This window comes from Ruegeria sp. CH11, from assembly GCF_056537105.1.
The window spans coordinates 1-55,721 of sequence record NZ_JBQFQX010000002.1; the positions used below are offsets into that span (position 1 = coordinate 1).

Here is a 55,721-nt window from a genome sequence, read left to right on the forward strand (position 1 = left end):
CACAACCTAGACTGACGGGATGAAGGGAAGGCGGAAGCCTATTGAGTCCGCATCCTGAACGCGCCCAAACGGCGACTTCTTCAACACTATCCGGACAAAGCTTCAATTCGCGGCGGTGGCACCATTGTCGACTCCGGCAATCGGACTTCCGTGCGGGTCAGATCGCTAACTGTTGCTCAACAATCGTAGCAAAATACGCGCAGCCATAGGCGAGTGCGTCATCATTGAAATCGAAGGCCGGGTTGTGCAACGCCGCGCTATCTCCGTTGCCGATAAACATGAAATTGCCCGGACGTTGTTCAAGCATGAAAGAAAAATCCTCTCCACCCATGGTTGGCGTTCGGTTGCCGTCAACTGACTCGGAGCCCACCAGTTTGGAGGCTGCATCAATAGCAATGTCGGTTTGTTTCGGGTCGTTTTCCGTCACCGGCAAATCGTCAATGTAATTGAGGTGGATCTCTGTACCCGTCATGGACGCTACACCCGCGCAAATGTCGTACATCCTTTGTTTGCTCAAAGCACGCGCTTTGCTGGATAGGCTGCGCACGGTCCCTCTGATCTCGGCTGTCTCAGCAATGATGTTATCTGCTGTCCCCATGTGGATTTGCGTGATTGAAACGACATGTTGCGCCGACGCATTTATTGAACGCGATACAATTGTCTGGAAACCTTGGATGATCTGAGCAACGGCAATGGCCGGGTCGTGACCCTCGTGTGGAAAAGCTGCATGGCAGCCTTTTCCAGTTATTTGCACTTCAAAGAGGTCCGCAGACCCCATTATGCCACCCGGGCGAGTAGAGAAATGGCCGATGGGCAGACCAGGAGACGTATGAAGCGCAAAAACGCTTTGAATACCAAAACGGTCCATCAGGCCATCCTGAACCATAGCAAGGCCACCGCCTTCCGCCTCTTCCGCTGGTTGGAAAATCAGAACCGCAGTTCCGTTGAAATTACGGGTCTCAATCAGATAGCGAGCAGCGCCCAGCAGCATCGTTGTGTGCCCATCATGTCCGCAGGCATGCATCCGGCCTTCGATTTTGGACGCGTAGGGAAGGTTAGTCTGCTCCTGCATGGGTAGAGCGTCCATATCCGCCCGAAGCCCGATCACTTTTTCACTTGATGTGCTTTTGCCTTTGATGACAGCGACGACGCCGGTTTTTCCAATGCCTGTATGAACTTCGTCGGCACCCATCTCATGCAAGCGCTCAACCACCAAACCGGCGGTTCTATGCACGTCGAATGTGATTTCCGGATGTGCGTGAAAGTCGCGACGCCATTCAACGAGTTCAGATAGCTGCGTTTCGAATACTTCAGTGTGAACCATTGGTCTGCCCCAGAAATGACCTTCAATAAAATAATGCCTCATAAAAGCGGTCATAATCAATCGGCGGTTCTTCGGTAGGTTTGGGCTCGGAGCGGACCTTTGGTGCTTCCCAATAACCGGCGTCAACCTTCAACCAAATCGTAGTGTTTGATCGTTCTAGCCTCCACTAGTTCGGCTTCTGCCGCATCAATGTGAGGCGATTGATAGTCATCTCCCACGAAGGCTTTAAGCGACGACAAGTCTTTCCAGATCATCACGAAACTGAACTCTCTCGGGCTATCTGCACGAGGTGCACCTGGAAAGACTTGGACGATGCCCTCGGTTCCCTTCATCAACGGAATAGCGGTGTTGTGAAAGAACTCGCTGAATTCCTTTTCCTTACCTTCTCGAACCAATACCTGAAAAATGCGCATAATCATGCTGTCCCTCCTTTTGGCGGGGTTTCAGCCTGCATGGTAGCCTCAGGTTCAACTCTTAGCAGCAAAACTCTGAAATGCCGTCTTTGTGGCTCAAAACCGACTTACCGCGATGCAGTATGGCGCACTGCCAAAACATCTGAAAATTGATGCTGAGAGTAGGTGAATTCGACCGAGGTTCAGTTGAGGCAATGTGATGACGCAATAGTCAAACATCTCTGACATTCAACGCGCCAGATAGCCTCAGCTGGCGTGTTCATCCACCCCGCCCATGCCGCAAATATTTGTTCGGTCAGATTGGTTAAGGACCTGTTTCTTCATCTTGCCAAGTTATCCCGGAGTGCTAGGCAGCGCCTCGGCACCCCGCATCCGACTTGCCGTTGGGCCAGTTCTGGGCGATAGGTTGCCACAGGCTTTCGGAGGGCAGCGCATGAAAATCGCCACGTTCAATATCAACGGCATCAAGGCGCGGGCCGAGGCGCTGCCCCGATGGCTGGATGACGCGCAGCCGGATGTGGTTCTGCTGCAGGAAATCAAATCGATTGACGAGAATTTCCCTCGGGAGTTGTTCGAAGAACGCGGCTACAACGTCGAAACTCACGGGCAGAAGAGCTTTAACGGTGTTGCGATACTCTCGAAACTGCCGCTTGAGGATGTTTCGCGCGGGCTACCTGGTGACGACGAAGACGAACAGGCGCGCTGGATCGAGGCGACCGTGATCGGCAAGCAGGCCCTCAGAATCTGCGGGTTGTACCTACCCAATGGCAACCCGACCCCCGGCCCCAAATACGAATACAAGCTGGCATGGATGGAACGGCTTTATGACCGCGCACGCACATTGCTAAGCTCGGAAGTGCCCGCGCTGATGGCCGGCGACTATAACATCATCCCTCAGGCCGAAGATGCCAAGCGTCCTGACGCCTGGCGTGAGGACGCTCTGTTCCGCCCAGAAAGCCGCGCTGCGTTTCGCAAAATTCTGAACTTGGGGTTTACCGAGGCGTTTCGCGCTGTCACGCAAGGTCCCGAACACTATTCGTTCTGGGATTACCAGGCTGGCGCTTGGAACCGGAACGACGGCATCCGTATCGACCATTTCCTGCTGACCCCGCAGGCCGCTGATCTGTTGCGCGATTGCAAGATTGATGCCGAGATTCGCGGACATGAAAAGCCATCGGACCACGTACCGGTTTGGGTCGATCTGGATCTCTGATACTTCAGGCCGTTACGTCGAAATCGTAGATCCAGTCGTAACGCCGCCCCAACCGCGATCCCATTGTTGTAAGCACCATCTGAGCGGCCAATCGCATCGGCCCCCGCAGATGGAAATTGCGGGCATTGGACCCTGCTGCGTCAACCACGCGCCGGGCGCGCGCAAATCGCGCCTGTTCATAGGCCGCAAGGCTGTCGGCCAGTGTTTCGGCGTCAAAGGATCGCGCCAGAACCCAGGCGTCTTCCAGCGCGAGGCAAGCCCCCTGCGCCATAAACGGTAAGGTTGGATGCGCCGCGTCACCAAGCAGTGCGATGCGACCATTTTGCCATTTGCGTGCGACCGGGCGCAAGAAAAGGGCCCAGAGGTAAGTCTGATGCACCTCGGCAAGCACTTCGCGCACTTTGCCGCCGAAATCGGCGAACCGCGCGCGCAACTCGTCCGGGTCGCCCTGCAAACGCCAGCCTTCCTCTTGCCAGTCCGAACGCTCTTCGATCGCGACGATGTTCATCAGGCGTTGATCCCTGAGGGGATAAGTCACGACATGGCGACCGGGGCCCATCGTCAGATGCGCTTTGGGCGCTTTTAGGTGGCGATCCCATGGGATTGTGGCGCGCCAGGCGACCTGGTTGGTAAATCCCAGAATCTCCTCTCCGTTCAGTAGAGGTCGGATTGCGCTGCGCCCACCATCGGCTGCTATCAGGCAATCCGCTGTCAGCAGTCGACCGTCCTCAAGCCGGATATCAATCTGTTCGGCGGCGTCGTCGACGTCCCGAACACAGCTGTTCAATTGTATGTCGACACCCGCATCGACCGCCGCCGCATACAGAAGATCAACAAGGTCGGCCCTGTGATAATACCAGGTCGCCCCCGCAGAAGGTGGTAGAAGGCGGCTAACGAAGCGCCCCTTGCGATAGTCACGCACGACGGTACCGTACGAGCGTAGCCCGGCCTTGGGAACATCCCCAACCACGCCCAATGCGCGCAGGACTTTCATGCCGTTCTCGCTGATCTGAAGCCCAGCACCGACCTCGGTGATTGCCGGTGCCTGTTCAAGCACGACAACCTGTGCGCCGCGTTTCCGCAGCGCTACCGCGGCCGCCAGACCACCGATCCCTGCGCCCACCAGGGCAAATTTCACGCCCGCTAATTGCATAAATTCGATGTATCCTAAAAAAAACGCCGGAGCCACAGGCCCCGGCGTCGATTTGTTCCGACGGTTCGGCGATCAATCGTCGCGGTGAACCTTTTCGCGGCGCTCGTGCCGTTCCTGCGCTTCCAGCGTCATGGTCGCGATCGGACGCGCATCCAGACGTTTCAGCGAGATCGGATCGCCGGTCATTTCGCAATATCCGTACTCGCCCTCGTCAATCCGGCGCAGGGCCGAGTCGATCTTGGCGACCAGCTTGCGCTGGCGGTCCCGGGTCCGCAGTTCCAGTGCGCGGTCGGTTTCCTCGCTCGCGCGGTCGGCAACGTCCGGAATGTTACGGGTGTTGTCCTGCAACCCTTCGATCGTGTCGCGGCTGCCTGCTAGTAGTTCATTCTTCCAATCCAGCAGCTTGCGGCGAAAATACTCAAGCTGTCGATCGTTCATGAAAGGTTCATCTTCGGCCGGACGATAATCCTCCGGCAGAAAAACTTCCTGCTTCATTTTGGCTCCCTCGGTATGGCCAGAAACGTCGGTCGTGGTAGTGTTACCTGACATTTGGCACCCCCTTCTGCGCAGCATTTATCTGACAGGCGTAGGAATGTCACTACACAAACGTAGCGCCGTTACGTCGCCAGACAGGCTGGTTCAATTCTGAGACTTAATAAGAACAAATCGCTGTTTTTCTGTGAAACAGTCAGGGCGATTTCAAGGCGCGTGCAACCAAGGGGGCGTTGGACATTTTTCGAATCAACCGGATTCGGCCGCCGTTTTCCGATGGCGCCTGACCAGCGGACGCGGCGGACCGCTTGTAAATCGCGCAAGCGCTCTGTAACTCCGGTCAACAACGCTTTTCTAAGATCCGGATGAGGCCCATGACCGCACGATTTCAAGGCACGGCAGAATATGTCGCCACGGATGATCTGACCATCGCGGTTAATGCCGCCGTCACGCTGGAACGCCCTTTGCTGGTCAAAGGTGAGCCCGGCACCGGCAAAACTGAGTTGGCCAAGCAGGTGGCCGGCGCGCTGGGACTGACGATGATCGAGTGGAACGTGAAATCCACCACCCGCGCGCAACAGGGTCTCTATGAATACGACGCGGTCAGCCGCTTGCGGGACAGTCAGTTGGGTGACGAGCGTGTCCACGACGTCTCAAACTACATCCGCAAGGGAAAACTGTGGCAGGCATTCGAGGCGGACGAAAAGGTGGTTCTGCTGATCGACGAGATTGACAAGGCAGATATCGAATTTCCCAACGACCTGCTTCAGGAACTCGACAAGATGGAGTTCCATGTCTACGAGACGGGCGCGACGATCCGGGCAAAGCGCCGACCGATCGTGATCATCACCTCGAACAACGAAAAGGAACTGCCCGACGCGTTCCTGCGCCGCTGTTTCTTTCATTACATCCGCTTTCCGGACGAGGCGACGATGCGCCGGATCGTCGAGGTACACCATCCTGGTATCAAAGACGCGTTGCTTACCACCGCGCTAACTCAGTTCTATGAAATCCGCGAGACGCAGGGGCTCAAGAAAAAGCCCTCGACCTCAGAAGTGCTGGACTGGCTCAAGCTGCTGCTGGCCGAAGATCTGACATCCGAGGACCTGAAACGCGATGGTGCCAATGCGTTGCCCAAGCTGCACGGGGCGCTCTTGAAGAATGAACAGGACGTGCATTTGTTCGAACGCCTTGCTTTCATGGCGCGCAGCAAGCGGTGACCACGTCACATTCGGCGATTATCCTGCGATCGTCTCTTGCCACGGCAAGGGCCGGATGCCAGCATTGCCACAGATGCTCCGCCACCGTCGGGGAAGAAGTTCCGAGCCAAGAGGATTTTCGCATTGCCCGACGCACCGCTCATCCGTCCCCTGCGTCCTGAGGATCGGCCCGAATGGTCCGAGATGTGGTGCGACTATCTGGCGTTTTATGAAACAGCTGTCGCGGACGAGGTATATGACACGACGTTCGCGCGGCTGCTGGGAGATGATCCGCAGGACTTTTCCTGTTTCGTCGCGGAATCCGACGGTCACCTTGTAGGTTTGACCCATTACCTGTTTCACCGCCATGCATGGAAGCAGGAAAATGTGTGCTACCTGCAAGACCTCTTTGCACGCCCCAAGGCGCGCGGAACCGGTGTCGGTCGGGCGCTCATTCAAGCCGTCTATGATGAGGCCGACCGGCGCGGCGCACCTTCAGTCTATTGGCTGACGCAGGACTTCAACCACACCGCGCGCAAACTGTATGACCGCATTGGCAAACAGACGCCGTTTATCCGGTATCAACGCCCATGATGCGCTGGGTGGCAACATTAGCGGTGCTGGCGTTGGCCGGGTGCAACACAATTGCCCCAGCCGACCTGTCGACGCGCGCGGTATTTGTCGAAGCCGCCCTGCCACCGATCCCAAGCTTCAAGCAGACGCGGACAGCGCCACCGTCACGTTCGAACGTCAATATCGCCGAAGACTTCATCGCATTGCATTTTGCCCTGGAAAGCGGTGCGGAACTGCCGGTTTTCACGCGGTTCGAAGAACCGATAACGCTGCGATTGACCGGAACGCCGCCCGCCTCGATGCAATCCGATCTGACCCGACTACTGTCGCGCCTTCGGCGCGAGGCCGGGATTGACATCGAACAGGTAACCGAAGGCCCGGCCAACATCACGATCGAGGCCGTAAGCCAAAAGCAGATCCGACGTATCCTGCCACAAGCGGCCTGTTTCGTCGTGCCCAATTCCTCGAGCCTCGAAGAGTACCGCCGCGACCGGCGCAAAGCCAAAAGCAATTGGACGCAGCTGCGCAGGCGCGACCGTATCGGGATATTCATCCCTTATGACGTCAGCCCACAAGAAATGCGCGACTGTCTGCACGAGGAACTGGCGCAGGCGCTGGGGCCGCTGAACGACCTATACCACTTGCCGGATTCGGTCTTCAACGACGACAATTTCCACACGATCCTGACTGGTTTCGACATGCTGATCTTGCGCGCGGCCTATTCGCCGGAACTGCGCAATGGAATGACCCAAGAACAGGTCGCGCGCGTCATGCCAAACGTTCTGCGACGGTTGAATCCGAGGGGTGAGTACATAAAGACGCAGCCACGGACCGAGACGCCGCGAGAATGGATCAACGCGATGCAGCGGGCGCTCGGCCCCGGCTCGCCGTCACCCCGCCGCGTTCGGTCCGCGCAAGAGGCTATGCGGATCGGTCAGTCACAGGGCTGGACAGATCAACGCCGCGCTTATCCGCACTATCTTTTGGGCCGGATGAGCCAGTTCGACGACCCCGATGGTGCAAGGCAGCAATACGAGATCGCGCTGAAATACCTCCGTGCCACACCCGGAACCGAAGTTCACCAAGCGCATATCACGGCCCAAACCGCGGCCTATGAACTGGCCCAGGGGCGCGGTGCACAGGTTTTGCCCGAACTGAACCAGGCCATCGACGTCATGACCCGAGCCGAGAATGCTGCCCTGATGGCCACGCTGATGCTGCTCAAGTCCGAAGCGCTGCGCCAGGCCGGGCGTGCCGATCAGGCACGCGCCGTCAGGCTGGACAGTATCGGGTGGGCGCGCTACGGGTTCGGCTCGGATTTGGTGGTACGCTCGGTGACTCAAGAAATCGCGCAGCGGCCACCGCGCAATACAGGTGGATAACAACGAATGCTGCTGGTTTGGGGAATGGCTGTTCTGGGTGCCGTGCTAGGGGCGTTGAAAGCCCGCAAGCGCAACGGAAATCGGGCTGACATGGCGCAATACGCCGCCGGGTACGGTATCGCATTTGCCTTGCTGGGACTGATACTCTCCCTGATCCTAGTGCGGGTCATGGTATAGGCTGATGTTCCTGCCCTTCTTCGACAATCTTCGAAAAGCAGGCATTCCCGTCTCGCTGCGCGAATACCTGACCTTTCTCGAGGGTATGAAACGGGGATTGGCCACCTACGACGTTGAGGCATTCTACTACCTCGCCCGCGTGTCGATGGTGAAAGACGAACGCAACATCGACAAATTCGACCGCGCCTTTGCCGCCAGTTTCGAAGGTCTGAACGACATCAGCTTCGACCAGGTGCTCGAGGCCGTCGATATCCCGTCAGACTGGCTGGCCAAAATGGCCGAAAAGCACCTGTCCGACGAAGAAAAGGCCGAGATCGAAGCACTCGGCGGCTTCGACAAGCTGATGGAGACGCTCCGCGAGCGGCTCAAGGAACAACAAGGGCGCCATCAGGGCGGCAACAAGTGGATCGGGACGGCCGGAACCTCTCCGTTCGGGGCCTATGGATACAATCCCGAAGGCGTGCGGATCGGCCAGAAAGAAAGCCGCAACCAGCGCGCTGTAAAGGTCTGGGACAAGCGCGAGTTTCGCAATCTTGACGATACGGTCGAACTCGGCACACGCAACATTAAGGTTGCGTTGAAACGACTGCGCCGTTGGGCGCGCGAAGGTGCTGCGGATGAACTGGATCTGGACGGCACGATCCGCGCAACTGCAGAACACGGATATCTGGACGTCAAAACCCGTCCCGAGCGTCATAACGCGGTCAAAGTGCTGTTGTTTCTGGATGTAGGCGGGTCAATGGATCCGCATATCAAAGTGGTTGAGGAACTGTTCTCGGCCGCCCGAACTGAATTCAAGCATCTGGAATACTACTATTTCCACAACTGCCTGTACGAAGGCGTCTGGCGCGACAACCTTCGCCGCTGGGATCAGCAGACGCCGACCCACGAGGTGTTGCGCACCTACGGCTCGGACTACAAATGCATCTTCGTCGGCGACGCCTCGATGAGCCCCTACGAGATCGCCTATCCCGGCGGTGCCAGCGAACATTGGAACCAGGAGGCAGGTCAGGTCTGGCTGCACCGCGCACGGGAACAATGGACCTCGAACCTGTGGATCAACCCCGTGCCCGAGAAGTACTGGGAGTACACCCATTCCATCGGCATGATCCAGGAGATCTTCGAGAACCGCATGGTGCCGATGACCCTAGCCGGCCTGGAACAGGGCATGCGGGAACTGACGCGCTAAGCTTTGGTCCGACGGCAGCGCAGTACCACCCGCAACAAGCGCCCGATACACCGATGTATTTGATGAAATGGTGCGGTCGAGAAGACTCGAACTTCCACGGGAGTTACCCCACAGCGACCTCAACGCTGCGCGTCTACCAATTCCGCCACGACCGCACTGCCAATGACTTGGTAGAGGCGCGTATAGACGTTGATCATGGGGATGTGAAGAGGCAAATTATGTCGGTCGATTGAATTCGCGCGGCTCAGTCATATCTTGCGCGCAAAGCCCTGAAATATCCCAATGCGGAGCTCTCATGTCATCACCCGACTCCCGCCCGATTGTTCAAATCGATATCGTATCCGATGTGGTCTGCCCCTGGTGTATCGTGGGGTTTCGCCAGTTGGATATTGCGTTGCAGCAGCAGGGCGTTCTGGCGCAGCTCAGGTGGCATCCATTTGAATTGAACCCTGCCATGGGGCCGGATGGCCAGAACCTGCGCGAACATATCGCGGAAAAATACGGCTCGACCACAGAACAAAGTCAGCAGGCTCGTGACCGGCTCACGGCCTTGGGGCGCGAGCTTGGGTTCACGTTCAACTTCGACGACAGCAGCCGAATCTATAACACCTTTGCGGCGCATCAGTTGTTGGACTGGGCCGAGACGCAGGGGCGGCAACATCCCTTCAAACTGGCATTGTTCGAGGCTTATTTTACCCAACAACGGGACGTATCGGACGTCGAGGTGCTGATCCGCACAGCCGAGGATGCTGGCTTGGATCCGCAGATCGCACGCCAGATCCTGGCGTCGGGTGAGCGTGTGGAGCAGGTGCGTCAGAAACAGCAGTTCTGGACCAGCCGGGGGATCTCGGGCGTGCCGTCGATGGTGTTTGGCGGCAAATACCTGCTGACGGGCGCGCAAGGAACCGATACCTATGCGCAGGTGCTGCAACGGTGCCTGACCGAAGCCGCCTGATCCCTTTCCCCCGCACCTGAATCCGTCTAAGGACGTGTCATGGAATGGAAGACGACAGACGGGCTGACCGACTACAATGAGGCCGTCGCCTTTATGGAGACGCGGGTTGCAGCGATTGCAGCCGGCGAGGCCGAAGAATGCATCTGGCTGCTTGAGCATCCTCCGCTTTATACGGCGGGGACTTCGGCGCGGATCGAGGATTTGACCGACCCGGATCGGTTTCCTGTCTATGAAAGCAAGCGCGGGGGGCAATATACCTATCACGGGCCTGGCCAACGAGTCGTCTATGTCATGCTGGATGTGGGCAAGCGCGGACATGATGTGCGGCGCTTTGTCAAACAACTTGAAACATGGGTGATCGCGGCGTTGGACGAATTCAACGTCAAAGGCGAAATCCGCGATGGCCGCGTCGGGGTCTGGGTTCAACGCGACGACAAACCCCTGACCGCCGCTGGCAGCCCGGCCGAGGACAAAATCGCCGCGATTGGCATCCGCCTGCGGAAATGGGTCAGCTTTCATGGTATTTCGATCAATGTCGAACCGGATCTCAGCCATTTCTCAGGCATCGTTCCTTGTGGGATTCAGGAACATGGCGTGACGTCTCTGGTCGATCTCGGACTGCCGGTATCGCTGTCGGATGTGGACGTAGCCCTGCACCGGACATTTGAACAGGTCTTTGCTGACTCAACCCAGCGCTGAAGGCTCGCGAATCGCTCAAGCGCCTTTTTGGCGACGACAATCCGCTGATCGCGGGGGCTCTGTTTCCAATCGCACCGAAGTTGCCGCTGCGTTAACCTAAAAACGCTTAAAATTCAGGGATTCTTTACGCCTGCCCAATACAAACCACATTGAACCACATAGTATGTAATCGCCGTTCAAGAGTGAGTGGTGTGTTAACCGGTGATCAAGGGCTTGCCTGCGAAAACCGACTAGTGTTTGGTTACGAGTCTGCCGTTCCGACCCCATATCGGAACGGCAATTCTCTTGGAACTGACGCAGAGTTTCATCGCAACCGCACGTCAACCTACGACATCGCCGCTACGAAGGTCGATCGAAGCTGCTTGAGCACACGCAGTTTCCAGCGCCAAACACATTTTGTGTCCGACAGACCTTTGAAATTACGCGAGGCGCGGTCGATCAGCTTCGAGCAGCGTCAACAACCCCTCGGCGCATCCGCCCAGCAGGGCGCAGCGACGTCACCCCAATGAGGCGCGAATTTTCTCGGCGTGCTGTGCGATCAGATCGAAATCGCCCATCTGACCGGGCGCGCGCAGCGGGACACCCTCGTGCCGGGGCAGAACGTGGAAGTGCAGGTGAAAGACCTCCTGCCCGCCTGCGGCCTCATTGAATTGCTGGATCGTCACGCCCTCGGCGTCAAACGCCGATTTGGCCGCGCGCGCCAGTTTCTGCACCGTTGCGATCACCGCCGCCAGTTGCTCGGGCGCGGCGTCCAGCACATTCCGGCAGGGTGTTTTCGGGATCACCAGCAGATGCCCGTCCGCACGCGGCATGATGTCCATGAAAGCCAGCGTCTCGTCGTCTTCATAAACGCGTGTTGCGGGGATTTCGCCGCGCAGGATCTTGGCAAAGATATTGTCGGGGTCGTAAGCGGTCATGTCAGGTCTCCGGCGAGTTGGCGCTGTGCTTTGTTTGTGCGGGCGGGCCCGGTTAGGGTCAAGCCGCGAAATCGGCCGCAGTAACGCTCTTGAAATTGCGACCATAACGACCAGATAAGCTGCGTTCGATCTCAAAAACCGCGCGCAGCTGAGTCTGCCCGCGACAATTATTCTTGATCCATATCAAACTCGACCATTGAAGGTCGCCCCCTCGCATTCTAAAACCAGCAGGAATCCCGCGCGCCGGAGAGGTCTGGCTGCGCGGTGCAGTTGCAACAGGAGGCACCTAAATGGCAGACGCAGCCATTCATGGTCACGATCATGAAGACCAGCGTGGGTTCTTTACCCGCTGGTTCATGTCGACCAACCACAAGGACATCGGGATTCTTTACCTGATCTTCTCGGCCATTGCCGGGTTTATCTCGGTCGCGATGACCGTTTATATGCGGCTCGAACTGATGCACCCCGGTGTTCAGTACATGTGCCTCGAAGGCTTTATGGCCGATCCGTGTACGCCCAATGGGCACCTGTGGAACGTTATGATCACCTATCACGGTGTTCTGATGATGTTCTTCGTTGTCATCCCTGCCCTGTTCGGTGGATTTGGCAACTATTTCATGCCGTTGCAGATCGGCGCGCCAGATATGGCGTTCCCGCGGATGAACAACTTGTCCTTGTGGCTTTATGTTGCAGGCACCTCGCTGGGCGTCGCCTCGCTGCTCAGCCCCGGTGGTAACGACCAGCTTGGGTCGGGCGTGGGTTGGGTTCTCTACCCGCCGCTGTCGACGACCGAAGGTGGCATGTCCATGGACCTTGCGATCTTTGCCGTACACGTATCGGGCGCCTCCTCGATCCTCGGCGCGATCAACATGATCACCACCTTCCTGAATATGCGTGCGCCGGGCATGACCCTGTTCAAGGTGCCGCTGTTCAGCTGGTCGATCTTCGTCACCTCGTGGCTGATTCTTCTGTCGCTGCCGGTTCTGGCGGGCGCGATCACCATGCTGCTGATGGACCGCAACTTTGGCTTCACCTTCTTTGATCCGGCCGGTGGCGGCGATCCGATCCTGTATCAGCACATTCTGTGGTTCTTCGGCCACCCGGAAGTGTACATCGTGATCCTGCCCGGTTTCGGCATCATCAGCCACGTGATCGCGACCTTCGCGCGCAAGCCGATCTTTGGCTACCTGCCGATGGTCTGGGCGATCATCGCAATCGGTGTGCTGGGATTTGTCGTCTGGGCGCACCACATGTACACCGTTGGTATGTCGCTGCGTCAGCAGGCCTACTTCATGCTGGCCACGATGGTCATCGCGGTTCCGACGGGCGTTAAGGTCTTCTCGTGGATCGCAACCATGTGGGGTGGTTCTATCGAGTTCAAGACGCCAATGCTGTTCGCATTCGGCTTCTTGTTCCTGTTCACCGTTGGCGGTGTGACTGGCGTTGTGCTGTCGCAGGCCGGTGTGGACCGTGCCTACCACGACACCTACTACGTTGTGGCGCACTTCCACTATGTGATGAGCCTGGGTGCGGTGTTCGCGATCTTTGCCGGGGTGTACTTCTACTTCGGCAAGATGACGGGCCGTCAGTATTCCGAGTTCTGGGGCAAGGTTCACTTCTGGCTGTTCTTCATCGGCGCCAACCTGACCTTCTTCCCGCAGCACTTCCTGGGCCGTCAGGGCATGCCACGCCGCTATATCGACTACCCTGAGGCATTCGCCCAGTGGAACTTTGTCTCGTCGATTGGCGCGTTCGTGTCCTTCGCTTCGTTCCTGCTGTTCTTCGGCATCGTGTTCTATGCGCTGTTCCGTGGCGCTAAGATCACCCAGAACAACTACTGGAACGAATACGCGGATACTCTGGAATGGACCCTGCCCTCGCCGCCGCCCGAACACACGTTCGAGCAGTTGCCCAAGCAGGAAGACTGGGATAAGGGCCACGCGCACTGATCAAGTCTGAAACCCAAGAAAACCCCGCCCGAAACGGCGGGGTTTTTTCGTTCTGGGTGCTGCCTGGCGCACCACAACTCTCCAGCAAGTCGCCAGAACGACAAAAATAGGCTATTCTGGTTGGCACGACTTATCCGTCAGATCGGAGGTTCCAGATGCCCGAAATCGACTTTTGGTTTTCCATCGGCAGCACCTACAGCTTCCTGACGATCATGCGGCTGGACGACTGGAGCAACGAACACGATGCGACCGTACGTTGGCGGCCTTTCAACGTGCGTACAGTGATGACGGTTCAGCAAAATGTCCCGTTCGCGGGAAAGCCGACAAAGTCTGCCTATATGTGGCGCGATATCGAACGTCGCGCTGCCAAGTATCATATCCATGCCAGCCTGCCTGCGCCCTATCCGATTTCTGATCTGGCGCTAGCCAATCAGGTGGCTGTACTGGGCATGGGTGAAGGTTGGGGCAAAAACTATGTGCAGTCGCTTTATCGTGTTTGGTTCGAAGACGGCATCGAGGCCGGGAGTGACGCCGCCATTTCCGAGGCGCTGCACCGCTGCCAGCAAGACCCGCGCCTGATCATTGCCCGCGCGCGCAGTCCCGACACGGTCGCAGCGCTAGAGGCCGAAACCGAGACTGCGACGGGTCTTGGCGTTTTTGGTGCACCAAGCTTTGTTGTGCGCGGAGAAGTTTTTTGGGGCGATGACAGGCTGGATGACGCTCTGTCCTGGGCGCGGGTCGGACACGTCGTCTGATTAGCACTTCGACTTTGGCAAAGCTCAAGCTAGGTTCCTGCCATGCCATATGAATGGACCCGGACCCCGGATGGGGATCAGCAATTGCGCCTTTGGCCTCACAACTCATTGCCCCCACGCGGGGCGATGGGAGTGGTTCTTGCAGTTTTCCTGTTTGGTCTGATCCCGCTGATTGCAGTTTTGGGCTCGGTTTTGTTGTGGGGGTTGCTGCCGTTCCTGCTGTTGACCGTTCTTGGCCTCTGGCTGGCGTTCGAGAGGAACTATCGCGATCGCAGCGCGTCCGAGGTTTTGACGCTCAGCGCGACGCAGGCGCACCTGGTTCACCGTGACCCGCGCCGGGGCGATCTGGAGTGGACTTGCAATCGTTACTGGGCGCGACCAGAACTGCATGTGCACGGCGGCCCAGTGCCCCACTACATCACGCTGATCGGTGACGGACGGCAGGTCGAAATCGGTGCGTTCCTTTCAGAAGAGGAGCGCATTGCCCTGTATGACGATTTGGTGGAAAGGCTGCGCGCACCCGCAGCCTGAACCTAGCAGCCGTTCGTCGAGGCGCAGAGGTGATCTTTGACCATCGGTCCAACCTTGCCGAAGTCCATTTGGCCAGTGTAACGCGTTTTCAGCTCGCCCATGACCTTGCCCATATCGCGGATCGAACCCGCTCCGGTGGCCGTGATCGCGGTCTGGATCGCTTTGGAGACCTCGTCATCATCCAGCTGCTTGGGCAGAAACTCTTCGATGACCTCAACCTCTCGCAGCTCGCGCTCGGCCAGGTCAAGACGGCCGCCTTCTTCGTAGGCCCGGGCACTTTCCTTGCGCTGCTTGGTCATTTTTCCAAGAATTTCAAGGACATCCGAGTCCCCACAGCCCTTGGCCTCATCACTGTCGCCACCGCGCGTCGCGATATCGCGATCCTTGATTGCGGCATTGATCAAACGCAAGGTCGACAGGCGTTCAGCCTGTTTGTCTTTCATTGCTTGCTTCAGGGCGGTGGTCACCCGTGATCGCATATCCATTTGTTCTATCCATCCCCATGGCAAAGGAACCTTGACAATATCGAAACAAAAAGGGGGACACAACTGCCTGCAATCACATCTAAACCATTGATTTTGCTAGATAGCCCAAAATTTGAACAGACTTGACCCGGCCGCGCAACCCCCTTAGGTATGCGCCGATTTACCTTGCAGGAGAGTCGTCGTCATGGCCCAGAACGCCCCGTCCAAGCCCACCGCATGTCTGGCTTTGGCCGACGGAACCCTGTTCTACGGTATGGGTTTTGGCGCAACCGGTCAGACCGTGGCCGAGCTTTGCTTCAACACCGCCATGACCGGTTATCAGGAAATTATGACCGACCCTTCCTATGCCGGTCAGATTGTGACGTTCACCTTTCCGCATATCGGCAATGTCGGAGTGAACCCGGAAGATGATGAAACCAGCGACCCGGTCGCCGCTGGCATGGTGGTCAAATGGGATCCGACCGAACCATCAAACTGGCGCTCGGCCGAAGAACTGAAAACCTGGCTGGAGCGGCGCGGCCGCATTGCCATCGGTGGCATCGACACCCGTCGCCTGACCCGGGCCATCCGCCAGCAAGGAGCCCCGCACGTGGCACTGGCGCATGACCCGGAAGGCAATTTCGACATTGAGGCGCTGGTCGCTGCCGCGCGTGGCTTTGCAGGTCTGGAAGGCATGGATCTGGCCAAGGACGTCACCTGTGCCCAAAGCTATCGCTGGGACGAAATGCGGTGGGCGTGGCCGGATGGTTATGCCCGCCAGAACGACCCAGTACACAAGGTCGTTGCTTTGGATTTCGGCGCCAAACGCAATATACTGCGCTGCTTGGCCTCGGCTGGCTGCGACGTGACCGTTCTGCCTGCGACCGCAACCGCCGCCGAGGTTCTGGCGCATGAGCCCGATGGGGTCTTCCTATCGAACGGCCCGGGCGATCCGGCAGCAACCGGCGAATATGCCGTGCCGATGATCAAAGAGGTTCTGGACAAGACCAATCTGCCCGTGTTCGGCATCTGCCTTGGACACCAGATGCTGGCGCTGGCGCTGGGCGGGCAAACGGTCAAGATGAACCACGGTCACCACGGCGCGAACCACCCGGTCAAAGACCTTGAGACCGGCAAGGTCGAAATCACTTCGATGAACCACGGTTTCGCTGTTGACGCGCAATCCCTGCCCGAGGGCGTCGTCGAGACCCACAAGTCGCTGTTTGACGGATCGAACTGCGGCATTCGGATGGTGGATCGCCCGGTTTATTCGGTGCAATACCACCCCGAAGCCTCGCCCGGCCCGCAGGACAGCTTTTATCTGTTCGAGCGGTTCTCGGCCGCGATGGCGGAACGAAAAGCACAGGTTTAACCGCAGATTCATCCCTATTAACCGACCGTTAACCCTGTTTCAGCAAACCTGCCGAACGTTGGTACTGGCAGGGTTTGCGTATGGTTGATCTGAATTTGCAGCGGCTGAAATCGGCTAAGCCGGTTCCAGGGCCGCAGTCGCGCAAACCTTTGGGGGCCTGTCTGGTTGATCGGGGGATCATCACGCGGCGACAGCTGGTGCGGGCATTACAGATGCAGGCCCAGCAGAAAGCGCCGCTCGGGGAAATACTTGTTGCCGAAGGATGGGCCAGCCGTCAGGACGTACTGGCCGCCCTGTCCGATCAGAGTGGTTGGCAAATTGCCGATCTTGAAAAGGCCCCTCCGACCGCCGAACTGTGCGAGTTGAAACCAGTGAGCTTCTGGTTGGAACACAACGTGGTGCCCTGGCTGCGGATGGGGCCATTGCTGTTGGTGGCAACCGCGCGACCGGATGAGTTTTCCAACGTTTCCAAAGCCCTGCGTGATTGCGGCCTGACCGTTGTGCCGGTTCTGGCTGGAACTGAACAGATCGACGCTGCGATTGCCCGATGTCATTCTGGACAACTTGCAAAATCCGCAGAAACACGCGTCGAGCCCTTGCAAAGTTGTCGCAACTGGAAGGCAGGATCGCGGCTACGGGCGGCCTCGGTCGTGCTGGCCCTGTGCGCCGCTGCCGCCATGGCGCCAAAGATCGGGCTGGCCGACCTGTTCTGGGCTGCTGTCGTGACACTCTCGCTTTTCATGGTTTTTCGCGTCTTTGGCTCGGCCGTGACACTGCTGAACTGGAGGTCGGGCACCACCGAACGCGACGACCGACCGACCCGCCTGCCCTGTATCTCGATCATGGTGCCGCTCTACAAGGAACGCGAAATTGCTGACGCGCTGATCACGCGGTTGCGGCGGTTGAGCTATCCCAAAGCTTTGCTCGATGTCATTTTGGTGCTGGAAGAGAGCGACGATGTCACGCGCAAGGCGCTGGCGCGGGTAGACCTTCCCAGCTGGATACGCGCAATCGAGGTGCCTGAACGCGGCACCCTGACCACCAAACCTCGTGCCATGAATTATGCGCTGGATTTCTGCCGGGGTGAAATCGTTGGGGTCTGGGATGCCGAAGACGCGCCGGTTCCCGATCAGCTTGAAACTGTCGCGCAAAAATTCGAGCAGGTACCGGAGGAGGTCGTCTGCCTTCAGGGTGTACTGGACTACTATAATCCGCGCACCAACTGGCGGTCGCGCTGTTTTACGATCGAATATAGCGGTTGGTTTCGCGTGATCCTGCCCGGGATTGCGCGGCTGGGCCTGGTCGTGCCTCTTGGGGGCACGACTTTCTTTTTCCGGCGCGACAAGTTGTTGGAACTGGGCGGATGGGATGCGCATAACGTGACCGAGGACGCCGATCTGGGCGTGCGGCTGTGTCGGGCGGGTTACCGCACCGACATCGTGAACACCACCACTTATGAGGAGGCCAACTTTCGCGCCTGGCCGTGGGTGAAGCAACGCTCGCGCTGGCTCAAAGGGTTCATGGTGACCTATCTCGTGCACATGCGCACCCCGCTGCGCTTGCTGCAACAGCTCGGGATCAAACAGTTTCTGGGTGTGCAGGCATTTTTTCTCGGCACACTTGGGCAATTCCTGCTGGCCCCAGTGCTTTGGACCTTCTGGTTGGCCACGTTTGGCCTGCCTCATCCATTCGATGGCAAGGTCGCTGCCAGCATTCTGACGCCTTGCCTTTATCTTTTCATCGCGGCCGAGATCGCGAATATTCTGGTAGGCTCGCTTGGCGTTGCCGCTGGGAACAGGCGTTTCCTGATCCCCTGGACGCCGACCATGGCTCTGTATTTCCCACTTGGCGTGCTGGCAGCCTACAAGGCACTATGGGAGCTCGTGGTGGCCCCGTTCTACTGGGACAAAACCCAGCATGGACATGCTGAAGAGGAAGATCTGGCGGTCTGATCCGGCCTACTTTTCGCGCTGAACAGCATCTTGTTTCAGCCGCGTCATGAATGCGACCGAGATGTGCTCTTTCAGCGCTTTGTCGGCTGCATCTTCATCGCGCGCCGCGATAGCCTCGACAATCCCTTTGTGCTCGCTTTGGGCAATCTCGCCGCGCCCTTGCACCGCAAGCGAGGTCGTCGCCATCAAAGCCATGGTGCGATGAACCAAATCCAATTGCTGCACCAGGTAACGGTTGTGAGAGGCCAGATGAATCTGTTCGTGAAAGCGACGGTTCGCGCGCGACAAAGCGGTCGGGTCGTTTACCAACGCGTCATCAGCGGCAACCATCTCTTGCAGCACCTTGATTTCTTCGGGTGTTGCGTGGCGTGCGGCCAGTCGCGCGGCCAGCCCCTCCAACTCGCGTCGCACCACATACAGCTCGGCCATCTGGTTGTGATCCAGCGACGCCACGATCAGCGACCGACCGTCCCGTTCCAGCAGCGATTGGGTCTCGAGCCGTTGCAGCGCTTCGCGAATAGGCGTGCGTGAAACGCCGAACCGCTCGGCCAGCTCGCTTTCGACGAGACGATCACCGGGTTTGTAGACCCCCACGTCGATGGCTTCGAGTATCAGGCTATAGGCATCCGTGTGGGACTGTCTGGATTGGGGCATGGGATGTGTTTACTCCTCGTTCGGACATGTCTATCCGCCGAAACGGACCGCAATCAAGTGCGACCGTTGAAAACCTCGCGCGCGCGGCTTACACCCGGGATCATGGTTAAACCGGCTTTTGCACATGTCACCCAATGGGTGTTCGATCTGGACAACACACTTTATCCGCCACACATGCAATTGTTCGATCAGATCGAAGTTCTGATGACGGACTATGTAGTGCAGGCAATCGGCGTGGAACGGTCCGAGGCGGACAGGCTACGCTCGCACTATTGGCAGGAATACGGAACCACTCTGGCCGGGTTGATGGCCGAGCATGATCTGGACCCCGACCCCTATCTGCATGCGGTGCATCAGGTCGACATGAGCCATATGGAACCCGACGCGGCACTGGCCGATCACATCCGTGCCCTGCCCGGACGGCGCATCGTCTACACCAACGGCTCGGCCCCGTATGCAGAACGTGTTCTGGCGGCGCGCGGTCTGACCGGGCTGTTTGACGCGATCTACGGTGTGGAGCATGCGGGGTACCGACCCAAGCCCGAACGGGCGGCCTTTGAGACTATATTTGCGCAAGATGGGATCGAAGCAGAAAAAGCCGCCATGTTCGAGGATGACCCTCGCAATCTGGCAGCCCCGCATCAGATGGGGATGCGCACGGTTCACGTCGCACCCGACCCGCACAGCGCCGATCACATTCACCATCACACAGACGATCTAACCGCCTTTTTGGCTCAGCTGCGGTAGGCTGTCACACTGCGACGATCCGCACATTCTGCACGCGCAGCGTCAACCCTATATGCCCGTTAGCGACGAACAGAGCCGGAGGCATCATGGCCACGATCGAAATACCCCGGCGTCTGCCCATCTGGCAGCGCCTTGTTTTTGCAGTCCCCCTCTTTGGTTGGATGGCACGGGATGTGGCGGACGGCGATCCCGAAGATCTGGGCTATACAGCCGCGGCTATTTTCAGCATGTGGGGCTGTTCAGCGCTGCTTTTTGGTCTGCCCGGGCTATACCTGCCAGCGCTGGCCATGGTGCCGGTGATGTTCCTGATCCTCATCCTGATTTCGCGCGGCTGAAAACGGGACAGGATGTCACTTGGCGGATGCGGCAAAAGCACACTAGGGTCTGCGTAAGACGGAGAAAAGCGCCATGACCGACAGTTGTGATATCCTTGTGTCCGGCGGTGGTATTGCGGGGCTGACCGCCGCCGCGGCCTTTGGTGCTGCAGGTTATGATGTGATCTGCGTCGACCCGACGCCTCCGGTGACAGAGCGAGACGTTGACGGGTCGGACATGCGCACCACCGCGTTTCTGCAACCGGCCCGCGCATTGCTTGATCAATGCGGTCTTTGGCAACGGCTTGAGTCTGACGCTGCACCGCTTCAGATCATGCGTATCGTCGACGCTGGCGGAGATGTACCAGAGCCGCGCGTCGTGCGCGATTTCAATGCCGCCGATATCTCGGACCAGCCATTTGGTTGGAACCTGCCGAACTGGTTGCTGAGACGGGAAATGGTCGCCCGCCTTGCCGAGTTGCCCAGCGTCGACTTTCGACCCGGTGTCGGCACGGTCAGCCTGTTCACCCGGACCGCCGAGGCGCGCGTTGGGTTGAGCGATGGCAGCCGAGTCCGTTGCAAACTGGTGATCGCTGCAGACGGCCGCACATCACCGATGCGCGAGGCCGCCGGGATCGCCGCCCACACCATCCGGTATGGTCAAAAGGCACTTGCTTTCGCGGTTACGCACCCGATCGCCCACGACAACGTCTCGACCGAGATCCACCGGTCAGGAGGCCCCTTCACGCTGGTTCCGCTGCCGGATTGGCAGGGGCAGCCCTCGTCAGCCATTGTCTGGATGGAACGCGGCCCGCGGGCGGTTGAACTGCTGAACCTCGACGCGACGGCGTTCGAGGACGCAATGACCGAACGGTCCTGCGGGCTTTTTGGGCCGCTAAAACTCGCTTCACGCCGGACGATCTGGCCGATCATAACCCAATCCGCCGAGCGGTTGTCAGGAGAACGTATCGCACTGATGGCCGAGGCTGCTCATGTGGTGCCCCCGATCGGGGCACAGGGGTTGAACTTGTCGCTTGGCGATCTGCGTTGTCTGTTGGACTTGGCGCAGGCAAAACCCGATGGTTTGGGCGAGGTGCAGATGCTGGATGCCTATCACAAGGCCCGCCACACCGACATCACGCTAAGGGTCAAAGGGATCGATCTGCTGAACCGCGCCTCAATGATCGAAGCGCGGCCTTTGCGGGATGCGCGGGCGATGGGGCTGAACGCGCTCTATTCCATGCCGCCCGTGCGCAAGACGTTGATGCAGATGGGTCTTGGCGTGCGATAGACCGTTGAGCGGGCTTCCGCCCGCCACCCGGTCAAAGCACCTGGTCCAGAACCCGTGTCAAACGCGCAACGGTGCCATCAACATCATACAGCTTGTCCAGACCAAACAGGCCCAGACGGAAGGTGCTGAAGCCTTCCGGCTCGTCACACTGCAGAGGCACACCAGCGGCGATCTGCATCCCGAGGGCTGCGAATTTCTTGCCGTTCTGCACCTCGGGATCCGAGGTGTAGCTGACCACGACGCCTGGTGCGCCGAACCCGTCCGCCGCGACCGAAACGATACCCCGCTCCCGCAACAGCGCCCGAACGCCATCGCCCAAGACCCATTGCGCCTCGCGCAGTTTTTCGAACCCGTAGTCGCGCGTTTCGATCATCGTGTCGCGGAAGGCGCGCAGTGAATCCGTCGGCATCGTTGCGTGGTAGGCGTGACCACCGTTTTCATACGCCTGCATGATCTGCCGCCATTTCTTCAGATCGATGGCAAAGCTGTCCGATTCTGTCTCGGCCAGCTTGGCCTCGGCGCGTTCCGACAGCATGACCAGCCCGGCGCAAGGCGTAGCGCTCCACCCTTTTTGCGGGGCCGAGATCAGGACGTCCACGCCAGTCGCCCTCATATCGATCCAAGCGCAGCCCGAAGCAATGCAGTCCAGCACCATCAGCGCGCCGACCTCGTGCGCAGCGGCCGCCATCGCAGTCACATAATCGTCGGGCAGAATCACTCCGGCTGATGTTTCGACGTGCGGTGCAAAGACGATATCCGGGCGTTCCGCGCGGATTGTTTCCACGACCTCATCAATCGGCGCAGGGGCAAATGGTGACGGGCTGGAATTGCCGGTTTGCCGCGCTTTCAGCACCGTCGACGAGGCGGTCAGCCCTCCGGCCTCGAAAATCTGGCTCCATCGATAGGAAAACCACCCGTTCCGAACGACAACCGCCTTTGCACCGCGCGCAAATTGTCGTGCAACGGCCTCCATCCCGAAGGTGCCGCCACCGGGCACAATCGCAACCCCATTAGCGCAATAAACGTCGCGCAGCATGTCCGAGATATCGCGCATCACCTGCTGAAAGCCGGCTGACATGTGATTGAGTGAACGGTCGGTAAACACGACCGAAAACTCCTCGAGACCATCGGGGTCAACGGTGTTCAACAAAGCTGGCATGATCTGTCCTCTCCTTGGCTGAATCGTTTCTGCACTGTCTTGACGCAACGGTAAAGCCGCAAAGAAATGCGACCAACTGACCTAACGGAAAGAGCAACCCAAGGTTTTATTTTAAAACTCCCCATGCAACAAATGGACGAAATGACGCCAACCAGTGTCACCATCTCTTTACACCGTGACGTGTTTCTGAGCAGATACGCTGACTTTGAGTAAGAAGGATATTACCGCCAGTGGCTTCGCAAAAGCGGATCAGTTTTCAAGTAGTAAGAGATGAAGTCAAACGCAGGATCGAGTCGCGCATCTGGCCGCAAGGGTCTTTGCTTCCGACCGAGACCCAATTGGCAGAGGAATTCAACTGTGCCAGAGCGACGGTGAACCGCGCCCTGCGCGAGCTGGCCGAACAAGGCTTTGTCGAGCGCAAACGCAAAAGCGGGACGCGCGTCACCAAGGAACCGCAGAAACAGGCCAAGCTGGAAATTTCGCTGGCCCGGCAGGCAGTCGAAAAGCAGAACTCGGCCTATCGCTACGCTTTGGTCGAGCGCAAAGTCGTCTACAGCCCGGGCTGGCTGACGTCACAGCTGAATGTCGAACCCGATGCGCGGGTCCTGCATGTGATCTGCATGCACTACGCCGATAATCGACCTTTCCAACTTGAAGAACGCTGGATCAACATTGGTGCCGTCCCCGAGGTCGAGCATGCCGACCTGAACAATAGCGGACCGCATGAATGGTTGCTGAGCGCTGCACCCTTTACCGAAGCGGAAATCTCGTTCTGCGCGGTATCCGCTGACGGACGTTTGGCCGAATTCATGGGCACCACGACCGGGACTTCTATGATACAGCTCGAGCGGACGACGTGGCGTGACGGCACCCCGATGACATTTGCCCGCATGACACATCACCCGGGATACTGCATCCGGTCGAGGTACTGATACCGGCCTATCCGATCGGTCCCGGAAAGCGTTCTTCGCTCAGCAGCACGTTGGCCTCGACGTCGCCCGCCCCTGGTAAGGTCATGATCCGACGCCGCAACACGCGTTCGAAATCCGAGAGATCGCGCGCAACCACCCGCAGACGATAGTCGTAAAGCCCCAGCACATGCTCGACGGTCTGAACCTCGGGAATGGCGCTTACGGCGCGTTCAAAATCTTCAAGGCTGACATGCCCTTTGCGGGCCAGCTTGACCCCTAGAAACACGGTGACGCCAAAACCCAGCGCCTCGGCATTCAGCCGCAGGCGACGCCCTTTGAGGATGCCTGCCTGCTCCAGCCTGCGAATGCGCCGCCATGTAGCGGGCTGAGACAGCCCAAAACGCCGCCCCAGCGCCCCGGCACTTTGCGTCGCGTCTTGGGCCAGCGCGCGCAAAATCTTGCGGTCGATTTCGTCCAATTCGGTCATACCGGCAGCCCCTCATCGTGCTTGACCCGTGCGATATGCATCAGGGCCTCGATATCGGCGATATGGGGCAGCGTCAGAATGCGATCGCGATAAACCTGCTGATAATGCGCCATATCCCGCGCCAGAACCGACAAGCGCACATCCACCCGTCCCAGAAATGTCTGAATCTCGATGACCTCGGCCACGCTTCGAGCCGCGGCAGTAAACTCGTCAAAGGCGCGCGCTTGAGTCTTGTCCAGCGTGACACGCAAGGAAACCTCAACCGCATAGCCAAGCGCGGCCCAGTCGATCACCGCCTCTTGCCCCTCAATGATCCCGGCCGCCTGCATCTTTTCGATCCGCCGCCAACAGACGCCCGGACTTATGCGGCATCGTTCCGCCAGTTCTGCGGCCGACAGGCTGGGTTCGGCCTGAAATTGGCGCAGGATACGCCGATCAAGATCATCGAGCATGATTTTCACGTTTTTTTCTTTATTGAAGAATTAATCTTCGCCTTTTTCCTAAATACTCAATTCTACAACACTCGCCAATACCCATTCACCCAGATAAAACCACCGCAATTGAAACAGAAAGGACCGGCAAAATGCGCGTCTATTACGATCGCGATTGCGACATCAACCTGATCAAAGACAAAAAAGTGGCTATCCTGGGCTATGGCTCGCAAGGCCACGCCCATGCGCTGAACCTGCGCGACTCGGGCGCCAAGAACCTGGTCATCGCACTGCGCGAAGGTTCGCCTTCGGCCAAGAAAGCCGAAGCCGAAGGTCTGCAGGTCATGGGTATCGCCGAAGCGGCAGCCTGGTGTGACGTGATCATGTTCACCATGCCCGACGAATTGCAGGCCGAGACCTACAAGAAATACGTCCACGACAACATCAAGCCAGGCGCTGCCATCGCATTTGCCCACGGCCTGAACGTGCATTTCGGCCTGATCGAGCCGAAAGAAGGCGTCGACGTCATCATGATGGCCCCCAAAGGCCCCGGCCACACCGTGCGTGGCGAATACACCAAAGGCGGCGGCGTGCCCTGCCTGGTCGCCGTTCACAACGACGCAACCGGCAAAGCGCTGGAAATCGGCCTGTCCTATTGCTCGGCCATCGGTGGTGGACGCTCGGGCATCATCGAAACCAACTTCCGCGAAGAATGTGAAACCGACCTGTTCGGTGAACAGGCGGTTCTCTGTGGTGGTCTGGTCGAATTGATCCGCTGCGGTTTTGAAACTCTGGTCGAAGCTGGCTACGCGCCCGAAATGGCCTATTTCGAGTGTCTGCACGAGGTGAAGCTGATCGTTGACCTGATCTATGAAGGCGGCATCGCCAACATGGATTACTCGATCTCGAACACGGCAGAGTACGGCCAGTACGTCACCGGCCCGCGTATCCTGAAATACGACGAAACCAAAGCGCGGATGAAAGCCGTTCTGGACGACATCCAGCAGGGTAAATTCGTTCGCGACTTCATGCTGGAAAACGCCGTTGGTCAGCCGACCATCAAAGCGTCGCGCCGTGCCAATGACGAGCACATGATTGAAGAAACCGGCGCCAAGCTGCGTGGCATGATGCCATGGATTTCGGCCGGTAAGATGGTCGACAAAGAAAAGAACTAAACCTGACTTCAGTCAGTGAACGGGCGGCCTCGGTGGCCGCCCTTTTTCATGCGGTGACCGCGTTCGCGAAACACTGCCCCAGCACAAAATCCCACCCGGAATCGTACCCGCTGCGTTTGTCCGGGGCGTCGCTGGCCCAGATTTCCCAACCCGAATGCGTCAACGTCACCGTTGCCTGCCCGGCCCCATTATCTTCGAAAGCGACGTCCACGCGGGTTGGTTTGTCAGCGTTGGTCCCCGGATGCCAGGTAAATGCCAAACGGTGCCCGACATCGAATTCCAACACCTTCCCCCAATCGGCACGTGTTCCGTCGAACATTGTCTCGTAGATCGCCCCGCCGACCAGAGGTTCGATAACCACAGCAAGCGCTGGCTTGCCTTTCGATGCCGAAACAGCATGACCGCCCAGAGGCCACCATTTCGCGATCCGATTGACGAAGATATCAAAGGCGCGTTCTGCCGAGGCATTGACGATCACGGTCTTAACAATTGGCTCGGTCATTGGCCCTCTCCCCCTTCGTTAACTTCTTCGGCAAAGCTGTTCATGACATCGGACCAATACTGATCCAGCCAGGCGCGCAGTTCTGCCAACCCTTCGGATCTTACGGCATAGATCCGTCGCGTGCCTTCTGCTTGGCTCATGACCAATCCCGCGTCAGATAGCACCTTCAGGTGCTGCGACACTGCAGGTCGGCTGACAGGCAATTCGGCGGCAATTTCGCCCACTGCCCGAGGCTTGCCTGCCAATACCTCAAACACCCGTCTTCGGGTTGGATCTGCCAGAGCTGAAAATGCCAATTCGTAAGTCATTACTTACCGTAAGTGAAAGCTTACAATAAGTCAATATCACCGCGTGACTCTGATCACGACGCGGGATAAGGGGATGAAATGATTCAACAACCCAACCAACGCGACTGGGCCGGTGTCTTCTCGCTCGGCTTGATCTGGGGTGCCACATTCATGGTGGTTGCCTTAGCGCTAGAAGGCTATGGGCCGGTGACCGTCGCAACAGCTCGGACCACATTGGGTGCGCTCACTTTGCTGCTATTGATGCAGGCGACGGGGCGTCGGCTGCCAAGCCTCGACACCTCGCTATGGGTATCAATCCTTTTCATCGGGTCCCTGTCGACCGCGCTGCCCTTCATGTTGCTGAGCTGGGGCCAACAATATGTGCCGTCTGCTTTTGCGGGCCTTTCGATGGCTGCGGTACCTCTGATGGTGCTGCCACTTGCGCATTTCTTTTCGGACGAACCGCTGAATCTACGTCGCCTTGTTGGTGTGCTATTTGGCTTTTCTGGTGCGTTGGTGCTGATTGGGCCGGGTCTTGCTCAATTGGGTCAGGGCGCGGTTCCACTGGCACAGCTGGCCTGCATCGGGGCTGCGCTCTGCTATGCCTGCTCGTCAATTCTGACCCGACGCTGCCCACCGATTGACCCGGTAACACTGGCCGCTTTGTCGTTGGTTGTCGGGGCGGTAATCCTGCTACCCATTATGCTGATCACCGAAGGAGTCCCAACCTGGCAAGACAACCGCTCTAGCCTTGCCATCATCGTTTTGGGCCTGATACCAACCGCGTTTGCAACACTGCTTCGCGTATCTGTCATCCGCAGCGCCGGGTCGGTCTTCATGAACCTCGTCAACTACCAGGTACCCATCTGGTCCATGGTTTTCGGCGCCTGGGTTCTGTCCGAGGCGCTGCCGTTGCGGTTCTATATCGCTTTGATCATGATCCTGACCGGTTTGGCCATCAGCCAATGGTTCAGTCTGCGAAAAATGCTGATCGGACGCTAACCGGCTGCCGCCTCGACCTCGGCCACGATGCCGTCGACCACCTGCAGCAACAGCGCATCATCCTCGCACTCGGCCATGACGCGGATCAGCGGCTCGGTCCCGGATTTGCGGATCAGCAGGCGGCCTTGCCCGCTCAGACGTGCTTCGGCATCAACAATCGCCGCCTGTACGTTAGCCGCTTCGAGCGGCAATTGACCCGCCTGATAGCGCACATTCTTCAACAGTTGCGGCACCGTTTCGAATTGCCGCGCCAGTTCCGAGGCTTTGCGCCCGGTCAAAACCATCTCGGACAGGAAATGCAGACCAGCCATCAGGCCGTCTCCGGTGGTGGCATAGTCGCTCATCACGATATGGCCGGATTGCTCACCACCCAGGTTAAAGCCCCCCTCGCGCATGCGCTCGACCACATAGCGGTCGCCCACAGCCGTTCGTTCAAGACGCAAACCCTGTCCGGTCAGGTGCCGTTCCAGCCCAAGGTTCGACATCACCGTTGCAACCAGCGCCCCACCCTTCAACTGATCTGCTCGCGACCAGGCACCGGCCAGCAGCGCCATCAATTGATCGCCATCGGCCACCTGACCATTTTCGTCGATCACAACGACGCGATCCGCGTCACCGTCCAGACAAATGCCCACATCCGCACCATGCGAGACCACGGTTTCCGCCGCCACACGCGGTTTGGTCGATCCGCAATCCAGATTGATGTTCTTACCGTTCGGAGAGATACCAACCGGGATCACTTCGGCACCAAGCTCCCACAGAACTTCGGGCGCTGTGCGGTGGGCCGCGCCGTTGGCGCAGTCGACCACCACTTTCAGGCCATCAAAGCGCACCTGACGCGGCAGCGACGATTTCACCCGTTCACCATAGCGGAAACGGGCGTCATCCACCCGACGGGCACGGCCGATGTTCTGAGCCTGCGCCGGGCTGACACCCTGCTCGATCAGTTGTTCGATCTCAGCTTCCGCCTGATCGGACAGCTTGTATCCGTCTGGCCCGAAGAATTTGATGCCGTTATCTTCGGCCGGATTGTGGCTGGCTGAGATCATGACGCCCAAATCAGCGCGCATCGACCGAGTCATCAGCCCAACCGCAGGGGTCGGCACCGGTCCCAGCAGCAGCACGTTCATTCCGGTCGAGGTCAGCCCGGCCGTCAGAGCGTTCTCGAGCATATACCCTGACAGGCGCGTATCCTTGCCGATCACCACCCGGTGCACGCCCGAGGCGTCGCGGCGGAAATACCGCCCCACAGCGGCACCGATGCGCAACGCCATTTCCGCCGTCATCGGGTGCGTGTTGGCGGTGCCTCGCACCCCATCGGTTCCGAACAGCTTGCGCATGTGTAGATCTCCTGAAACTTCTTTCGAACCGATTACCGGACAGCAGCCCACAGACGCAAGGCCTGAGCAGTCTCAGCGACATCATGTACACGAAGGATCTGCACGCCTTGCGACAGACCCGACAAAGCAACCGCGATCGATCCGGGCGCGCGCGCGTCCTTGCGTGGCTCTTTACCGATCTGTCCGATAAAGCCCTTCCGGGATACGCCCAGCAGAATTGGGCAACCCAAACCGTGAAACAGGCTGAGATTGCGCAGAAGCGCAAGATTATGCGCCTCGGTCTTGCCGAAACCGATACCGGGATCGACGATGATCATGTCCCGTGGCAGGCCAAGCGAAACCAGCTTTGCGATCTGACCTTCAAGAAAATCAAAGACGTCCAAAACCACATCATCGTATTGTGGATCATCTTGCATCGTCGCGGGGTCACCCTGCATATGCATCACGCAGACAGGCACTTTGGTTTCGGCACAAAACGGGGCCAGATACGCGTCGAAGGTGAAGCCCGAGACATCGTTGATCAAGCCCGCGCCAGCCTCGTGCGCAACCCGAGCGACCGCCGCTTTCCGCGTGTCGATCGAAATCAGCGCGTTTGTTTCGGCCTGGATCGCCTCGATCAGTGGCTGCGTTCTTGCGATCTCTTCTTTCTCATGGACCAGCGTTGCACCTGGGCGCGTCGATTCTCCGCCGATATCCAGGATGCTGGCACCTTGCGCAACCATGTCTCTGGCCGCCGCCAGTGCGACATCAACCGAATTATGAACTCCGCCGTCTGAAAAGCTGTCCGGAGTGGCGTTCAAGATGCCCATGATTTGCGAGGTTGCCATGTCCAGGCCAGCGATGGCCGCGCGCGGCGCTGTCAATCTAGTTGAGGTTTCAGGCGGAACTTCTTGTGCGGAAACAATTTCTGCGGATCCGTGGCGGGCAAGAGCTTCGGCATGGGTGAACCACAATTCCTGCCCCGCCAGCGGCATCGCACCGGCAGGCCTGTTTGGCCCATGTTGAACCAATGGCCGGTAATATGTGGTCACAGCTTGGCCTGCGCTGTGGAAACCGCACGCAGGGGCGTTTTCGGCGCATCGGGCAACTCGCCTCCGATCACCAGCATCTCGCTGGCCTCGAACGTCGCCGCAAACCACGCCGCCAGCGCCACAGCATCAGACGGAGCAGCGGAAGGACCATCCACCGCATCCAGAACGATTTTCGACGGGGCCCAGACGCAGATCTGACCGTTCTTCATCGCCCAATCCAGTTCGGTCCGCGTCGAGACCACAACACAGCGGTGATCGCGCGCGGCCAGAACCCAGGCATTCTGCTCGATCGCCAAAAGGTCAATCCGGCGCTGCGTCATCGCATGTCCTGTTTGCGGAACGGCCATATCCGCCGCGCCAACGCAGAGGATCAGGGGGCGTTGACGATTTTCCAACTGGTCAATCCAGCCGGTCAGATTGTCCGATGCGATGGCGGCGTTGGACAGAAAAACCAGACGCGGATGCGGGCGCTCCTCCTCGGTGACCTCGGCGTGAACCGCGTCTTTGCCACGCACGATCTCGACACCCAGAGCACCCGGCCCACGATCCAGTTTTTCGATGCGAACAAAGGCCCTTACAGCCTGCGGCTCAAGCAATATCCGTTCCGCCACGCGGTCCGCCAGCGTTTCCAACAGGTTCAATCGCTCGGCGGCCAGCTCATAGGCAATCGCTTCGGTCACACGGTCATAGGACAGAATACGATCAACATCATCGTCAATCGGATCGGTCAGAGGGCGCACCTCGACCACGATATTGAAACAGATACGCTGCGTGGTGCCACGCTCGGCCTGAAACGCACCAATCTCGACATCAACGATGTGGTCGCGCAACGAGATGCGATCCAACGGACCGCGCGTGGCTGTCGCCTCCGAACGCTCGGATGGATGCGCGAAGGCAAGACGAATCTCAGAACTCATGGGTCGGGCCCTTTGCCAACATGAAGAGTTCACCCAATTTAGGTGTCCCGAGGGCCTATAGCATCGCGACAAGCGCCATTCTACCCGCCGAATGCGGCGTCACGCGCGACATTCGGCCGGTTCTCAGTTGCTGGCGGTGCGGTAATTGTGGCGATAGAAGATATGAACGCCGATCCGGGCGGTTTCTTTGTACACCCGCGACCAGGACGGACGCACTGCCTTGGTGTGGTAGTGCGTTGCACCAGACGTCATCTCATCACTCACGCCGTCAATTGCAGCGCGGGCCACCTTGGCCACACGTTCATAGGCGCGTTTTTCGTGGATGACTTCTTTCTTACCGTCGCAGGTATAGGTGAACTGGCATTGGTATTTCTTACCGGTTCCCTGATTGATCACGCCACACAGCGAATTGGGAAAGCGAGAGCTGTCGACGCGGTTCAGGATCACCTCGGCAACGGCAAACTGACCACGGATGCTTTCACCGCGCGCTTCGAAATACAGCGCTTCGGCCAGGCAGCGAAAATGTTCGTCCCCTGATGCCTTGGGCAGCTGATCCAGCCAGGCTTTCGTGTAAGAGATTTCGACCGGTTCCGGCGCTTTACGCGGCTTGAACAGCTTCAGATAGTCGCGAAAGCTCTGCGCCGGAAGTTCATTCCGGGCGACCAGTTCATTTTTTGTGGTTTCGACACCCCGCCTCTCGGCAGCGGACAGACTCGGCAGCACGGTTGCCGCCGCTAAGGCAACAGCCACTATGTAGCGTTTCATCAGATAACCTCGCACAGGCACACAAACGCGCCAAACCCTCCCCCGGCGGGCGCGAGGAGGCTGATACCCGATACGAGGGCAAACGTCCAGTTTTGTGGAAAACGCAAGAGGAATCTTGCGCAGGTGCCCAAAAAACTTTGGCCACCATTCCATCCCAAACCCACTATTTCTAGGGCTTTGAGGCTAAGTCAACCCCCAAGTTTGGAGGAAATCGCCAGTTGAGCGGCAGATAGCCGAGCGACGGGTACCCGGAAGGGTGAGCACGAGACATAGTCAAATCCAAGCGCGCGGCAGATGGCGATTGATTCGGGGTTTCCCCCATGCTCGCCACAAACAGAAAGTGTAACGTCTGGTTGTGCTTGGCGCCCGCGCTCAGCCCCCAGTTTCAACAGCTCACCGACGCCATCCGCGTCAAGTACGTGAAACGGGTCTTCGTTGAATACACCCAGCCGAACATAAGCGGACATAAACCGCCCAGCGTCATCGCGCGACAGCCCATAGGTCATCTGCGTCAGATCGTTGGTGCCAAAGCTCAGAAACGCCGAATGCGGCGCGATCTCGTCGGCGCGCATGCAGGCGCGCGGGGTTTCCACCATCACGCCCAGTCGATAATTGATCTCTTGCCCTTTTTCCGAGGCGACTTCGGCAGCGACCGTATCGATGCGCGCCTTGACCAGCTCGACTTCTCGCTTGGCGGATACCAGCGGGATCATCACCTCGGGCACAACGGGTGCACCGTCCTTGCTGGCCTCAAGCGTTGCTTCAAAAATCGCGCGCGCCTGCATGTCGTAGATCTCTGGCACGGTGACACCCAGTCGGACCCCGCGCAAACCCAGCATCGGGTTGTATTCGCTCATGGCGTCCACGCGGCGTTCGACATCGGACACCGGCAAATCCAGCGCTTCGGCCAGCTCGCGTTGGCCAGTGCGGGTGGTCGGCAGAAACTCGTGCAGCGGCGGATCGAACAGGCGGATACAGACCGGCTGACCTTCCATGATGCGGAAGAGTTGTACGAAATCCTGCCGCTGCATTGGCAGCAGGCGTTCCAGAACAGCTGCCCGGCCCGATGGTGTTTGCGCAAAGATCATCTCGCGCATCACAGTCAGGCGACCGGGATCAAAGAACATATGCTCGGTGCGGCACAATCCGATTCCCTGCGCCTGAAAGTTTCGTGCGGTCTGCGCGTCGGCGGGGGTGTCGGCATTCGCGCGAATGGCAATGTCGCGCTCGGCATCGGCCCAGGACATAAGGGTTTGAAAACAATCGTCCAATGCCGCCTCAAGCATTGCGGGCTGCCCCGCCAAGACCTGGCCGGATGACCCGTCGATCGTCAGAGTATCACCTGTTTTGAAGGTGCGCCCATCCGGCGCCGTCAGCAGCTTTTTCTTGGTCTGAAACCGCATCTCTGACGCGCCGACGATACAGGGCAGCCCCAAACCGCGCCCGATCACGGCGGCGTGGCTGGTCATGCCGCCCTTTTCCGTCAGAACCGCCACGGCGGCGTGCATTCCGCGCACATCTTCGGGTGAGGTTTCACGGCGCACCAGAATGCACGGCTCGCCCCGCGCCGCGCTGGCTTGCGCCTCGGCTGCGGTGAAAACGACGCGCCCGGTCGCAGCCCCGGGGCTTGCGGCAATGCCGGTTGTCAGCACGTCGCGCTCGGCATCCGGGTGAACCTGACGGTGTAGCAATTCGTTCAGAGAATGCGGATCGATCCGCATGACCGCCTCTTGCTGCGGGATGATGCCATCCTCGGCCAGCCGCACCGCAATCCGCATTGATGCACGAGAGCCGCGCGGAACCCGAACTCCGTCCAGAATATGCACATGGCCGTTTTCGATCACGAATTCGACCTGCATTTCTTCCCGCAACTTTTCACGCATCAGGGCGGCATGCGCTTTGAGCTCGTCAAATGCCTCGGGGGCCACATCTTCCAGCGACTGCCCGCGTGGATCCTTTTCCAGATAGAGGGCCGAGACCCCCTCACCTAGCGCATCGCGCCCCTGACTCTGGCTTAGATAACGGCCGGTGATCTGCGGCATACCGGTGGCCGGATCAACCAATTGCAGTACACCTGATCCGCATTCGCCCTGCCCGACGCCCGGGATCATCTCTTGGATCACCAGGCCCAGACCGGCGTCCGCAGGGGCGCCCTTGGCCTGCCTCAGCAGCCGGGCCGAGGTTCCGTCCCACGCACGCGCCATCGACCGCAGCACTCCGATCAGTTGCTCGCCTCGATCCTGGGGGAATGCCTCGTCGGTTTCGTCCTCATAGGCGCGCAAGGACAGGCTCAGCCCCTCGCGCCCGTCTGCCTCGATATCGTCGAACACATCAGGGTCCAGACGGGCCACATGCATCGCATAGCTTTGCACGAACCTCAGATACAACGCTGCCGCCGCATCCCGGCCCATCTCGGCAGACACATCCAAATAGCGTGCGTCGTTCATCCCGATGTTCAAAACCGCACCGGGGCCGCCCCAATCGGGGTCTTGCGAGCTGGGACGCACGCACAACAACGAAGACGGGTCGAACTGTTCAAGAATGGCGGCCATGTCCGGGAATTGACCGTTTGCAATCTGCTGCACGGCCTCAAACGACAGGGCCACCGTCCGGGGCACCGGCAATTCCAGCCGGGCCAGTCGTTGCAGGCACTTCGCCCGGCCACCATGGGTGTCGGCGGCAACAGGGGCGTCAGCGGTGATAAGCGTTGTATGCGGATTATTCTGCACTGCGGCACCTTTTGGTTTCACCGCAGCATAGGCACCTGCGCCCCTCACGCAAGGGCGTTCTGGGCGCGCAGGAACGCGCGCGCCCTTGGATCAGCCCTCGATCCGGGTCAGATCGGCAACGCTGGAGCAGACCTGACGGATCTGGCTGAGCAGGTTCAGACGGTTGCGACGCAGGATGTCATTGTCGGAATTGACCTGCACATCCTCAAAAAACGCATCTACCGGCCCGCGCAACGTGGCCATCGCGGCCATGGCGGCCGGGAAGTCCTCGGCCTTCAAGGCCGGGTCGATCTTGGCCTTGGCTGCCTCCAGCGCCGCAAACAGAGCCTTCTCGCTGTCGGTTTCCGCAAACTTGATGTCCGCGCCATAGGAGTATTCCACGCCATCCTTCTCCTCGGCCTGGGTCAGAATATTGTTGGCACGCTTGAAGCCCTGTACGAGGTTTTCCCCATCCTCGGTCGCAATCACCGCGTTCAGCGCGCGGGCGCGTTTGACCAGCAGATTGAGGTCGTCATTCCCCTCCATCGCGATACAAGCGTCGATGATGTCGTGACGGATGCCTTCGTCTCGGAGGAAGACCTTGAGGCGATCATGGAAGAAGGAGAGGAGGTTTAGCTTGTCCTTGTCCAGTCGTGACAAATGCCGTTCTTCGGTTGTCGTCCCATCGCTGTCCACGACAGCGTAAGCCAGTTCTTGCAGCTGATCGTTGGACAGGTATTCTGCTATCCCACTTTTGCCAATAGCATCGCCTTTCGCGCGCACCTCACTGCCTTTGACTGCGATAAGAGTAGCGAGCAAATGGCGCTCAATCGTTCGAGAGGCTAGGCCAATTCTCAGATTGTTGCCCAAAACTAGTCTTACGACCCCCAGCGCTGATCTTCGCAGAGCAAACGGGTCTTTCGAGCCGGTGGGTTTCTCATCAATCGCCCAGAACCCGGTCAGCGTGTCCAGCTTGTCGGCCAGCGCCACGGTCACCGAGAGCGGCGCGGTTGGCACGTCATCCGATGGTCCCAACGGCGAGTAATGCTCCTGCGCCACGGCGGCGACGGCAGCGTTTTCGCCAGCTGCTTCGATATAGTACCGCCCCATAAGCCCTTGCAATTCCGGGAATTCATAGACCATCTCGGAACTCAGATCGGCCTTGGCCAGACGCGCGGCTTTCTCAGCTTGGTCCGCGTCTGCCCCAGTCACCGGGGCCAGTTCGCGGGCCAGCGCGGCGATGCGGTCGATCCGTTCGGCCTGCGTGCCCAGCTTGTTGTGGAAGGTCACGTTTTCCAACGCACGGGTCCATTGGGCGATGTCCGATTTGGCGACACGCAGGTCGTTCTCCCAGAAGAACTTGGCATCCGCCAGACGCGCCGACAGCACCTTCTGGTTCCCCGCCAAAATGGTCGCGCCATTGTCGGCGGTTTCGCGATTGGCGACGGTGACAAAGCGTTCGATCCGGCCTGTTTTGGGGTTCTTCATGGAAAAGAATTTCTGGTGTTCTTTCATCGAGGTCTGCAGCACCTCGGGCGGCAATTCGAGGAATTCCTCGTCAATCTGCCCCATCAGAACCACCGGCCATTCGACCAGCCCGGCCACCTCGGCCAGCAGACCCTTGTCCTCGACCACTTCCAGACCGGCGGCAAAGGCCATGTTCTGGGCGTCGTTCCAGATGTGCTCAGCACGTTCCTCGGGCGACAGGACCACAAAGGCGCGCTTCAGCTTGGCCGCGTAGTCGTCGAAAGACGTCACCGAGAACCGGTTCGGCGCCATAAAGCGATGACCTTCGGTCGTGTCGCCGGATTTGATCCCTTCAACCTCCATCGGCACGACCTGCGCACCGGAGTCGTCAGACAGAATGCACAGGATCGAGTGCAGAGGACGCACCCAGCGCATGCCACCCCTGCCCCAGCGCATTGATTTGGGCCACGGGAAGTTGCGCATCGTCGCTTCTAGAACCTCGGCCACGATTTCGGCAGCCGGGCGGCCGGGTTTTTCGATGGTGGCGAAATAGACCGCCCCTTTGGGCGTATCCCGCTCTTCCAATTGATCCCGGGTCAGGCCTGCGCCGCGCAAAAAGCCCTCGATGGCTTTGTCCGGCGCGCCGACTTTGGGACCCTTGCGTTCTTCGCGGATCGTGGGACTTTCTGCCAGCAGCCCTTCGACCGCCAGCGTCAGGCGACGCGGTGTAGTCAGCGCAGCAGCCCCGGCGTAGGTCAGACCGCCCTCGACCAGACCGTCGGTGATCCGCTTTTTCAGGTCTTCACCGGCGCGCGTCTGCATGCGCGCGGGGATTTCCTCGGAAAACAGTTCGATCAGCAGGTCGGGCATTTTCGGTCCTTAGAAATTGACGATCGTCTGGATGACGATGGCATTGGCGATATCCACAAAGAATGCGGATACAAGGGGCAGCACGATAAAGGCAATAGGCGACGGGCCATATCGCTTGGTCACGGCGGTCATATTTGCAATCGCGGTCGGGGTTGCGCCCAAAGCGAAACCGCCGAAGCCCGCTGCCAGCACAGCGGCGCGGTAGTTGGAGCCCATGACCGGGAACAGCACCCAGATAACGAATACAAGCGCAAAGAGCGTTTGGGCCGTCATGATAACAACGATCGCAAGCCCAAGTTCCGCTATGGTCCACAATTGCAGGCTCATCAGCGACATGGCCAGAAAGGCACCCAGCGAAAACTCCGAGATCAGCGCCAAAGATGGTGTCTGCGATACAGGAGGCCGATTGGGAACAAGCGCGGTGCGCAGATTGGCGATGACAATTCCCATGATCAGACAGGGTACAAACAGCGGTAGCTTCAGCCCGGCAGCGCTGATGACTTCGCCCAGAAAATAGCCCGCGATAATGGCGAGGTTCAGATACAGAAGCACCCGCATGATCGTCAGGTGGTCGATTTTGGTGTCCGCATCGGTCGGGTCGTTCGGCAGGCCGATCGTGTGTTCTTCGTTGGGACGCGACGGGCTGAGGCTGCGGCCTTCGACCAGATACTTGGCAATCGGACCACCGATCAGCGCCGCCAGAACCAAACCCAGCGTCGCCACCGCAACGCCCAGTTCGGTCGCGCCGTCCAACCCGGTAACTTCGGCCACTTCGGGCGCCCATGCAATTGCCGTACCGTGCCCTCCGATCAATGCAGCAGAGCCAAACAGAACCCCGGCTTGCGTGGGATATCCGAACAGCGACGCACCAAATGCGCCCAGTACGTTTTGGGCTATGATCGTGATCAGTGTCAGGATCAGAAGCAAAAACAGGGGCTTGCCGCCCGAAATCAAATCTGAGATTCGCGCGTTCAGACCGATGCCCGCAAAGAACACGACAAGCAGAAAGTCCCGGGTACCAAGCTCGAAAGACAGCTCAATATCGAACACCAGATACAGCAGCAGCACGACCAGAGAGGCCAGCAACCCTCCGCTGACGGGTTCGGGGATGTTGAACTGCCGCAATGCGGCGACGCGCGCATTGATCTCGGCCCCCAGAAGGTAGACCGCGAACCCCAGCGTTGCGGTCAGAAAATCTGGGATATGAACGGTTGCGGCGCTCATGCGGTCCTCATTCGGTTGGCCGGGGCGGGCACTCCTCGCCAACCACGGTCCCGTCATAGGCTTTCTCACCGCAATTGTTCAACGCGTGCCAGACATATCCTTTACCGTCTTGGGTGACGGCGACAATTCGGTCGACACCGTAGTGGACGTTCTTGACCCCCAAGTAGGCCTGCGCTTGCCCCGATTTCAGCGCATCAGCCAGAGCGGCCGCGTCATAGCAATCGAACCACCCCGGTGCGGTCAGGGGTTCCGCATCCTCGACTGTTTGATAGGCGCGAAGGTCATCATGCGTCAGGTCTGTTTCAAAACAAGCACGATAGCGGATCGGTGAACTGTCTGCATCAATCGCCTGAAAGGCGGTGTAAGAAATGGCCGTCGGGTCTTCTGCGCCTTGGGCCACCAGCGCCACATCCTGTCCGGGTTTCGCTTCGACATCATAGTAGAACCCGTAAATTTGCAGGTAATACATACCGATCCCGGCGGCTAGGGCCGAGACCAGCAGTACAATCGCAAGCAGTTTTCCGGTCATAGTCTTCCTCTCATGCTTACGATGCCCCTTTCATGCGGCGCGAAAATAGGACAGGTTCCGATGGATTACAGGGCAAAACGAGATTTGTGGAATGGACACGACCCTTGCCGTAGGATTCTTTGGCGCGCTTTTTGCAATCATGAACCCGATTACGAACCTGCCGGTATTTCTGAGCGTGACGGACGGGTTGCCTCCGGCGGACCAAAGAAAAGTCGCCGCAAAAACAGCCGTCTACTGCCTGATACTTGGCGCGGCCTTCGCCGCGATCGGGAACAAAACACTGAGCCTGTTCGGGATCAGCGTTGATGACCTGCGCGTTGCGGGCGGGCTGGTCGTCCTGATGATCGGGCTGAATATGCTGAATGGTAATCAAAGCACGTCCCACCACGGCACCAAGGGGGAACGGGAATCCTACCCTGAGCCCGACACAGTTGCATTTTATCCCTTGGCATTCCCGATCCTTGTCGGCCCAGGTACGATCACGACACTGATCCTGTATGCGCACCACATCAGCAGCGCCATTGATGCCATTGTTTATGCTGGCGTATTTCTGGTTGTCCTGTTGCTGCTGTTCGTCACTTTCTGGAACGCCTCGGCCATCGCCAAGCGTCTGTCGGAAAATGCCCGCGTGATCATGAGCCGTTTCATGGGCATGATCCTGTCGGCCATCGCAATCGGCATGATCGCGGCTGGCCTGAAGGTTTTGCTGCCTGGTTTGGCCTGAAAGGCGCATCAGGCCACGTGCCCGGCGGCCTCGGTTTGAACGAAGGCGTCGGCGCATTGCTTGGCCAGCGCACGGACCCGGCCGATATAGGCCTGCCGTTCGGTCACCGAGATCACGCCCCGTGCATCCAGCAGGTTGAAGATGTGACTGGCCTTGATGCACTGATCATAAGCGGGATGCGCCATGATGATGCGCTTGCCGGTTTTCGGATCGTCATGTACCTGCGCCAGAATAGCGGCGCACTCGGCCTCGGCCTCTTCGAAATGGCGCAGCAGAACTTCGGTGTTGGCCACGTCGAAATTCCAACGGGCGTATTCCTCTTCGGTCTGTTTGAAGATATCGCCGTAGGTCAACGGGCTGGGCGATTGCGGATCGTTAAAGGGCATGTCCATCACATGATCGATACCCAGCACGTACATCGCCAGACGCTCAAGCCCATAGGTCAGTTCGCCCGAGACCGGCGCGCAGTCATGGCCGCCCACCTGTTGGAAATAGGTGAACTGGCTAACCTCCATGCCATCGCACCAGACCTCCCAACCCAGCCCCCAGGCGCCCAGCGTCGGGCTTTCCCAGTCATCCTCGACAAAGCGGATATCGTGCAGGTCCATATCGATGCCGATGGCCTGCAACGATCCCAGATACAGTTCCTGCAAATCAGGCGGGCTGGGTTTGATCAGCACCTGATACTGATAATAATGCTGCAACCGGTTCGGGTTCTCACCATAGCGCCCGTCGGTCGGACGGCGCGAGGGCTGCACATAGGCCGCCGCCCAAGCCTTGGACCCCAAAGCGCGCAGGGTGGTTGCCGGATGGAACGTCCCTGCCCCTACTTCCATGTCATAGGGCTGCAGGATGGCGCAGCCCTTGGATGCCCAATAGGTCTGAAGACGCAGGATAATTTCCTGAAACGAGCGTGGTGCGCTGGACGGTTCGGTCATGACATTCCCTCTGGGTGCAACAGCACCCGGTTCCGGTCGGTTTCGCCCTTCCTATGCAAGGGGCAAAGGGGCGTCAACGGGCCAATGGCCACGGGCTGTCACTGAGCCGCCACACTGTCGATCCGCCTTCATAGGGGCATGGCGTTTGATCCATGCTTTCGCGTAATCTGCGCCAAAGACAAAACACTGCGAAACGGGCAGACAATGACACGTGTATTTTCGGTAATTCTTTTAATTTTCCTTTTCGGCCTGCGCGCCGCAAGCGCGCAGCAGGATCAGGGCGTTTGGGTCCAGGTCGAGGCACAGCCTTCGCTGCGCGAGGCGCAGGAACGGGCGCAGGCCTATGCCAGCAATCTTCCGGATGTCAGCGGATTTCGCTTGAACAGTGGCTGGTATGCAATTGTTATCGGACCATATTCTCGTTCGGATGCTGAACAGGTTCTGCGCGTCTATCGGACGGAACGCCAGATTCCCAATGACAGCTACATCGCGTTCTCGAACTCGTTCAATCAGCAGTTCTGGCCCGTTGGCATCAACACTTTGGACCGCCCGGCCATAGCCACGCCGGTCACGCCCGAGGAACAACCGCAGGCCAGCTTAACCATCCAGCCGTCAGAGGAAACCCGGGCCGAAGCCCTGCGCGGTGAACGTCTGCTGACCGCGCAGGAACGTAAGGACCTGCAAACCGCATTGCAGGCCGCAGGGTTCTACGCCTCGACCATCGATGGCGCCTTTGGCGCTGGAACCCGTCGGTCCATGCAGGAATGGCAGCGGTTCAACGGCTATGAAGCAACCGGCGTTCTAACCACCCTGCAACGCAAGGCGCTGATGGACGACTACAACGCGCCGCTGATCAGCGTCGGGATGGGTCGCTATGCCGACAGCGATGCAGGCATTTCGCTGGATCTGCCGCTAGAGGTCCTGGCCTTTGACCGGTACGAAGCCCCGTTTGCCCATTTCAAGCCCACCTCGGATCTGGACGCAAAGGCCCTGCTGATCAGTCAAGAAGGGTCCCCGGCCACGCTACGGGCGCTTTACGACGTGATGCAGTCGCTTGAAATTGTGCCGTTGAACGGCCCCCGCGACCTGCGCGGCAACAGCTTTTCGATCGAGGGGCACGGCAATGGGATCGTTTCATACACGCAGGCAGCGTTGGACGACGGCAAGATCAAAGGGTTCACGCTGGTCTGGCCCGAAGGCGACGACGCGCGCCGGTCCCGGGTTCTGGCCGCGATGCGCGCCAGTTTTGCGACCACCGACGCGGTGCTTGATGACGGCGCAGGAGCTGACGCAGAACAAAGCATCGACCTGATCTCGGGCCTGCAAGTCCGCAAGCCGCGTCTGTCTCGCTCGGGCTTCTTTGCGGATACCGGAGGCTCCGTCCTGACCGTCGCCGAGGCTGCAAACAACTGCGCCCGCATCACTCTGGATGGCGACCAAGAGGTGCAAGTGGCTTGGGCCGACGCTGACTTGGGGGTTGCGGTGCTGCGTCCGACGCGAACGCTGAGCCCGATCAGCGTGGCCGAGTTTAATTCGGAGCAGCCACGCATTCAGTCGGATGTGGCCGTGTCCGGTTTCTCGTATCAGGGGGCTTTGGGTGCACCGACGCTCAGCTTCGGGCAGGTCGCCGATATTCGCGGCCTGAACGGTGAGGCCGGCGTGAAACGCCTGAGCCTGTCGACCCAACCAGGCGATGCGGGTGGCCCGGTCTTCGACGGCAGCGGCAATGTGATCGGAATGGTGCTGCCGACACCTTCGGACGGGCGCAGCCTGCCTGCCAGCGTCAGCCTTGCAGCAAACGTGGATCGGTTGACGGAAATCCTTGGAAAGGCAGGAGTTTCAGGTCAGCCCGGTCAAGGCACAGCCAACATTTCACCAAACGAGCTCAGCCGACGCGCGACAGGTATGACCGTCCTGGTGCATTGCTGGGACTAAACCAAATGCCATCAGGTAAACGGCGCTGTATTCAACAGCGCCGTTTTTCTTTGGATCAAAGAATATCCGGCGTTACGCGGATCAGTGTTGGCACAGGTGCCGCAAATGCGTCGCGCAAAGCAATTTGCATCTCGTCGAGATTGCTGGGCGCAGCCGAGCGCGCACCGTAGGCCTCGGCGAGTTTGCAGAAATCGGGATTGCGCGCCACCACAGCGTTCGGCGCGATTTGGCCGCGGACCATGCTGTCTTCGATCTCTTTCAGCTTGCCGTTGTCCCAGAGGATGATCGGTAGCGACAGGCCCAGTTCCACCGCCGTTCCCAATTCTTGCACTGTGTACTGAAACCCGTAATCACCTGCGACTACGGCGGTCGGTTTCCCGCGTCGTGCCACCGCCCCGCCGATAGCTGCGGGCAGCGCATAGCCCAGCGTTCCGAACCCCGTCGGATGGTGCCAATGACCGGGGTAAGCCATATCCCAAACCTCTTTCGCGACATACGCAAATTGGGTCATATCTGAATAGATCATGGCGTCCAAAGGCATAGCAGCCCGCAGCGCATCCAGCACGGGGACAATGCCCGGACGTTCGGCATCAATCTCGGCCCGCCAGCGACTGCGGGCCTGTGCGACCTCCTCAGCGCTCCAACCTGTCGCGGGCTTCACCTGATCAGAAGCGGCAAGCAGGGCATGGGCAAAGCTCTCGCTATCTGCCTGCAGTTTGATTGCGGCACGGTGACGATCCGACAGCACTTCAGGGTCCAGATCGACGCGAACAAGATTGGCTGCATGCCCTAAATCGGTGCGCCACAGATCCACCTCGGCCAGTTCCGTCCCGACCGCAACCACCAGATCAGCCGAGGCGATCACTTCGGCGCTGCTTGGTCTGGGCAACATGGCTCCAAAGTCCAAGTTATAGCCGGTACCCGTCAGACCGCGACCGGCATAGGTCGTGAAGCACGCAGCCCCCAACTGTGTCAAAATCTGCCGCCAAAGGTTTGACCGTGCACCACCGCCCAGAATGAACAGCGGTCGCTTGGCGATGTTCAGCATCGACATGACCGGTGCAACATCTGGCGGCAGAACCTTGGTGCGTAACGCGGGTTGGTTTGGAAACGGCGCGGGGTCGGCTTCGGCCTCGAGCTGCGCGATGGGAACCTGAATGTGTTTTGGCCTTGGGCGCGATAGCTCAAACTCTTCGAACGCGCGCTCGATCAGACCGTACGCAGCTTGTGCAGTGTCGGCCTGACACGACCAGTCGGTAACCGTTTCGGCTGCGGCCCTCTGATCCTTCATCTGATGCAATTGGCCGCGCTGTGCCTGTGTCTCATCAAGGCAGGACGAGATCACCAGCATCGGCACCGAGTCGCTATAAGCCTGCCCCATCGGCGTCATCGTATTGCATAACCCCGGCCCGGTTATCACATAGGCAACACCCGGCTTGCCTGTCGCGCGCGCATAGCCATCCGCCATGAACCCTGCACCCTGCTCGTGCCGCGCCAGAACATGGCTAATCCCAGCCTCTTCGATCCCGCGATACATCTCCTGATTATGCACACCCGGAATGCCAAAGATGACATCCACACCGCGTTCTTTCAGCGCGTGAGAGATTTGCGCGCCAAGGGGTCTTTTCATCAGCCTCTCCAGAATTGGACGGTAAATATTGCGTATACGGCCAACAGCTCTAACCGCCCGACCAGCATGCCAATGGTCAGCATCCACTTGGCCGTGTCATTCAACCCGGCAAAGTTGCCAGCCGGACCGATCTGGTCACCCAGGCCCGGTCCCACGTTTGCCAACGCCGTTGCCGCGCCGGAAACGGAAGTGATGAAATCCAGACCGGTCAGCGCCAGCGCCCAGGACAGCACCCCCATCGACAGGACGAAGAACATGAAAAAGCTCATGACCGAGGTCAGAACATCGCGGCTGATCGGGCGACCGTCATAGGTAGGTACAAAGACCCCATGCGGCGTTCTGATCCGGTTGATTTGGGTTTTGATGGACGCGATCAATAGCTGATAGCGGAAGATCTTGATTGAACAGGCGGTCGATCCGGCACACCCGCCGATCAGGCCGATCAGAAAGAACACCATGATCGGGAACCCGCCCCAGCCCATATAATCAACACTGGCATAGCCGGTGCCCGAGATGATCGAGGTGATGTTGAACAGCGACTCGCGGAACGCCTGTTCCCAATGGTGCGGAAACACGGAAGTCAGAAACACGGTCATGACGATGACCAGCACCAGGATTGTCGCCAGAAAGGCCCGGATCTGACTGTCACGCAGCAACGATGTGCTGTGTCCATTGGCCAGTTGCACATACCGCACGAAGGGCAGCGCAGCGAGGATCATGAATACCGAAGCTGCATATTCCGCTGGCCCCGAAAACGTACCAAAAGACGCATCGTAATTCGAAAACCCGCCCGTTGATATTGTCGTGAACGCATGCACCACGGCGTCAAAAAAGCTCATTCCCAGACCGGCATAGACCAACGCACAAACAACAGTCAGGAAGACATAGATCAGGGAAATTTGGCCCGCTATCTCCTGCGCGCGTGGCAGGATTTTCCCCATGGTTTCAAACCCTTCCGAGCGGAAGATTTGCATCCCGCCAACCCGCAATTCGGGCAGGAACACCATCGCGACGACGATGATCCCGATACCGCCAAGCCACTGCAGAACGCCGCGCCACAGCAACAGCCCGCGCGGCAGGTCATCCAGACCCGAGATCACGGTGGAACCGGTGGTCGTCAGGCCGGACATGGCCTCGAAATAGGCATCGACGAACCGCAATTCGGTTTCGCCGAACAGAAAGGGGATCGCGCCGAAAACAGGCAGCGCGACCCAGACGCCGGTGGTCAGCAGAAACGTCTGCCGAATGGTCAGCCCCTCGCCTACGCCGTTCGAACAGGCCATCGCCAGGACCGTGCCGGTCAGCATCGTGATGACCGCGCTTTCAAGGAAAACGTGCCACTCCCCCCGGCCCTCGATCAGGTCCGCAAGCATAGGCAGCAGCATGGTCGCCCCAAGAATGGCGACCAGCAGGCCAATCACATATCCGACCGGGCGAAAGTCCATCATCCCGCGAAGGGTTGGCTTGGTGGCCCGGTGGTGTCAAGCGGGTGGACTTGTATTAATCCCCGGATTTCTCTGTTTGTGTCGGCATTGCCGGCGGTTTCGAGGGCGCGCGGGTCCGGCGGGCCGGTGTCGTGGGCTCGACATTGGACTGCACCGGTTGCTCGGGCTTGGTTGCGGCAGGTTTGGCCGGAGCTGCGCGTTGCGCTTGCCGGGGGGCCGGTTTTGCTTCTGATTTGGGTGCCGGGTCCGCAGGTTTGGGTGCCGTCTTTGCGGCAGCAGCGGTTTTCGCTGCGGCGACCGCCTTGGCGGCGGGTGTTGCTGCCTGCACGCGTGGCTTGGGCGCAGCTTTACGAGCCGGCGCGGGTTTGGGTGCGGGTGCCTGTGCGCGGACGGCCGGAGCTTTGGGCTGTTCTGCAGCAGCCAGAGCCTTGGGTTTTGGTGCAGCTTTGACTTTCGGTGCGGCTTCAACCTTGGGCTTTGCCACAACAGTGGCTTTCGGTTTCGCAGCAACCGGAGGCTTGGCTTTTGGCGCAACAGCGGGCTTCGCTTTGGCCACCGAATTGGGTTTGGTGGCTGGTTTAGCAGCCGGGGCCGCTTTGGCTTTCGGTGCGACTTTGCGCTCAGCGGGCTTCGGCGTGACCGGAGCGGGTTCGGACGCTGCTGCGTGCAGGGCGTGAACCGGGGCCATCGGCAATTCGATGGCCGAACGCGCCATGATCTGCATGATTTTCAACTGACTGACCATGGCATACCCGGCGACGCGGAATGCAGCGGCCTGAAACTCAAGCGGTTGGGAAATTGGATTCATTGCATGTCTCTCCTATGAAAGCGATGCAGCGGAAATCGGCAAAAAGAACCCCGCCCAACCCGATCATTCGGGTGGCTTCACAAAATTGCGGACCTGGGCCTTGCACGTACCGGCTTCCTTTCAGGCTGCACCTTGGAATATCTTCGTAGGACTTGATCATTCAGCGCATTTTGACCGCGGCGCAGCAGCTGCACTCGGCCCACTCATACGTGAAAAAAAACGCGGATGCAGCATTTCCTGCTGCGTTGCGGCAATTTTACGCCAATCGCTGAAATTTAAGCCTGATTCCAACCGGTTCCGCCGGTTTTTCAGCCGACGTGAAACAGGGTAGTAAACAATCTCGGGTCAACGCTTGCGGCCTCGAATGTGGGGCCTTCGGTCAGAATCGAGATCGCATCATGGCTGTGCAGGCTTTCCTGATGGCTTGCGATCACCCGGAAATCACCGACGTGATGATCGACCTGCAATTCGGCACAGAACAGACGCACCGCATCTTCGACAAAGATCGGGTTGGCGGCGTTCAATTCCGCAAAGGCCTGCTCGTCCTCGCGCTTGACCATGACCTGCGTTTCGGTGGGCACAGCCCTGCGACACAGGGCAATCAGGTCCTCGAACCACAGGCAATCGGCATCACAATCGACAACCACTGAAATTCGCGCGACCGAGCGTTGCGAGTGCGGTGTTGCCAACTGCCCACGCGTTGAACGCGCATGTTCGCTCAATTCCAGCGAACACGGGCAGGTCGAGGAATAAACATAGTCCAGATGCATGATCTTCAGGCGTTCGCCGCCCTGTTCGACCAGTTCCAACGCGATGTCATAATACTGATATCCCGAAAGGCCGGACCGAAGGCTTTCGACCCGATCGGGATAGGAAAAGCGCATCTGGATACGGGCGTCAAAACTGTCGAGATCGGTTTTATAGTCTTCCAGCGCGGCTTCCATAACCTCGAAACTGAATGTGCTTTCGGCATGCTTGTAAAACGACCGCATGATCCGGGACATGTTGATGCCCTTCTTTTCGGCCTCAAGACTAACCGAACCGGTCACCGAGGTTTCCAGCGTCAAATCCTCGCCATGCTTGCGGTGGAACCGAATCGGCAGACGGAAATTGGAAATCCCCACGTGCTGAATCTGCTGTTTGGCGCCACGGATCAGACTGGACGGCCCATTCTGCAGATCCGGCAACGAGGCTTTATAGGCATCGTCTACACGAAAATCCGCTGGGTACTCACGTGAGAGCGACGGGTAATTGACAGGCGCCAATCCCGGGATCAGGCGCGCAACTGTCGGGTCAAGCTGACTGATTTCCGCATCAGACGCAGACGAGGCCCACTTGCGCAAAACCTTAAGCGCAGCCTCGGCCTCATCACGATCGGGGGTATCGTCCAAAGTGCGTGGATGTACGTTCATACGCCAGTGTCCTTGTTTCGCCGCCGGACTATAGGCGGTTTTGCAACTTGTTCCAGTCCCCTCGGATACGCGCAAGATACCTGATCGGATTGAAAAAATCAGCGCAAATCCGACATTCTCGGGCCATGCACGCCCTGCGCGGGATCGAACCCGCCCCAGAGCGACCCCTCCGGCGGTCTTGGTTTATTGCTGCGACGCGGTCAAAGCCTGTTGAATATCGGCCAGCAGGTCGGACGCATCCTCAAGCCCGACCGAGAAGCGTATCAGCCCGGGGGTAATCCCCAGCTCATCCCGCTGTGCGTCGCTCAGACGTTGGTGTGTCGTGGTTGCCGGATGCGTCGCGATCGACTTGGCGTCGCCCAGATTGTTCGAAATCACCGGAATCGTCAGCGCATTCAGAAACGCAAATGCCGCCGCCTTGCCACCTTTGATATCCAACGACAAAACCGTGCCGCCTTTGCCGCCAAGCTGAGATTGCACCAGAGCATTCTGCGCGTGGGTTTTCAGCCCGGGGAACAATGTGCGTTCAAGGGCCGGATGCCCCTCCAGCGCTTCGGCAATGGTCTGCGCCGTTTCCGCCTGCGCATTGACCCGCAGGGCAATGGTTTCCAGACCTTTCAGCATGACCCAAGCATTGAACGGGCTGAGCGCGCCGCCTGTGTGCTTGAGATAGGGCTCAACAGTGCCGCGAATAAAGTCTTTGGTGCCGATGATGACACCGCCCAGCGCGCGCCCCTGCCCGTCGATATGTTTGGTGGCCGAGTAGACGACCACATCCGCGCCCTGCTCGATCGCGCGCGAAAATACCGGGGTCGAAAAGACGTTGTCGACAATGACAGTAGCACCGACTGTATGCGCCAGGTTCGAAACCGCCTCGATATCGATAACCTCAAGCGTTGGGTTCGACATGGATTCAAAGAACACAGCCTTGGTGTCGGGTCGGATCGCGGCCTCCCACTGCGCCAGGTCGGTGCCGTCGACAAACGTAACCTCGACCCCATAGCGGGTCAGGATATTCTCGAGAATATAAAGACACGAGCCAAACAGCGCCTTGGCCGAGACCACGTGATCGCCAGCCTTCAACATCGAAGCCAGAGCGCCATTGACCGCCGCCATGCCCGAAGCAGTGGCAAAAGCGTCTTCGCCCCCTTCCAGCGCCGCGATACGCTGTTCGAACATCGATACGGTCGGATTGCCATAGCGGGCATAGATGAATTCATCCGGGCCGGATTCGATGAACCGGGCCTCGGCCTGCTCGGCGTTGTCATAGACAAAGCCCTGGGTCAGAAAGATTGCCTCGCTGACCTCTTTGTATTGGCTGCGGCGAGTGCCGCCATGGACGGCTTGGGTGCGCTTGTTCCAGCTCTTGCTCATCTCAATCCTTTCAGCCCCGGTAAGAGGCAAACAAAAAACCCCAGACGCGGCCAAGCGAAAGGGGTCTTTCATCCTGACCTTTTAGCGGTGTTGTTTAGCGTGGCCCGCAATCCGGTAACAAATCGCCACGTAGCTCTGCGTCGGCAATACGCCTCGCGCCGTATGACGTCAAGCCCGCGCTGCGTGTCCGTCACGCTTTCGTAGGCTGACCTTGCCGTTCCGGCAGAAAACCGCATGATCACCTGAACATCAGGAGGACTCATGGCAGACCCGATCGATCTGTATTTCTGGCCCACGCCGAATGGATGGAAGGCGTCCATCGCTTTGGAAGAGATGGAGCTGCCCTACACAACCCATCTGATCAATATCGGCAAGGGGGACCAGTTCGACCCCGAGTTTCTCAAAATCTCGCCAAACAACCGCATGCCCGCCATCGTTGATCCCAATGGCCCGGATGGCGCGCCGGTTTCCGTATTCGAAAGCGGCGCGATCCTGATGTACCTGGCCCGAAAGACCGGTCGTTTTTACGGCCATACCGAGCGTGACCGGATCGCCATCGAGGAATGGCTGATGTGGCAGATGGGTGGTGTTGGCCCGATGGCCGGACAGGCGCATCATTTTCTGAAATACGCCCCGCAACTGGACCCACCGCAGGACCTGCCCTACCCCAAAGATCGCTATCGGGCTGAAGTCGGGCGCCTATACGGCGTGCTCGACCGGCGGCTGGCTGAAAACGAGTACGTGGCGGGTGACTTCTATTCCATCGCCGACATGTCGATCTGGGGCTGGGCCAGCCTGTGGGAGGGCCAGCAACAGGTGCTGGAAGACAAGCCGCATTTCGCCCGCTGGCTTGAAACAGTCAGCGCCCGCCCCGGCGTTCAGGCCGGTCGCGCGCTACACGCCGAACTGCGCGGTGATCACAGGGACAAGCAGTCGCAAGGGGTATTGTTCAAGCGGTGACGCAGTCGGAACAGTCGCCGGACCACTTGCAATTGGTGATTGCGGAAATCAGTAGCTTAACGACTCTGACAGGGCCTCGAATGCTCTCGCCTGCAAACAAAGAGGGCAAATCGCTTGGCAATCACGCCTCCGCAGGCTGAACGGCGCGCCGATAGAGGTGCCAGGTGGTATGGCCCAGAATTGGCAAAGTGAAGATCAGGCCCAGAAATGCCGGTATCAGAGACACCAGCATGGTGACCGAGATGATCGCTGCCCAGGACAGCATGACCACCGGGTTTTCCGTCACGACTCGGATCGATGTGAGCATCGCGGAAACGAAATTGGTTTCCCGATCCAGCAGCAGCGGCATTGCGATAACGGTTACCGAGAACAAAACGGCCGAAAGAAATGCGCCTATGCAGGTGCCAACAGCCAGAAAGGTCCAGCCCTGTGGCGTGAAGAAAACAGTCGCCAAAAACCCGTCAAAATCCGAGAACGATGCATTCTGCAAGATAATCGCCAGCCAAAGCCGCACCTGATAGATCCACACCCAGAAGATGAACAAGGTGACAAAGGCCATCCATCCCATCTCACGCTTGCGTTGATCGGCCATGACGGTGAGGATTTCAGACCAGCCGAATGTCTCTCCAAGCTGTCGCCGCCGAGACATTTCATACAATCCTGCAGCAGCGAACGGGGCGACCAGCGGAAACCCTACGATGGCGGGAATGATCATCCATATCTTGCCCAGCCAAACCAGACACCAGACCATCAGGATCCCGAAAACTGCATAGAACAGGCCAAAGAACCCGCTCATGAGGGGCCGCGCCAGAAAATCCGAGACCCCGGCTTTCAACGATGCGATGATATCGCCCGCCGTCACTTTGTTGACCTTGAGCTTGACCTGCGGTTGCGGCGTCAGATCTTCCGGCGGTGTGGAACCTGCGGTTTTGGATGTCATGACACACTCCTGCCAAAGCTGGGGTTAGCACCGGTCCGTTTGCCAACGGACCCGGCAATGAAACAGACATCGCGCTTCCGATTTCAGTTTTGCATCAGGCAGCGCACTAGGGCAAGTGCAGCGCCTTCAATCCAGACCCGCCCCATGCGTGACCTCTGCACGCCAAGATAACCGAGGGCGCCCCGAGTTATTCTCCGCCCAAGTCCGTCGTAGATTTTGCACCTGTCCAAAGAAGGTCGCCCGGGACCATTGCGGTCATTCGACAGGCTGACGACCAAACGCCAGAACAAAAAGCGAAAATCACCGCGGAAAGTCTCAGGGCGGCGTGTCGAGTCGCAAATGACACTGGAAAGACCTATTCGCCTTGACTAAGGAAGAAATCGACAATCGAAAAAGGAAGACGCACGCAATGGCAAAGATCACCTATGTCGAGCACGGCGGTACCGAACATACAGTCGAGGTCGCCAACGGACTGACCGTCATGGAAGGGGCCCGTGACAACAATATTCCCGGCATCGAGGCCGATTGCGGCGGCGCTTGTGCTTGCTCGACCTGCCATGTTTACGTCGACCCCGCCTGGGTCGAGAAAATCCCGGCTAAGGACGACATGGAAGAAGACATGCTGGACTTTGCATTTGAGCCCGACCCCGCGCGCTCGCGCCTGACCTGCCAGATCAAGGTCACCGACGCGTTGGACGGTCTGGTCGTACAGATGCCCGAAAAACAAATCTGATGTTTCACAAAGCGCCGCGTCTGCCCGTCTGCCTGTGGCGAAGTTGGGCACGCGGTGCGCTGCTGATGTTGTGCCTATGGATTGCAGAGGCCGATCCCGCCACAGCCGCAGACACCATCACTTCGGCTCGTTTCATCGAACCGACCAAACGATATGCGCATGGCGTGCTTGGGGATGACATCGAATACGGATCTCTCGAGATTACGATTAACAACTCCGCCCTGCCGAAAGACCCGTACACCGGTAATACCGACTACGTAATCAATCCGGTTATCAAGCGGTCAGTCTTCACGATACGCCTACCTGCAGACCGTGTGTTCGAAGACCTGGAACCCCGATTGGTGGACGTTGACCAAAATGGGACTAACGAAGTTATCGTTGTTGAATCTCAACAAGACACCGGCGCTCAGCTCGCCATCTACGACGTACGCGGAAAAAAAATCGCTGCGACGCCCCATATCGGCGCCCCCAATCGCTGGCTCGCCCCTGTTGGCGCCGCCGACCTCGACGGCGATGGCCATGTCGAGATTGCCTATGTAGATCGTCCGCATCTCGCCAAAACCCTGCGCATCTGGCGCTTCAAAAACCATAAGCTCAGCGAAATTGCCGCGATCCCCGGCCTCACCAACCACAAGATCGGCGAAGATTTCATATCCGGTGGTCTACGCTCCTGTCGCGCTCGCCCAGTACTTGTACTTGCAAGCTCTGATTGGTCCCGAATCATCCGGGTGTCATACAATGACAGATGGCAAACCACCGATCTCGGTCCGCTCCAAAAACGCCAAGACCTGACGGCAGTATTCAGCTGCGGATCCGCATCTTCATCTGACTGAAAATATCCCGGAGAGCGCGAGGGGCAGCGCCCCTCGCCCCAAACGATCGAGACGGGCGCAGCCCGGCAATTGGATCACAGCGCCCGCCAGCCGATATCGCGACGATAGAACCCCTCGGGCCAATCGATGCCATCGACCATCGCATAAGCCCGATCCCGCGCAGCAACCAACGAATCCCCACGTGCTGTCACGTTCAAAACCCGACCGCCCGACGCCACGATCTGCCCGTCCGATGCCTTTGTGCCCGCATGAAACACCATGTTGCTGCTGTCTTCGGGCAAAGCCGACAAACCGTTGATCGCCGAGCCCTTGTCATACGCCCCCGGATACCCGTTGGCGGCCATCACCACGGTCATTGCGTGATCGTCCGCCCAGTTCACTTGTGCCTCGCTCAGACGGCCCTCGGCGGCGGCGTGCATCAAATCCATCGCCTGCGCACCTAGCCGCATCATCAACACCTGACACTCAGGATCGCCGAAACGGACATTGTATTCCACCAGGCGCGGCTGCCCCTCCTTGATCATCAGACCCGCATACAGCACCCCCTGAAACGGCATGCCGCGCCGTTTCATCTCGGCCATCGTCGGGCGCACAATTTCTTCCATCGCGCGCGCTTCGACCTCGGCACTCAGGACCGGAGCCGGAGAATACGCCCCCATGCCGCCCGTGTTCAGCCCGGTATCGCCCTCACCCACGCGCTTGTGGTCCTGCGCGGTTCCGATGGACAGGATGTCCTCGCCATCGCACAGAACAAAGAGCGAGGCTTCTTCGCCCTCCATAAACTCTTCGATGACAACTTCGGCCCCGGCCCCGCCAAATGCACCGCCAAACATGTCGTCTATCGCGTCCAAGGCCGTTTGCTCATCCATCGCCACGATCACACCTTTGCCCGCCGCCAGACCATCGGCCTTGACCACAATCGGCGCGCCCTGCTCGCGGATGTAGGCCCTGGCAGGTTCGGCTTCGGTGAAACGTGCATAGGCTGCCGTAGGCGCGTTTGCAGCGTCGCAAATCTCTTTGGTGAAGCTCTTTGACGCCTCCAATTGCGCCGCATCCGCAGACGGGCCGAAAACCAGAACGCCCGCTTCGCGCAAGCGGTCAGCGACACCTGCAGCCAGCGGAGCCTCGGGGCCGACAATCACGAAATCAATCGCGTTTTCCTCGGCAAAGCTGACCACCGCGCCGCCATTCTCGATGTCCAGCGCCGCGCAATCCGCGATCTGAGCAATTCCGGCATTGCCCGGAGCGACGATGAGACGGTCGCATTTGGGGTTCTGCATTACAGCCCAGGCCAGCGAATGCTCTCGCCCGCCGCTGCCGAGAATGAGGATGTTCATGAATGCTCTCCGATCTGCTTGGCCTTGCCTGCGCGGCGTTCTAAGCTGGGCGGGCATTTGACACAAGGCGCTGAAATGTCCGACCTGCTCGATGACCCGATCCCGGGCCAAAATACCCCTGAATACACCGTTTCGGACATCTCGGGCGAGGTGAAACGCACGCTTGAAGGCACGTTTGGGCGAATCCGTGTGCGAGGCGAGGTTGGCCGTGTGTTCAAGGCACGCTCAGGCCATCTGTACTACGACATCAAGGATGACCGAAACGTGCTGGCCTGCACCACGTGGAAGGGGCAGATCTCGGGCCTGTCTGTTGTTCCCGAAGAAGGGCTGGAGGTTGTCGTCACCGGCCGCCTGACGGCCTTTGGTGCGCAATCGAAGTACAACCTGAACGTAGATGAGGTTGCCGTCGCCGGACAGGGCGCGCTGATGGCGCTGCTGGAAAAGCGCAAGAAACAGCTTGAGGCCGAAGGGTTGTTCGCGCCCGAACGCAAGAAACCTCTTCCCTATCTACCGCAGATCATTGGCGTTGTGACCTCGCCTTCCGGCGCGGTGATCCGCGACATCCTGCACAGGTTGCGCGATCGTTTCCCGCGAAAGGTGCTGATCTGGCCGGTCGCGGTGCAAGGGGCCAACTGCGCACCAGAGGTGGCGCGGGCCATCGATGGGTTCAACAAGCTGACACCGGGCGGCGCCCTGCCCCGCCCGGATCTGATCATCGTCGCAAGGGGTGGCGGGTCAATTGAGGACCTGTGGGGATTCAACGAAGAAATTGTTGCGCGCGCGGCGGCAGGTTCGCAAATACCCCTTATCTCTGCCGTCGGGCACGAGACCGACACGACGCTGATCGATTTTGTCTCGGATCGCCGCGCGCCGACGCCGACAGCGGCGGCCGAACTTGCAGTTCCGGTGCGGATCGAACTGCTAGCCTGGACCAACGAGCAAGGCGCACGACTGTCGCGCGCCGCCACCGACGACGTAAAGCACCGCAGCCAACGGCTGAGCGACCTGTCTCGCGCGTTGCCTCGGCCAGACAGTTTGCTGAACACCCCACGACAACGCCTTGACCTGATCGCAGACCGTCTGGCACCGGCGCTTGATCGCGGCGTACAGGCGCGCCGCCTGCAAATGGTAAAATTGTCGGCGCATCTGCGACCGTCGGCGTTGAGAAACCTGGTTTCAACGCGGCAGGAACGTTTGGACAACCTGTCGTCCCGCCTGTCGGTGCGGCCGATACAAAAAGAGATCAAGCTGCGCAGCGACGCGATCGTTCGATTGGCCGAACGGATGCACATTGCCCAAACCGGTCGCATCGACAGGTTGAGACGCCAGATTGACGCCACCGAGCGCCTTCGCAGCTCACTGGGCTATGAATCTACCTTGGAGCGCGGGTTCGCAGTTGTCCGCGCGGATGAGGAAATCGTCACCTCAAAGGAACGCGCCAGCCAACACGCAACTTTGGAGATTCAGTTCGCCGATGGCCGCATAACCACGGGACAGACCCCTGTGCGGAAAACCGCGTCGAAAAAGGCTCCCAAGCCGCCGACCGAGGATCAGGGGTCGCTGTTCTGATGCCGACATCAAGCGCCGACATCCGGCCCATAGCAGACCATCTCTTCCCCGATATCCTGTGCCTCATATAGTTCGGTGGCTTGTGGATCCCCCTCAAACTGCGCGATCAGACCGGTTCCCGTTTGGGTAAAGACCCAGCATTGCGGATCCAACCGGTCTTCATAGAGAAAACAGATCTGATCTTCCCGCTCGTACCAGATGCCTTCCTTGCAATCCCCGTCCAGAAAAGACCAGATGACGCGGCGATTGGGTAGATAGCGCTCGACGCCGTATACGGTTCCGTCAAAGCCGTAGAACAAAGTTTTTCCTCGCGTATAGGCATCAAACTCGGCGCCCGACAGCGCGGTTTGCGCCCCTGCGGTCTGCGCATTCAAAGCAAGGAGAATCATCAGGTACTTCACCATAGGGTCATAGTGTCAGATGCACGTGAGCAACGCCAATCACATGGACTTTCAGAACTTGCCTCCACGTCACCGTTGAGCCTGATCTTTCGCAAAGCCAATGTTTCGGGAAACGGGGTTTCAAGAATGACGAACGCGCTTTTCTGGCTGGCCGCTGGCTGC

At 58.9% G+C, this 55,721-nt stretch carries 55 protein-coding genes, 1 tRNA gene and 1 riboswitch (1 of these 57 running past the window's edge); of the genes, 26 read left to right on the forward strand and 30 right to left on the reverse strand.

Translation table 11 applies throughout. The annotated features are described in order from the left end of the window. Positions 1-157: 157 nt before the first annotated feature. Positions 158-1,324: a M20 aminoacylase family protein gene (locus ACR0LX_RS03840; RefSeq protein WP_480782638.1), complete on the reverse strand. Its 1,167-nt coding sequence runs from the start codon at positions 1,322-1,324 to the stop codon at positions 158-160. A 122-nt stretch (positions 1,325-1,446) separates the two neighbouring features. Next, on the reverse strand, positions 1,447-1,743 hold the full coding sequence (locus ACR0LX_RS03845) for a hypothetical protein (protein WP_480782639.1): 297 nt from the start codon (positions 1,741-1,743) through the stop codon (positions 1,447-1,449). A gap of 427 nt (positions 1,744-2,170) precedes the next feature. Between ACR0LX_RS03845 and xth the strand changes: the two genes are divergently transcribed. Continuing rightward, positions 2,171-2,950 (forward strand): exodeoxyribonuclease III, encoded by a 780-nt coding sequence (gene xth / locus ACR0LX_RS03850; RefSeq protein WP_480782640.1) that lies wholly within the window; start codon positions 2,171-2,173, stop codon positions 2,948-2,950. A 4-nt stretch (positions 2,951-2,954) separates the two neighbouring features. On the opposite strand, the gene ACR0LX_RS03855 is transcribed toward xth, so the two are convergent. Beyond that, entirely contained in the window at positions 2,955-4,103 is a 1,149-nt protein-coding gene (locus tag ACR0LX_RS03855) for an FAD-dependent monooxygenase (protein ID WP_480782641.1), read from the reverse strand. A 72-nt stretch (positions 4,104-4,175) separates the two neighbouring features. Next, the gene (gene dksA, locus ACR0LX_RS03860) at positions 4,176-4,598 is read right to left on the reverse strand and encodes an RNA polymerase-binding protein DksA (protein WP_039531267.1); all 423 of its coding nucleotides are present in this window, start codon (positions 4,596-4,598) and stop codon (positions 4,176-4,178) included. A 371-nt stretch (positions 4,599-4,969) separates the two neighbouring features. On the opposite strand from dksA, the gene ACR0LX_RS03865 reads away from it, so the two are divergent. The 5 genes from ACR0LX_RS03865 to ACR0LX_RS03885 all read left to right on the forward strand — a co-directional run bounded on the left by ACR0LX_RS03865 (position 4,970) and on the right by ACR0LX_RS03885 (position 9,115). Then, positions 4,970-5,815 (forward strand): AAA family ATPase, encoded by an 846-nt coding sequence (locus ACR0LX_RS03865; protein WP_480782642.1) that lies wholly within the window; start codon positions 4,970-4,972, stop codon positions 5,813-5,815. A gap of 123 nt (positions 5,816-5,938) precedes the next feature. Beyond that, positions 5,939-6,388 (forward strand): N-acetyltransferase family protein, encoded by a 450-nt coding sequence (locus tag ACR0LX_RS03870; RefSeq protein ID WP_480782643.1) that lies wholly within the window; start codon positions 5,939-5,941, stop codon positions 6,386-6,388. Further along, on the forward strand, positions 6,388-7,749 hold the full coding sequence (locus ACR0LX_RS03875; RefSeq protein WP_480782897.1) for a DUF2927 domain-containing protein: 1,362 nt from the start codon (positions 6,388-6,390) through the stop codon (positions 7,747-7,749). Before ACR0LX_RS03870 ends, ACR0LX_RS03875 begins: the two co-directional genes overlap by 1 nt. Before the next feature lie 6 nt (positions 7,750-7,755). Further along, positions 7,756-7,926 (forward strand): hypothetical protein, encoded by a 171-nt coding sequence (locus tag ACR0LX_RS03880; RefSeq protein ID WP_480782644.1) that lies wholly within the window; start codon positions 7,756-7,758, stop codon positions 7,924-7,926. Between the two features lie 4 nt (positions 7,927-7,930). Further along, the gene (locus ACR0LX_RS03885) at positions 7,931-9,115 is read left to right on the forward strand and encodes a vWA domain-containing protein (protein WP_480782645.1); all 1,185 of its coding nucleotides are present in this window, start codon (positions 7,931-7,933) and stop codon (positions 9,113-9,115) included. A 68-nt stretch (positions 9,116-9,183) separates the two neighbouring features. Here the strand turns inward: ACR0LX_RS03885 and ACR0LX_RS03890 are convergent. Then, positions 9,184-9,270: transfer RNA gene (locus ACR0LX_RS03890), tRNA-Leu, on the reverse strand. 140 nt (positions 9,271-9,410) lie between these two features. Here ACR0LX_RS03890 and ACR0LX_RS03895 point away from each other — a divergent pair. Together ACR0LX_RS03895 and lipB are read left to right on the forward strand one after the other, a co-directional pair. After that, positions 9,411-10,070 carry a DsbA family oxidoreductase gene (locus ACR0LX_RS03895; RefSeq protein ID WP_480782646.1) on the forward strand — a complete coding sequence of 220 codons (660 nt, stop codon included), beginning with the start codon at positions 9,411-9,413 and terminating at the stop codon, positions 10,068-10,070. Positions 10,071-10,109: 39 nt separating this feature from the next. Continuing rightward, on the forward strand, positions 10,110-10,769 hold the full coding sequence (gene lipB / locus ACR0LX_RS03900) for a lipoyl(octanoyl) transferase LipB (RefSeq protein ID WP_480782647.1): 660 nt from the start codon (positions 10,110-10,112) through the stop codon (positions 10,767-10,769). Between the two features lie 497 nt (positions 10,770-11,266). Here the strand turns inward: lipB and ACR0LX_RS03905 are convergent, their stop codons facing one another. After that, positions 11,267-11,686: an HIT family protein gene (locus ACR0LX_RS03905; protein ID WP_480782648.1), complete on the reverse strand. Its 420-nt coding sequence runs from the start codon at positions 11,684-11,686 to the stop codon at positions 11,267-11,269. 290 nt (positions 11,687-11,976) lie between these two features. Here ACR0LX_RS03905 and ctaD point away from each other — a divergent pair, with 290 nt between their 5' ends. From ctaD to ACR0LX_RS03920, 3 genes are all read left to right on the forward strand, one after another. After that, entirely contained in the window at positions 11,977-13,635 is a 1,659-nt protein-coding gene (gene ctaD / locus ACR0LX_RS03910; protein WP_480570464.1) for a cytochrome c oxidase subunit I, read from the forward strand. Positions 13,636-13,790: 155 nt separating this feature from the next. Beyond that, positions 13,791-14,390 (forward strand): DsbA family protein, encoded by a 600-nt coding sequence (locus tag ACR0LX_RS03915; RefSeq protein WP_480782649.1) that lies wholly within the window; start codon positions 13,791-13,793, stop codon positions 14,388-14,390. Positions 14,391-14,432: 42 nt separating this feature from the next. Then, entirely contained in the window at positions 14,433-14,921 is a 489-nt protein-coding gene (locus ACR0LX_RS03920) for a DUF2244 domain-containing protein (RefSeq protein ID WP_480570470.1), read from the forward strand. A 2-nt stretch (positions 14,922-14,923) separates the two neighbouring features. On the opposite strand, the gene ACR0LX_RS03925 is transcribed toward ACR0LX_RS03920, so the two are convergent. After that, positions 14,924-15,406 (reverse strand): GatB/YqeY domain-containing protein, encoded by a 483-nt coding sequence (locus tag ACR0LX_RS03925; protein WP_480570473.1) that lies wholly within the window; start codon positions 15,404-15,406, stop codon positions 14,924-14,926. Positions 15,407-15,590: 184 nt separating this feature from the next. Here ACR0LX_RS03925 and carA point away from each other — a divergent pair, with 184 nt between their 5' ends. Together carA and ACR0LX_RS03935 are read left to right on the forward strand one after the other, a co-directional pair. Beyond that, complete coding sequence (carA, locus tag ACR0LX_RS03930; protein WP_480782650.1) at positions 15,591-16,757, forward strand: glutamine-hydrolyzing carbamoyl-phosphate synthase small subunit; 1,167 nt, start codon at positions 15,591-15,593, stop codon at positions 16,755-16,757. Between the two features lie 80 nt (positions 16,758-16,837). Further along, entirely contained in the window at positions 16,838-18,709 is a 1,872-nt protein-coding gene (locus ACR0LX_RS03935; protein ID WP_480782651.1) for a glycosyltransferase family 2 protein, read from the forward strand. A 6-nt stretch (positions 18,710-18,715) separates the two neighbouring features. On the opposite strand, the gene ACR0LX_RS03940 is transcribed toward ACR0LX_RS03935, so the two are convergent. Continuing rightward, entirely contained in the window at positions 18,716-19,363 is a 648-nt protein-coding gene (locus ACR0LX_RS03940) for a GntR family transcriptional regulator (protein ID WP_480570482.1), read from the reverse strand. A gap of 102 nt (positions 19,364-19,465) precedes the next feature. Here ACR0LX_RS03940 and ACR0LX_RS03945 point away from each other — a divergent pair, with 102 nt between their 5' ends. From ACR0LX_RS03945 to ACR0LX_RS03955, 3 genes are all read left to right on the forward strand, one after another. Then, positions 19,466-20,110: a pyrimidine 5'-nucleotidase gene (locus tag ACR0LX_RS03945; protein ID WP_480782898.1), complete on the forward strand. Its 645-nt coding sequence runs from the start codon at positions 19,466-19,468 to the stop codon at positions 20,108-20,110. A gap of 86 nt (positions 20,111-20,196) precedes the next feature. Next, the gene (locus tag ACR0LX_RS03950; protein WP_480782652.1) at positions 20,197-20,445 is read left to right on the forward strand and encodes a hypothetical protein; all 249 of its coding nucleotides are present in this window, start codon (positions 20,197-20,199) and stop codon (positions 20,443-20,445) included. A 73-nt stretch (positions 20,446-20,518) separates the two neighbouring features. Continuing rightward, positions 20,519-21,715 (forward strand): UbiH/UbiF family hydroxylase, encoded by a 1,197-nt coding sequence (locus tag ACR0LX_RS03955; RefSeq protein ID WP_480782653.1) that lies wholly within the window; start codon positions 20,519-20,521, stop codon positions 21,713-21,715. Between the two features lie 31 nt (positions 21,716-21,746). Here the strand turns inward: ACR0LX_RS03955 and ACR0LX_RS03960 are convergent, their stop codons facing one another. Then, on the reverse strand, positions 21,747-22,874 hold the full coding sequence (locus ACR0LX_RS03960) for an aminotransferase class V-fold PLP-dependent enzyme (protein WP_480782654.1): 1,128 nt from the start codon (positions 22,872-22,874) through the stop codon (positions 21,747-21,749). 230 nt (positions 22,875-23,104) lie between these two features. Here ACR0LX_RS03960 and ACR0LX_RS03965 point away from each other — a divergent pair, with 230 nt between their 5' ends. Continuing rightward, complete coding sequence (locus tag ACR0LX_RS03965) at positions 23,105-23,806, forward strand: GntR family transcriptional regulator (protein WP_480782655.1); 702 nt, start codon at positions 23,105-23,107, stop codon at positions 23,804-23,806. 7 nt (positions 23,807-23,813) lie between these two features. Here the strand turns inward: ACR0LX_RS03965 and ACR0LX_RS03970 are convergent, their stop codons facing one another. Next, positions 23,814-24,272 carry an Lrp/AsnC family transcriptional regulator gene (locus ACR0LX_RS03970; RefSeq protein WP_480782656.1) on the reverse strand — a complete coding sequence of 153 codons (459 nt, stop codon included), beginning with the start codon at positions 24,270-24,272 and terminating at the stop codon, positions 23,814-23,816. Then, positions 24,269-24,724, reverse strand: a complete 456-nt coding sequence (locus tag ACR0LX_RS03975; protein ID WP_480782657.1) for an Lrp/AsnC family transcriptional regulator — start codon at positions 24,722-24,724, stop codon at positions 24,269-24,271. The genes ACR0LX_RS03970 and ACR0LX_RS03975 overlap by 4 nt, the downstream gene beginning before the upstream one ends. Before the next feature lie 131 nt (positions 24,725-24,855). On the opposite strand from ACR0LX_RS03975, the gene ilvC reads away from it, so the two are divergent. Beyond that, positions 24,856-25,878 carry a ketol-acid reductoisomerase gene (ilvC, locus tag ACR0LX_RS03980; protein ID WP_480570502.1) on the forward strand — a complete coding sequence of 341 codons (1,023 nt, stop codon included), beginning with the start codon at positions 24,856-24,858 and terminating at the stop codon, positions 25,876-25,878. Positions 25,879-25,924: 46 nt separating this feature from the next. Here ilvC and ACR0LX_RS03985 read toward each other — a convergent pair whose 3' ends face one another. Beyond that, positions 25,925-26,380: an SRPBCC domain-containing protein gene (locus ACR0LX_RS03985; RefSeq protein ID WP_480782658.1), complete on the reverse strand. Its 456-nt coding sequence runs from the start codon at positions 26,378-26,380 to the stop codon at positions 25,925-25,927. Further along, entirely contained in the window at positions 26,377-26,688 is a 312-nt protein-coding gene (locus ACR0LX_RS03990; RefSeq protein ID WP_480782659.1) for an ArsR/SmtB family transcription factor, read from the reverse strand. Before ACR0LX_RS03990 ends, ACR0LX_RS03985 begins: the two co-directional genes overlap by 4 nt. 78 nt (positions 26,689-26,766) lie before the next feature. Between ACR0LX_RS03990 and ACR0LX_RS03995 the strand changes: the two genes are divergently transcribed. Continuing rightward, complete coding sequence (locus ACR0LX_RS03995; protein WP_480782660.1) at positions 26,767-27,669, forward strand: DMT family transporter; 903 nt, start codon at positions 26,767-26,769, stop codon at positions 27,667-27,669. On the opposite strand, the gene glmM is transcribed toward ACR0LX_RS03995, so the two are convergent. From glmM to ACR0LX_RS04035, 8 genes are all read right to left on the reverse strand, one after another. Further along, entirely contained in the window at positions 27,666-29,009 is a 1,344-nt protein-coding gene (gene glmM / locus ACR0LX_RS04000) for a phosphoglucosamine mutase (RefSeq protein ID WP_480570511.1), read from the reverse strand. The two genes, ACR0LX_RS03995 and glmM, sit on opposite strands and share 4 nt — an antisense overlap. A 32-nt stretch (positions 29,010-29,041) precedes the next feature. Further along, positions 29,042-30,040, reverse strand: coding sequence for a dihydropteroate synthase (folP, locus tag ACR0LX_RS04005; RefSeq protein ID WP_480782661.1), 999 nt, complete (start codon positions 30,038-30,040; stop codon positions 29,042-29,044). Next, positions 30,037-30,957 (reverse strand): dihydroneopterin aldolase, encoded by a 921-nt coding sequence (locus ACR0LX_RS04010; protein WP_480782662.1) that lies wholly within the window; start codon positions 30,955-30,957, stop codon positions 30,037-30,039. The genes folP and ACR0LX_RS04010 overlap by 4 nt, the downstream gene beginning before the upstream one ends. A 123-nt stretch (positions 30,958-31,080) precedes the next feature. Continuing rightward, positions 31,081-31,722, reverse strand: coding sequence for a cell wall hydrolase (locus tag ACR0LX_RS04015; RefSeq protein ID WP_480570520.1), 642 nt, complete (start codon positions 31,720-31,722; stop codon positions 31,081-31,083). 188 nt (positions 31,723-31,910) lie between these two features. Next, on the reverse strand, positions 31,911-34,472 hold the full coding sequence (locus ACR0LX_RS04020) for a putative PEP-binding protein (RefSeq protein ID WP_480782899.1): 2,562 nt from the start codon (positions 34,470-34,472) through the stop codon (positions 31,911-31,913). Positions 34,473-34,541: 69 nt separating this feature from the next. After that, positions 34,542-36,767, reverse strand: coding sequence for a glycine--tRNA ligase subunit beta (gene glyS, locus ACR0LX_RS04025; protein ID WP_480782663.1), 2,226 nt, complete (start codon positions 36,765-36,767; stop codon positions 34,542-34,544). A gap of 9 nt (positions 36,768-36,776) precedes the next feature. Beyond that, positions 36,777-37,991: a sodium/glutamate symporter gene (gene gltS / locus ACR0LX_RS04030; protein WP_480782664.1), complete on the reverse strand. Its 1,215-nt coding sequence runs from the start codon at positions 37,989-37,991 to the stop codon at positions 36,777-36,779. A gap of 7 nt (positions 37,992-37,998) precedes the next feature. Then, positions 37,999-38,520: a DUF6446 family protein gene (locus tag ACR0LX_RS04035; protein WP_480782665.1), complete on the reverse strand. Its 522-nt coding sequence runs from the start codon at positions 38,518-38,520 to the stop codon at positions 37,999-38,001. 91 nt (positions 38,521-38,611) lie between these two features. Here ACR0LX_RS04035 and ACR0LX_RS04040 point away from each other — a divergent pair, with 91 nt between their 5' ends. Beyond that, on the forward strand, positions 38,612-39,244 hold the full coding sequence (locus tag ACR0LX_RS04040) for a MarC family protein (protein ID WP_480782666.1): 633 nt from the start codon (positions 38,612-38,614) through the stop codon (positions 39,242-39,244). A gap of 8 nt (positions 39,245-39,252) precedes the next feature. Here ACR0LX_RS04040 and ACR0LX_RS04045 read toward each other — a convergent pair whose 3' ends face one another. Further along, complete coding sequence (locus tag ACR0LX_RS04045; protein WP_480782667.1) at positions 39,253-40,182, reverse strand: glycine--tRNA ligase subunit alpha; 930 nt, start codon at positions 40,180-40,182, stop codon at positions 39,253-39,255. A gap of 204 nt (positions 40,183-40,386) precedes the next feature. On the opposite strand from ACR0LX_RS04045, the gene ACR0LX_RS04050 reads away from it, so the two are divergent. Then, a complete protein-coding gene (locus ACR0LX_RS04050; RefSeq protein WP_480782668.1) occupies positions 40,387-42,117 on the forward strand; it encodes a serine protease in 1,731 nt (576 codons plus the stop codon). Between the two features lie 55 nt (positions 42,118-42,172). On the opposite strand, the gene ACR0LX_RS04055 is transcribed toward ACR0LX_RS04050, so the two are convergent. The 5 genes from ACR0LX_RS04055 to metZ all read right to left on the reverse strand — a co-directional run bounded on the left by ACR0LX_RS04055 (position 42,173) and on the right by metZ (position 48,786). Continuing rightward, positions 42,173-43,747, reverse strand: a complete 1,575-nt coding sequence (locus tag ACR0LX_RS04055; RefSeq protein ID WP_480782669.1) for a 5-guanidino-2-oxopentanoate decarboxylase — start codon at positions 43,745-43,747, stop codon at positions 42,173-42,175. After that, positions 43,747-45,195 carry a TrkH family potassium uptake protein gene (locus ACR0LX_RS04060; protein ID WP_480782670.1) on the reverse strand — a complete coding sequence of 483 codons (1,449 nt, stop codon included), beginning with the start codon at positions 45,193-45,195 and terminating at the stop codon, positions 43,747-43,749. Before ACR0LX_RS04060 ends, ACR0LX_RS04055 begins: the two co-directional genes overlap by 1 nt. A 52-nt stretch (positions 45,196-45,247) precedes the next feature. Continuing rightward, positions 45,248-46,000 carry a hypothetical protein gene (locus ACR0LX_RS04065; RefSeq protein WP_480782671.1) on the reverse strand — a complete coding sequence of 251 codons (753 nt, stop codon included), beginning with the start codon at positions 45,998-46,000 and terminating at the stop codon, positions 45,248-45,250. 308 nt (positions 46,001-46,308) lie between these two features. Further along, a complete protein-coding gene (folE2, locus tag ACR0LX_RS04070) occupies positions 46,309-47,412 on the reverse strand; it encodes a GTP cyclohydrolase FolE2 (RefSeq protein ID WP_480782672.1) in 1,104 nt (367 codons plus the stop codon). Positions 47,413-47,595: 183 nt separating this feature from the next. Then, positions 47,596-48,786 (reverse strand): O-succinylhomoserine sulfhydrylase, encoded by a 1,191-nt coding sequence (gene metZ, locus ACR0LX_RS04075; protein ID WP_480570554.1) that lies wholly within the window; start codon positions 48,784-48,786, stop codon positions 47,596-47,598. 61 nt (positions 48,787-48,847) lie between these two features. Next, a riboswitch (SAM riboswitch) is annotated at positions 48,848-48,925 on the reverse strand. A 122-nt stretch (positions 48,926-49,047) separates the two neighbouring features. Here metZ and ACR0LX_RS04080 point away from each other — a divergent pair. Continuing rightward, entirely contained in the window at positions 49,048-49,746 is a 699-nt protein-coding gene (locus ACR0LX_RS04080; protein ID WP_480782673.1) for a glutathione S-transferase N-terminal domain-containing protein, read from the forward strand. Between the two features lie 121 nt (positions 49,747-49,867). Here the strand turns inward: ACR0LX_RS04080 and ACR0LX_RS04085 are convergent, their stop codons facing one another. Continuing rightward, on the reverse strand, positions 49,868-50,686 hold the full coding sequence (locus ACR0LX_RS04085) for a DUF2189 domain-containing protein (protein ID WP_480782674.1): 819 nt from the start codon (positions 50,684-50,686) through the stop codon (positions 49,868-49,870). A 409-nt stretch (positions 50,687-51,095) separates the two neighbouring features. Here ACR0LX_RS04085 and ACR0LX_RS04090 point away from each other — a divergent pair, with 409 nt between their 5' ends. Beyond that, positions 51,096-51,419: a 2Fe-2S iron-sulfur cluster-binding protein gene (locus ACR0LX_RS04090; protein ID WP_480570563.1), complete on the forward strand. Its 324-nt coding sequence runs from the start codon at positions 51,096-51,098 to the stop codon at positions 51,417-51,419. After that, a complete protein-coding gene (locus ACR0LX_RS04095; protein WP_480782675.1) occupies positions 51,419-52,252 on the forward strand; it encodes an FG-GAP repeat domain-containing protein in 834 nt (277 codons plus the stop codon). The genes ACR0LX_RS04090 and ACR0LX_RS04095 overlap by 1 nt, the downstream gene beginning before the upstream one ends. A 74-nt stretch (positions 52,253-52,326) precedes the next feature. Here the strand turns inward: ACR0LX_RS04095 and purD are convergent, their stop codons facing one another. Then, positions 52,327-53,589 (reverse strand): phosphoribosylamine--glycine ligase, encoded by a 1,263-nt coding sequence (gene purD, locus ACR0LX_RS04100; protein WP_480782676.1) that lies wholly within the window; start codon positions 53,587-53,589, stop codon positions 52,327-52,329. Between the two features lie 75 nt (positions 53,590-53,664). Here purD and xseA point away from each other — a divergent pair, with 75 nt between their 5' ends. Continuing rightward, complete coding sequence (gene xseA, locus ACR0LX_RS04105) at positions 53,665-55,158, forward strand: exodeoxyribonuclease VII large subunit (RefSeq protein ID WP_480782677.1); 1,494 nt, start codon at positions 53,665-53,667, stop codon at positions 55,156-55,158. 8 nt (positions 55,159-55,166) lie between these two features. Here xseA and ACR0LX_RS04110 read toward each other — a convergent pair whose 3' ends face one another. Next, positions 55,167-55,547: a hypothetical protein gene (locus ACR0LX_RS04110; protein WP_480782678.1), complete on the reverse strand. Its 381-nt coding sequence runs from the start codon at positions 55,545-55,547 to the stop codon at positions 55,167-55,169. 138 nt (positions 55,548-55,685) lie between these two features. Here ACR0LX_RS04110 and ACR0LX_RS04115 point away from each other — a divergent pair, with 138 nt between their 5' ends. After that, a protein-coding gene (locus tag ACR0LX_RS04115; protein WP_480782679.1) for a lysoplasmalogenase family protein crosses the window boundary here: on the forward strand, positions 55,686-55,721 show its beginning. It continues 633 nt past the right edge of the window; 36 of the gene's 669 nt are visible here — the first part of the coding sequence; its start codon is at positions 55,686-55,688; the stop codon falls past the right edge of the window.

Coding starts and splice junctions, on each gene's coding strand:
- ACR0LX_RS04095 (WP_480782675.1), top strand. CDS start 51,419: ATGTTTCACAAAGCGCCGCGTCTGCCCGTCTGCCTGTGGCGAAGTTGG.
- ACR0LX_RS04045 (WP_480782667.1), bottom strand. CDS start 40,182: ATGACCGAACCGTCCAGCGCACCACGCTCGTTTCAGGAAATTATCCTG.
- ACR0LX_RS03885 (WP_480782645.1), top strand. CDS start 7,931: ATGTTCCTGCCCTTCTTCGACAATCTTCGAAAAGCAGGCATTCCCGTC.
- ACR0LX_RS03950 (WP_480782652.1), top strand. CDS start 20,197: ATGGCCACGATCGAAATACCCCGGCGTCTGCCCATCTGGCAGCGCCTT.
- ACR0LX_RS03935 (WP_480782651.1), top strand. CDS start 16,838: ATGGTTGATCTGAATTTGCAGCGGCTGAAATCGGCTAAGCCGGTTCCA.
- ACR0LX_RS04010 (WP_480782662.1), bottom strand. CDS start 30,957: ATGAGTTCTGAGATTCGTCTTGCCTTCGCGCATCCATCCGAGCGTTCG.
- carA (WP_480782650.1), top strand. CDS start 15,591: ATGGCCCAGAACGCCCCGTCCAAGCCCACCGCATGTCTGGCTTTGGCC.
- ctaD (WP_480570464.1), top strand. CDS start 11,977: ATGGCAGACGCAGCCATTCATGGTCACGATCATGAAGACCAGCGTGGG.
- lipB (WP_480782647.1), top strand. CDS start 10,110: ATGGAATGGAAGACGACAGACGGGCTGACCGACTACAATGAGGCCGTC.
- glyS (WP_480782663.1), bottom strand. CDS start 36,767: ATGCCCGACCTGCTGATCGAACTGTTTTCCGAGGAAATCCCCGCGCGC.
- ACR0LX_RS03940 (WP_480570482.1), bottom strand. CDS start 19,363: ATGCCCCAATCCAGACAGTCCCACACGGATGCCTATAGCCTGATACTC.
- ACR0LX_RS03945 (WP_480782898.1), top strand. CDS start 19,466: ATGGTTAAACCGGCTTTTGCACATGTCACCCAATGGGTGTTCGATCTG.
- ACR0LX_RS03905 (WP_480782648.1), bottom strand. CDS start 11,686: ATGACCGCTTACGACCCCGACAATATCTTTGCCAAGATCCTGCGCGGC.
- ACR0LX_RS04055 (WP_480782669.1), bottom strand. CDS start 43,747: ATGAAAAGACCCCTTGGCGCGCAAATCTCTCACGCGCTGAAAGAACGC.
- ACR0LX_RS03985 (WP_480782658.1), bottom strand. CDS start 26,380: ATGACCGAGCCAATTGTTAAGACCGTGATCGTCAATGCCTCGGCAGAA.
- ACR0LX_RS04085 (WP_480782674.1), bottom strand. CDS start 50,686: ATGACATCCAAAACCGCAGGTTCCACACCGCCGGAAGATCTGACGCCG.
- purD (WP_480782676.1), bottom strand. CDS start 53,589: ATGAACATCCTCATTCTCGGCAGCGGCGGGCGAGAGCATTCGCTGGCC.
- ACR0LX_RS03970 (WP_480782656.1), bottom strand. CDS start 24,272: ATGACCGAATTGGACGAAATCGACCGCAAGATTTTGCGCGCGCTGGCC.
- ACR0LX_RS03875 (WP_480782897.1), top strand. CDS start 6,388: ATGCGCTGGGTGGCAACATTAGCGGTGCTGGCGTTGGCCGGGTGCAAC.
- ACR0LX_RS04090 (WP_480570563.1), top strand. CDS start 51,096: ATGGCAAAGATCACCTATGTCGAGCACGGCGGTACCGAACATACAGTC.
- xseA (WP_480782677.1), top strand. CDS start 53,665: ATGTCCGACCTGCTCGATGACCCGATCCCGGGCCAAAATACCCCTGAA.
- ACR0LX_RS04050 (WP_480782668.1), top strand. CDS start 40,387: ATGACACGTGTATTTTCGGTAATTCTTTTAATTTTCCTTTTCGGCCTG.
- folE2 (WP_480782672.1), bottom strand. CDS start 47,412: ATGAACGTACATCCACGCACTTTGGACGATACCCCCGATCGTGATGAG.
- glmM (WP_480570511.1), bottom strand. CDS start 29,009: ATGCGCAAGCTGTTCGGAACCGATGGGGTGCGAGGCACCGCCAACACG.
- ACR0LX_RS03915 (WP_480782649.1), top strand. CDS start 13,791: ATGCCCGAAATCGACTTTTGGTTTTCCATCGGCAGCACCTACAGCTTC.
- ACR0LX_RS04110 (WP_480782678.1), bottom strand. CDS start 55,547: ATGATTCTCCTTGCTTTGAATGCGCAGACCGCAGGGGCGCAAACCGCG.
- ACR0LX_RS03925 (WP_480570473.1), bottom strand. CDS start 15,406: ATGGATATGCGATCACGGGTGACCACCGCCCTGAAGCAAGCAATGAAA.
- ACR0LX_RS03990 (WP_480782659.1), bottom strand. CDS start 26,688: ATGACTTACGAATTGGCATTTTCAGCTCTGGCAGATCCAACCCGAAGA.
- ACR0LX_RS03865 (WP_480782642.1), top strand. CDS start 4,970: ATGACCGCACGATTTCAAGGCACGGCAGAATATGTCGCCACGGATGAT.
- ACR0LX_RS03920 (WP_480570470.1), top strand. CDS start 14,433: ATGCCATATGAATGGACCCGGACCCCGGATGGGGATCAGCAATTGCGC.
- ACR0LX_RS03880 (WP_480782644.1), top strand. CDS start 7,756: ATGCTGCTGGTTTGGGGAATGGCTGTTCTGGGTGCCGTGCTAGGGGCG.
- ACR0LX_RS04065 (WP_480782671.1), bottom strand. CDS start 46,000: ATGAATCCAATTTCCCAACCGCTTGAGTTTCAGGCCGCTGCATTCCGC.
- ACR0LX_RS04015 (WP_480570520.1), bottom strand. CDS start 31,722: ATGAAACGCTACATAGTGGCTGTTGCCTTAGCGGCGGCAACCGTGCTG.
- ACR0LX_RS03975 (WP_480782657.1), bottom strand. CDS start 24,724: ATGCTCGATGATCTTGATCGGCGTATCCTGCGCCAATTTCAGGCCGAA.
- xth (WP_480782640.1), top strand. CDS start 2,171: ATGAAAATCGCCACGTTCAATATCAACGGCATCAAGGCGCGGGCCGAG.
- ACR0LX_RS03840 (WP_480782638.1), bottom strand. CDS start 1,324: ATGGTTCACACTGAAGTATTCGAAACGCAGCTATCTGAACTCGTTGAA.
- ACR0LX_RS03960 (WP_480782654.1), bottom strand. CDS start 22,874: ATGCCAGCTTTGTTGAACACCGTTGACCCCGATGGTCTCGAGGAGTTT.
- ACR0LX_RS04040 (WP_480782666.1), top strand. CDS start 38,612: ATGGACACGACCCTTGCCGTAGGATTCTTTGGCGCGCTTTTTGCAATC.
- ACR0LX_RS03955 (WP_480782653.1), top strand. CDS start 20,519: ATGACCGACAGTTGTGATATCCTTGTGTCCGGCGGTGGTATTGCGGGG.
- dksA (WP_039531267.1), bottom strand. CDS start 4,598: ATGAAGCAGGAAGTTTTTCTGCCGGAGGATTATCGTCCGGCCGAAGAT.
- ACR0LX_RS03855 (WP_480782641.1), bottom strand. CDS start 4,103: ATGCAATTAGCGGGCGTGAAATTTGCCCTGGTGGGCGCAGGGATCGGT.
- gltS (WP_480782664.1), bottom strand. CDS start 37,991: ATGAGCGCCGCAACCGTTCATATCCCAGATTTTCTGACCGCAACGCTG.
- ACR0LX_RS04035 (WP_480782665.1), bottom strand. CDS start 38,520: ATGACCGGAAAACTGCTTGCGATTGTACTGCTGGTCTCGGCCCTAGCC.
- metZ (WP_480570554.1), bottom strand. CDS start 48,786: ATGAGCAAGAGCTGGAACAAGCGCACCCAAGCCGTCCATGGCGGCACT.
- ACR0LX_RS04080 (WP_480782673.1), top strand. CDS start 49,048: ATGGCAGACCCGATCGATCTGTATTTCTGGCCCACGCCGAATGGATGG.
- ACR0LX_RS03995 (WP_480782660.1), top strand. CDS start 26,767: ATGATTCAACAACCCAACCAACGCGACTGGGCCGGTGTCTTCTCGCTC.
- ilvC (WP_480570502.1), top strand. CDS start 24,856: ATGCGCGTCTATTACGATCGCGATTGCGACATCAACCTGATCAAAGAC.
- ACR0LX_RS03895 (WP_480782646.1), top strand. CDS start 9,411: ATGTCATCACCCGACTCCCGCCCGATTGTTCAAATCGATATCGTATCC.
- ACR0LX_RS04060 (WP_480782670.1), bottom strand. CDS start 45,195: ATGATGGACTTTCGCCCGGTCGGATATGTGATTGGCCTGCTGGTCGCC.
- ACR0LX_RS03845 (WP_480782639.1), bottom strand. CDS start 1,743: ATGATTATGCGCATTTTTCAGGTATTGGTTCGAGAAGGTAAGGAAAAG.